We start from the raw sequence: 54765 nt of genomic DNA, 5'->3' as shown, positions 1-54765 counted from the left end.
CGCCGTCCCGCGATCGGCTTCGACCAGTTTCATCGCGTACATGAGGATCCTTTCCGGGCGCAGAGCGCCTCCACCACGTCGCGCGGGCGCGCCGGTCCCGCGACGGCCGCGAGCAGAGCCTCGTGCCGTGGCCGCAGGTACTCGGGATCGAAACCGGCCTCCCGCCACTGCTCGTAGCGGACGCCGAAGCCCAGGTCGCACCAGAGGCGGGCGTTGTGCTCCTCGTGCTGCCCCGAGGGTTCGAGCAGGACGAGGGGCGTGGCGGACCACAGGGAATCCAGGAGGGTACCGCCGCCGGGCTTGCTGACCATGGCTGTCGCCTCGCGGGCCAGGTCGAAGGAGGAGTGGTGAGCGGTGCCGCGCCGGAATTCCACCGTGCCGGGGTCCTGCCCCGGTGCGAGGAGGCCCAGCGGCGGGTAGCCGTCGTCGTGCCACGGGTGCCAGGACGGGTCCATCAGGTACGCGCGCGTTCCCGCGGGCGCGGACGCGGCCTCCTGCGGCTCGTGGACGACGAGGTCGAGAACGTGCCCTTCGGCGGAGAGGTCCGCCGCGCGCTGCCGGTAGGTGCCCATGCCCCAGCCGCCGCCGTGGGCGAGGAGCCGCCCGTCGCGTTCGTCCCACAGCACAGGTGACCGGTGCGTGACCGGGATCGTGCAGGGCAGATCGCCACCGGCCGCCGATGCGAGCCGGACCACCTGCGTGCCGGCCGCCACGGGGCCGGCACGGCGGAACGAAGGGGACTCCACGGAGTCGACGTGGCAGATGGTCACCTCCGGCAGCCGCAGCCCCAGCACGGACAGTCGTTCCAGCACCCCCAGCCAGAAACCCGAGAACACCACCACGCGCCGCACGCCGAGTCCCGTCCAGCGCCGGTGCAGCGCCACGAGCGCCGCGTCGTCGACGGCCCGGGCCGGGTCGGCGGCGAGGCGCTGTCCCGCCCTGGCTGCGCGGAAGTCCCGGTGGAACAGGCTGCGGGAAGCCTCGATCATGCGGAGCCGGTCGTCGGGAAGCAGCCGCTCGATCACCTCCACGACGGCCTCCGCTCCGCGTTCCCCGAGGCGGGAGGCGAGCAGCAGACCCGGTACGTGGACGCCGAGGGCGACACCCGAGGTCAGTATCGCGATCACGGCCGGCCGGCCAGGGCGGACGCCACCGCGTCGAGGCCCGCCACCAGGTGACCTCCGACGTGCTGCCGGGTCCAGGCCCGCTGTTCGGGGGAGGAGCGCCGGGGCACCACCTCCACCAGCATGATCAGGTACAGGTAGCAGCGGTACAGGTGCAGACGCAGGCGTACGGAGTCGGTGAACGTCGCATTCCCCCCGGCTGCCGCGTACCCGGTCAGGAAGGCGTCGTCCTGTTCGATGTCGCCGAACAGCGCGAGGGAGACGAACTCGGCGACCGGATCGCCCCAGAACATCCGCTCCGCGTCGATCACTCCGCTGAGGGTCCTGGCCCCCGGGGCGCCGTCGATCAGCAGGTTCCCCTGCCACAGGTCGAAGTGGACCAGGACGGGACGGGTCACGTCGGCCAGCACGTCTGCGGCTGCGGCGAGCACCTCACGCACCCGTGCCACGGGCCGGGGCAGGTGTGCGCCGTAGTGCACCGCGTCGTCCAGGACGGCGGTGGTCATGGCGGTGAAGGTGCGCCCCCAGTCGGCGGCCGGCGGGCCGAAGGGCCGGGCGGGGTAACCGAACTCCGGCCCCGTCACGGTGTGCAGCCGGGCGACGATCCCGCCCAGCTCCTCACGCAGCCTCGCCCGTTCACCGGGCGTCAGGGACGCGTCGGCCTCGTGCCACGGGACGCCGGGGCATTCGGTCATGACGAGACCCGACACGACGGGCGGCTCGCCGTCGGACTCCGCGTGGATCAGTCGGGGCACCGGTACGCCCGGAACGTCCCGCACCGCTCCGTAGTACTCGGTCTCACCGTGCAGCAGATTGTGCTCGTACCGCAGCGTCGACCCGCTGCCCGTCGGCCCGCTGCCCGCGGACGGCGGACGCTTCACGACCCACCGGCGGCCGTCCCGGAGCACCACGCGCAGCAGGGAGTTGTACGTGCCCCCGGTCAGCGGCGCGCACTCCGCCACGTCCGCCGGTGTGATCGAGACCGACGCGAGCAGGGCGGCGGCCTCCGGGGCGAGGTCCTCAGGACTCATGTGCGCTCCCTGTCGAAGATACCGGCGCGACCTCACGTCGTGCCGTCCGGTGAAGGTGCTCCATCGTGACGATTCTGGGCCGGGCCACCGCGGACTGGGCGCCCCAGTGCCCGGCCCGGCCGCTCACCAGGTCGGCGACGCGGCCGAGTTGCTGTTCGTAGTACGACACCGGCTCCGTGCGCGTGACCTCCGTGCGGCCCGTCGTGGTGCGCACGGCGACGTTCAGCGGCACCGCGCCCGCGGCGGGCAGCAGGACACCGCGGACGCGGACGCGCGCCTCGGCGAACTCGAAGACGTGCTCAGCGGTGTGACGTGCGGCGAAGGAGCACGACAGGGTGGCCGTCGCCGCACCCGGCAGGGGCAGCTCCGCCTCGAAGGCGTGGTCGACGCCGTGGGGTTCCGCGCACCACGCCGTGCCGGTGCCGCCGGACGAAGGCAGTCCGACGGTGTCCTGGAGCGCCTGGAGCCAGTAGCTCGCCGAGTCGAGGAAGATGCCGCCGCCCAGCTCGGGCCGCAGGCGGTAGCCGCCGAAGGCGGGTGGCCTGAAGTCGAAACGGCTGTGCACGCCGTGGAGCAGGCCGAACCGGCCCGCGTCCAGCATGTGCCGTACGACGTCGTGCCAGGGGTGGCGGAGGGTGGGAAGCGCCTCCAGAGCCTGCCCGCCGCCGAGACGTTCGGCGTCCCGCAACGCGTCGCACTCCGCGAGGTCCAGGCACAGGGGCTTCTCGACGAGCACTGTCTTCCCCTCGGCGACGGCCCGCCGGGCCCAGCGGGCATGCGCGGAATTGTGCAGCGAGACGTAGACGATGTCGACGTCCGGTGCCGTCACCACGTCCTCGTAGCTCGGCAGCACCCTGACCCCGTGTTGTTGTCCGAACGCCGAAGCACGGTCCCCGTCGGACGCCGCCACGGCCCGCACGGTGATGTCGCCTCGTTCCCGGCTCGGGGCGATCACCGCGCGCACGGCGATGCCGGTGGCTCCGATCAGGCCGATGCCCCAGGTCATGCCGCCCCCGCGAGAACGACACCGGCCGACTCGGCGGCGGACCGGGTGCGCGTCCGCAGGCGGGCGAACGCCTCCGGCGGGCAGAAGGCCGCGCAGATCAGACGCCCTCGGGGGGCCACGAGCGAACCGCCCACCAGGGGCAGGACACCGGGTGCGCCCCCACCCCCGTAGAGCAGTCCCTCCGCGCGCAGCGCCTCCAGGAAGTGGTCCACGGTGAAGCCGGCCACAACGGCCACGTCCTCCTGCCACAGATGGCTGCGCAGCCCGTGCTCCCGCACGCGCTCGTCGAGTCGAAGGTTCAGACCGCCCATGGACATACGGGCGTTCACCTCCAGAACGGGGACCCAGGTCCCGTCCCGGAGCACCATGGAGTCCAGGCACACGGGGCCGAAGTAGCCCTCCCCCGCCAGTTCGCGGGCCACGGTCTCCAGCACGTCCGGGTGGGCGGGGTGCCGCAGCGCACTCGTGAGAGTGCGGGGCGCCGGCCCGGACATCTCGTGGCGGTAGCCGGCGTTGACCAGGCCCTGCACACCGAGCAGCCGCCAGGAGCCGTCACGGTCGAGGTGCAGGTGGCTGGAGAAGTCCGCGACGCGGTCGTAGCGCGGCTGCACCACGAGCTCGACGCGCAGCCCCCGTTCCTCCTGACCGCGCAGGTACTTGGTCAGCCTGGCCAGTCGCCTGTCCGAGGTCACCTCGAGGGTGCCCCGGCCGGCCACCCCGTAGGTGTCCTTGACGAGGACGGCCGGATGGCCCCGGTCGGCGGCGGTCCGCACCGCGGCGTCCAGCTCCGCCGCCGAGCGGACGACGTGACCGGCGCCCGCCAGCCCGTGGCGGGCGGACAGGCGGCTGGACCACGCCTTGCCGTTGACCCGGACCACGGTCTCCTCGCGCGCTGCGGCGTCCGCGTGCCCGGTGAGTACGGCGAGTTCGGCGGTCGCGGGAAGGACCGCGTAGGGGCGCAGGTGTCGGTACTCGCTCATCGTGCGCAGGAGTTCGGGGCTGGTGAGGAGCCGGTTCTCCACGTCGGCGGCACCGTCCGGGTCACCCGCGTGGCGATACGCGCATCCGAACCCCGCGGCCTCCAGGGCCCGGCGGTGAGCCTCGCCGACCGCCCCCCGGGTGATCAGCAGATCGCCCGGGGCGGCAGCGGCGAACAGTGCCTCGTCCATGCAGGCCACGAGACGGTCGGCCGCCGGATCGGCGAGCACCGGCAGGGACGCGAGGCCGTCCGGGCGCCAGCGACGTTCGGCGTCGAAGGACCCGAAGTACACGGCCCCGCCACTGGGCGGGCACGCGCGGCTCACTGCTCGCGCACCAGCCGCGTGAGGACCTCGGTGGTGAAGAACCGCACCGACCTCAGGTGGTCGAGGCGCAGGTTCTCGTAGTCCAGCTCGACGTCGAACTCGTCCTCGACCCGCAGCAGGAACTGGATGGCCTGCAGGGAGTCCAGACCGAGGTCCCGGACCATGTCCGCGTCCGTCGTGATCTGCTCCGGCAGGGCCTTGCCCTCCAGTACCTCCACGAGCACGTTCCGCACGCGGGATTCCAGCTCGGTGACCTGGGCAGCGCTGCTCATGGGGCGTCACACTCCGTTCAGGTAGAGAAGGATGCACTTGGAGCAGACCGGCATCATGCCGGTCTCGGCGAGGACGGACCGGACCCGGCGGAACCGCTCGCTCTGCCACAGGTCCGCCGTCGAGTGCCGGTAGAGGTTGCCCACCACGAATTCCGGAAAGAACTTGCACGAACTGACGTTGCCGTCGGCGTGCACCTCCATCCGGTTGGTCACGGCGAGGCAGCGGGTGCGTCGCTGCGCCGGCCGGGAGGTGCCGAGGATGAACGACTCGACTTCGTCCGGCTCCAGCTGCGGTTGGTAGCGCACCCGGGGGCGCCAGACCCGGCCGGCCAGCCGCGCCATGGAGTCGCGCAGCGCGGGCAGCAGTTCGGGAGGCAGCTGGTACGTGTACGAGTGCCAGGTGGGGCGCGCGGTGCCGGTCTCGGGTGTCAGCCACGCGAAATGCTCGCGGTAGACGGAGTCCATCGCCTGCGCGACCTCGGGGCTGATGTACCAGGGGAACTGGAAGTAGACGGTGTTGACGTCCAGTTCCTCGGCCCACTCCATGAACTCGTACATCCGGTGCACCGTCACGTGCGAGACCATGCAGGACAGGGAGAGCTCACCGCGGAACTCACCCTTGCGCTTGAGGTCGAGCATCGTCTCGATGTTGCGCGTGGTGCGCTCGAACGTGCCCCTGCCGCGCAGTTCCTCGTGATCCGCACCGAGACCGTCCAGGCTGACCAGCAGGTTGAGGTCCTGCCCGATCCGCAGCAGGTCGTCCATCCGGCGCTGGAACAGCAGACCGTTGGTGCACATGTTGACGGTGCGGGGGAAGCGCTCGATCAGGCGCGACACATCGGTGAACCTGCTGTGCATCAGGGGCTCGCCGCCCCACAGGAAGAGCTTGCCGCGCACCGGCGCGGTGGCTTCCAGCACGTCCTCGACGACGGACAGGTCGAGTTCGGTCCGCTGCTTGTCGATCCCCCAGTCACGGAAGAAGCCCTGCTCGTTCCACTGGTAGCAGTGCGTGCAGCGGAGGTTGCACTTGTAGGTGAGCTGCAGGCTGACCTCGCGGGGGACGTCCGAGGCGTACCCCGCGTCCCGGCGCAGTCGCGCCCGCGACTGGGACCGGATCGACACCGTGTGCTTGATGTCGGAGAACTCCTTGGCGGTGAGCGTGCGGCTCGTTCGAGGGTGCATGCTGCTCCTAGGTCTCGCGGGCTTGTCGGGTGCCGACGGCCGGTCTGGCCGGACCGCTCCGTCTCCGTGGCTGCTGCACGGCCGGCAGGGTGCGTACGGCGGGGACCAGCAGCAGCGCGGCACAGCCCACGAGCAGAGCCGCGGAGGACGTGAGCAGGACGGTCGCCGCGCCCGCCCAGGCCGTGGCCGCTCCGGTGAGCGCCCGGCCCGCGGGCATGAGGCCGATGGAGCCGATCACGTCGTAGGCGTGGATGCGGCTCAGCGCGTGCGGCGGCGCGTGCGACTGCACCGAGGTCGCCCACACCACTGCCCAGTAGGCGTTGGCGGCACCGCCCGCCACCATGGCCGCTGCCACCACGGCCACCGGCAGGTCGAAACTGATCACCACCGGGAGCGGGGCGAAGCCGAGCAGCGCCAGCAGCCCTGTCCGTAGAGGCCGGCCGGACGCGGTCCACAGGGCGAGCAGCCCGCCGAGGACGGCGCCCAGGCTGAAGGCCGACATCAGCCAGGCATAGGCCGAGGCGCCGAACCGGTCGATGAGCACGATGGCCTTCAGCACGTCGAACGGGCCGAACACCACCAGACCGAACAACGAGAAGACCGACACCACGGACCACAGCCACGGCCGGGCCGTGAACTCGTTCCATCCCTCCCGCAGTTCCTTCCAGACTCTCGGCATGGTCTCGACGGGGTCCGTGTTCTTCAACCGGATGCGGGCTATCAGCCAGGCACTCGCGGCGAACGTGCAGGCGTCCAGGACGATGACGACCGCGGCGTCCGCGACGGCGATGACCACCCCGGCCAGGGCGGGCGCGGCGAGCGACACCACTGACTCCACCGTGCGGATCGTCGCGTTCGCCTGCCGCAGCCGCTCCGGCGCCAGCTGTCGCAGCATGCCGGCGACTCCCGGCTGGAAGAACGCCTGCGCCGCCCCCGAGCCCAGCGACAGCACCAGGATCTGCCACAGGGACGGACGCCCGGTCAGGAGCAGTACCGCCAGCAGCCCTTGGAGCACGGTGCGGACCACGTCGGCGACGACCATGGGGGTCCTGGCGTTGAAGTGATCGAGGATCACTCCTCCGAACGGCAGCAGCAGTACTACGGGCGCCAGGGAGGCACCCATGACCACACCGATGCCGGAGGCGCCGAAGCCCTGCTGGACCATCGCGGCGGCGAGCCCGATGGGGAAGACCGCGTCGCCGGCCCGGGAGAGCGCTCGGGCGACGACGAACCTGCGCAGTCCGAAGTCACGCCCGGGAGCTCTCCTCATGACGGGGCGTTCGCCTTTCGTTCCGGGGGGGTCCGCGGGCCGGGCGGGACGTCGGCTCAGGAGACCCGCACGCTCTGCGGCTGGAACGGCAGCGAGGGCGTCGCGCCCGTGACGCTCACTCCCCTGCCTGTGCAGTCCGGATTGGGGTAGAGAGAGGCGGGTTGCGTCGCCGTGTTCACGGCCGAGCGGGCCCTGTCGCCCCAACCGTGCTCCACCAGGTCGACGCAGACGCTCGCGGACGGGTCGAGGGACTGCACCGTGAACCGGTCTCCCGAGTAGTCGGCGCTGTCGAACAGGCACAGTGTGCGGCTGAAAGGACACGCCGTCCCGGGGTCTTCCTCGGTGTCGGCGTGCGCCACCCCGGGCGCGGCCCAGAGAAGTCCGGCCAAAGTGGCGACGCCGACCAGGGCACGACCTGAGCGCGCCCCGTTGCCCATGCTGCTCTTGAACATACTGATTTCCCCTCGTCCGTTGGTTTGTCCGCTGGTTCGACCGAATCGGCACGGAAACGCGACGCGCCGTTTCGGAATGGAGTGGAGTGGAGTGGTCGATGGCAGCCGGATGTCCGAGCCCGCGAAGCGGGCGCACGCGGGGTCGGCCGTAGATCCCGCCGTGACCCGCCGGCGGAAAAGGCGGGTGCCCGCTTTCCACCTCACGAAAGTGAAGCGTGCCGACTTTCTCATGTCAACAGCACACCTACGAAGAGGAAAGAGGAGGACTCTCGGCATGCCACCGGAACAACAAAGCGCCATTACGTCCAAGTTGATTGCATGTGTTCGGATATCGCCTCGGAGAGCGCTCTCATGACGCCGCTCGGTCAACTTCTGTCGACGCCCTCGCCGGCCCGTCGACAGAAGGAGGAACACATGACCATCCCCACTCCGAACTGCAGATACTTCCGCAACACCATGGACGGCGTCCTACCGAGGCCCTGAAGAGCGCCCCGGCGGACGCCCCCAAAAAAACCGCAACAAGGGGATGAATCACCCATGGCGAAGGTGGCGTGAAAGATGTTGTGAAATTCTGCCGGAACACCTACGTTCTTAGCCATGGCGAATCATCACGAGCGGCGGCTTACCCGCTCCCACCGCGCTTGAGGTGCCCCCCTTTAAAAGAAACTCCCGCACGACCTCCTCTACATAGAGGAGACAGAAGAGCTGGGACCGTGCCTTTGTGTGGCGCGCCTGCTTTTCGGTTACGCTTGATAAATTCCATGAGGGTCGGCCGAGACCCCCTACGGGATCCCCTTGACCCCGGCGTGCGCATTCCTCGAGAGGGGCTCGAGAGAGGCTCGAGAGGGGACAGCCGTACCGATTCGCCGCAGCCGACAGGAGCGCGGCCGGCGAGCCGGTACCAACAGTCGGCCCGCATCACCGTTGCCCCGCGGTCGGTCGTCCGACGGACAGACGGCCGACGGGATCTACGCCGCGCCGGCTGCCGGGCCGTCCCCTTCGGAAACGGCCCGGCACGTCTTCTTCATCTCACCCGGCGCCGGATTCAGCTCAGCCGCTCCTGCGGCCGGCTTCACACCCGTGGACCGGAGCCCGCGGATCAGCCTGCGTCCTTGAGGAGTTCGGCGATTTCCCGGGCCGCGTCGCGGGCAGGCCGTCCGACGCCGATGAGCGTGGCGGAGGCGGGGCCGGTCCAGTCGCCGTAGCCGAGCAGGTGCAGGCGTGGCTCGCCCAGGGCCCGTGTGCCTGCTGTGGGGATGTGGCCGCGTGGGCCGCGCAGTCCCAGGGGTGCCAGGTGCGAGAGGGCAGGGCGGAAGCCCGTGCACCAGATGACCGCGTCCACCGATGCTCGCGTTCCGTCGGCCCACACGGCGCCGTCGCGGTCGAGGCGTACGAACATCGGGGATGCCTTGAGCAGCTCGGCGTCCCGGGCCTCGCGGACGGGCGGTACGGCGACGATGTCCCCCAGCGAGGCGACGCCGCCGGTGTCGGTGCGCCCCTCGTCGAGGGCGCGGCGGCGGGCGGTGGCCGCGTCGAACAGGGCGCGGCCGTCGATGTCGTCGGCGAGGAAGCGGGGCGGGCGCTGGGTCACCCAGGTGAGTTCGGTGTCGCGGGCGAGGTCGGCGGCGATCTGCGCGCCGGAGTTGCCGCCGCCGACCACCACGACATGCTGTCCGGCGAAGTCGCGCGGGCTGCGGTAGTCGACGGTGTGCAACTGCCGTCCGCGGAAGTCCGAGCGGCCGGCGACGGCGGGCAGGAAGGGGCGCCACCAGGTGCCGGTGGCGCTGACGACGGCCCGGGTGTGCCAGGTACCCGAGTCCGTCTCGACGCGCAGGTATGCGCCGTCCCGGTGAACGCCCAGGACGCGTACGGGGCGGCGCACTGGAAGTGCGTACCGCTGCTCGTACTCGGTGAGGTATCCGGCCACATGGTGTGCGTCCGGGTACGTCTCCCCTGCTTGAAGGGGCATCGGCCGCCCCGGCAGGGAGGAGTACGCGGCCGGGGAGAACAGCCGCAGGGACTCCCAGGTGTGCTGCCAGGCGCCGCCCGGCGCGGACTGGGCGTCGAGGATGACGAAGTCCACGCCCAGGCGGCGCAGGTGGTAACCGGCGGCGAGCCCGGCCTGGCCGCCGCCGATCACCACCACGTCGCATGCCCGTGTCGCGGGGCGGAGCATCAGAGGCGCCCTCCGTCGGTGGTCAGTGCGGACGCGGTGAACTTCTTGCGCCAGGCCAGGGACACGTAGACCAGGCCGACCAGCACCGGCACTTCGATGAGCGGGCCGACGACACCGGACAGGGCCTGGCCGGACGTGACGCCGAAGGTGGCGATGGCGACCGCGATGGCCAGTTCGAAGTTGTTGCCCGCCGCGGTGAAGGCGAGGGTGGTGGTCCGGTCGTAGGCGAGGCCGATCGCCTTGCCGAGGGCGAAGGTGCCGAACCACATCACGGCGAAGTAGACCAGCAGGGGCAGCGCGATGCGGGCGACGTCCAGCGGCTGCGAGGTGATGGTCTTCCCCTGCAGGGCGAAGAGGATGACGATCGTGAAGAGCAGGCCGTACAGCCCCCAGGGACCGATCTTCGGCAGGAAGCCGTTCTCGTACCTCTCGCGGCCGAGCTTCTTCTCGCCGATGCGGCGGGTGAGGAACCCGGCCAGCAGCGGGACGCCGAGGAAGACGACGACGTTCAGGGCGATCTTCCACATCGAGATGTCGAGGTTCTCGCCGTCGCCGAGGCCCAGCCAGCCGGGCAGCAGGTCGAGGTAGAACCAGCCGAGCAGGCCGAAGGCCAGGACCTGGAAGACCGAGTTGAGGGCGACCAGGACGGCGGCGGCCTCGCGGTCGCCGCAAGCCAGGTCGTTCCAGATGATGACCATGGCGATGCAGCGGGCCAGGCCGACGATGATCAGGCCGGTGCGGTACTCGGGCAGGTCGGGCAGGAAGATCCAGGCGAGGGCGAACATGACCGCCGGGCCGGCCACCCAGTTGACGACCAGTGAGGAGATCATCAGCTTCCGGTCGCCGGTGACGGCGTCGAGCTTGTCGTAGCGGACCTTGGCCAGGACCGGGTACATCATGATCAGCAGGCCGACGGCGATGGGCAGCGAGATGCCGCCGATCTCCACCTTCGCCAGGGCGTCGTTCAGTCCCGGAATGGCGCGGCCGAGGCCGAGGCCGAGGGCCATGGCGAGGAGGATCCATACGGCGAGGAAGCGGTCGAGTGTCGACATCTTCGCGGCGATCGACGTTTCCACGCCGGTGGTCGCGGGTGCTTCGGTACGGGTCACGGACAGGCCCTCTTGTTCTCGGCGGCGGTACGGGCGGACTCGGCCAGGTCGGTGAACTGACCGGCAAGCGTGGCGATGACTTCGGGGCGCAGCTTGTAGTAGGTGAACCGGCCGCACGGCTCCGTCTCGACCACCCCGGCCTCGCGCAGCACCCGCAGATGGTTGGAGAGGTTGGTCTGCCGGGCACCGGTCTCCTCCACCAGGTGGGAGGTGCACAGCGTCTCTTGGGCGAGCAGGGTCACGATTCGGAGCCTGAGCGGGTCGGCCAGAACCCGGATCAGATCAGTGTCGACTGACGTCATCATGGACTGATACTCTCACATCAGTGGTGGCTGACACCACCGGGTGCCGACCTCACGTGCACCCGATCCCGTGAGACAAGAGAGACCTCTGATGTCCGACAAGCCCTCCGTGCTCTTCGTCTGTGTCCACAACGCGGGCCGTTCCCAGATGGCCGCCGCGTGGCTGAGCCACCTGGCCGGGGACCGTGTCGAGGTCCGTTCCGCCGGTTCCACGCCCGCCGACCAGGTCAACCCGGCCGCCGTCGAGGCCATGCGCGAGGTCGGCATCGACATCTCCGCCGAGACCCCGAAGGTCCTGACCGTCGACGCGGTCAAGGAGTCGGACGTCTGCATCACCATGGGCTGCGGCGACACCTGCCCGGTCTTCCCCGGCAAGCGCTACCTGGACTGGACGCTGGACGACCCGGCCGGCCAGGGCGTCGAGGCCGTCCGCCCGATCCGTGACGAGATCAAGAAGCGGGTCGAGGGCCTGATCGAGGAGATCGCGCCGGAGAAGACGGTATGAGCGACGCCGAAGTGCGCGACGTCATCGTCATCGGCTCCGGCCCCGCCGGATACACCGCCGCCCTCTACACCGCCCGCGCGAGCCTCGAGCCGCTCGTCTTCGGCGGCGCGGTCTTCGTCGGCGGCTCCCTCACCACGACCACCGAGGTCGAGAACTTCCCCGGCTTCCCCAAGGGCATCGACGGCCCGGACCTCATGCAGAACATGCGGGCCCAGGCCGAAAGGTTCGGCGCCGAGATCGTCGAGGACGACATCGTCGCCGTCGACCTGACCGGCGACGTCAAGACCGTCACCGACACCGTCGGGACCGTGCACCGGGCGCGCGCCGTGATCGTCGCGACCGGTTCCGGGTACCGCAAGCTCGGTCTGCCGAACGAAGAAGCGCTGTCCGGGCATGGTGTGTCCTGGTGCGCCACCTGCGACGGCTTCTTCTTCCGCGACCGCGACATCGTGGTCGTCGGCGGCGGCGACACCGCGATGGAAGAAGCCACCTTCCTCACTCGCTTCGCCAGGTCCGTGACGATCGTGCACCGCCGGTCCACCCTGCGCGCCTCCCAGGTGATGCAGAACCGCGCCTTCTCCGACGACAAGATCTCCCTCCTGTTCGACAGCGAGATCGCCGAACTCCACGAGGAGAACGGCATGCTGTCCGGCCTGAGCGTGCGCGACACCGTCACCGGCCGGACGCGCGAGGTGGCCGCGACCGGCCTGTTCATCGCGATCGGCCACGATCCTCGGACCGAGCTGTTCAAGGGCCAACTGGAGCTGGACGGCGAGGGCTACCTCAAGGTCGAGGCCCCCTCGACGCGGACGAACATCCCCGGCGTCTTCGGCGCGGGCGACGTCGTCGACCACACCTACCGCCAGGCCGTCACCGCTGCCGGCTCCGGCTGCGCGGCCGCGCTGGACGCCGAGCGGTACCTGGCGGCCCTCGCCGACGTGCCCGCACCGGTCGAGGCCGTGGCCGTCGCCGTCTGAGGCATCCGCCCCACGCGCAGGAGGAAAGACATGTCCCTCAAGAACGTCACCGACGACTCCTTCGACCAGGACGTCCTGAAGAGCGACAGGCCCGTGCTCGTCGACTTCTGGGCGGCCTGGTGCGGCCCCTGCCGGCAGCTCGCCCCCTCCCTGGAGGCGATCGCCGCCGAGCACGGCGACAGGATCGAGATCGTCAAGCTGAACATCGACGAGAATCCGGGCACCGCCGCGAAGTACGGCGTGATGTCCATCCCGACGATGAATGTCTACAAGGACGGCGAGGTCGTCCGGACGATCGTCGGCGCCAAGCCGAAGGCCGCGCTGGAGCGCGACCTGGCCGACTACCTCGGCTGAGCTGCCGGCCGCACACGACGAAGGACCGGTGCCGCAGGGGCCGGTCCTTCGTCACAGGCCTGGCGCACGGGACGCGGGGTCACACCCGGCTGAGGGCGTCCGCCGCCGGCGCGCCGACCGCCGGGTCCAGGATCGCGCGCACCCTGTTCAGGCCGTCGTAGTTCACCGAGTACCAGGACCAGGTGCCGCGGCGTTCACGGTTCAGCAGGCCCGCCTCGGTCATGATCTTCAAGTGGTGGCTGACGGTGGGCTGCCGGAAGCCCAGGCAGTCGGCCAGGTCGCAGACGCATGCCTCGCCGGCCGGGGCGTGCTCGATGATCCGAAAGATCTGCAGCCGCGTGGGGTCGGCGATGGCTTTGAGCATGAGGGCGAGGCGCTCGGCCTCCTCACGCTCGATGAGCAGGCACGCGAGGCCGGGGCTGCAGGTGTCGTCCTGCGCCTCGTCGGATGCCTTGGCGGCGCCCAGTTCAGTGATAGCCATCTATTCACCATAGGTCGGGGCCCTACCGGCACCGTGTGTTCGAAGCCACACCCGAAGGGTTGTTCACCAAGCGTTCACCTTGACTTCCGGCTACCCAAAAAATAGATAGCTGTCTATTCTCGGTGGCGGGACAGGCATACGATCCGTCGACCGAGGAGCTGCCCCGTGGACGAGCAAAGCCCTCTTGGCCCGGGCCGTCGGGCCCGGCCGCTGCGGGACCTCGGCCCCGTACTCGAACGCATCACGGCTCGACTGGCCACACGGCACAGCAGGGCTTTCTCCCGGGAGACCGTCGAACGGTATGTCGAGGAGTGTTCCTGGCTGCTGTCGGCGAAGGATCGCGTCGGAATCCATCTGCCCGTCCTGGTCGAGCGGCTCGCGGACCAGCGGCTCGGCGCCCTGGCCCGTGGGATGGGGCTGTCGCCGAAGCCGGTGCCCGAGATTCTGTTCGTGTGCACGGAGAACGCGGGCCGCTCCCAGCTGGCCGCAGCGCTGATGCGGGACCGGGCGGGGAAGGCGATCCGGGTGCTGACGGCCGGGTCGGAGCCCGGCACGGACATCGCCCCCGTCGTCCTGCGGCTGCTCGCCGAGCAGGGTCTGGACACGGGCGAGGAGTTTCCCAAGCCGCTGACCGCCGAGGTGGTGGACGCCGCTGATGTCGTCGTCACACTCGGGTGCGGTGACGCCTGCCCGGTCCGGCCCGGGCGACGCTACCTGGACTGGGAACTGCCGGATCTGAGCGGCCTGGACATCGAGAGTGCCCGGGCCGTGCGGAACGCGCTGGCGGCGCGGATCGACGCGCTGGCGCGGGAACTGCTTCCGGCCGGGGCACTGCGGGCATGAACCGTCGGGTGGGGTAGGGCGCGCCGGGGCGTGAGCCGGCGAAGGGAACCGGCCGACGGGGGCACCGCCGTGCAGCCCGTCGGCCGGAGTCTGTCGGGGCGGCCCGTTCTCACGGGTCCGCGTCGGTCAGGCACAGGGAGATCGGGGTGCGGGCCTCGGCCGGCGTGCCCGCGGTGATGATCTCCACCAGGGTGGTCGGGTCGGTCGTGAAGGTCTGCCACCGTTTCTGCGCCGGGGGCGGGAACCGCACGCGGACCTTCGCGGACAGCCACCGTTTGTGGTGGAGGAGTGCGCCGACCGCCGGAATGTGGTGCCGCCCGTGGACGGTGACCCGGCGGGGGTGGCGCACGGCCCACACAGGCAGGTCGATGTACGAGTCCTCCTCCTCGGGCCCCGCGTCCACCGGCCGCTCGCCCCCACCCCTTCCTATTCCGTGGGCGTCGGCGTGGCCGACGGGTCGGCGCCCGCCTCTCGGGAGCACGTGGAGCCGCACTCCAACCGGTATCCCATGCCGCGGATGGCGTCGATCGTGCAGCAGCTCTCTCCCTCGACCCGCAGCTTGTGGCGCACCCTGCGCACATGCACGGTGAGGGTGTTGCTGTCCGGCGCTTCCGTGCCCCACAGGGCCCGCGTGAGCTCGCGGCGGCTGATGACCCTGTTGGGCCGCTCCATGAAGTAGCGCAGCAGCAGGAACTCACGGACCGGCAACTGCAGTGGCCGGCCGCGGACGTAGACGTGAAAACCCGCCGGATCGAGCTCGATGTCTCCGACCGACAGGGAGGCCGCGGAGCCGTCGCCCTCGTCCCAGCCGGACCTGAGGAGTGGAGCGATCTCCTCGATCCGGTAGGGACGGGCGACGAACGCGATCGCTCCGGCCGTCACCGCGGCCGTCGCTTCCGCCACCCCGTCCGGCCCGGCTCCCACCAGAACCGGTACCGGGTGAAGCCGGGCGATCAGCTCGGTGACCCGCGCGGCGTCCACCAGCGGCAGCGGGGCGCCGAGCAGGACCGCGCGCGGCCGGCGGACACCGGCCTGCAACAGGACCTCGGCACCGTCGTGGCACAGGAGCGTGCGGATGCCGGCGCCCTCGAAACGACTGAGGGCCTGAACCGCGAGCTCTTCGTCGGGCTCGGCCAGCAGCAGGTCCAGGGACCTGTTGTCGCCCGGGCCGCCGGGAGAGCCGGCCGCGGTCTGCGGTGGTGCTGCATCGGGTGTCACCCGTGGTACTCCTTCACGTGTGGTGCGCAAAGGGGCGGACGTCGGACCGGTCACCGGTCAGCCGAAGCGGCCGGAGATGTAGTCCTCGGTGCGCTGGTCGGAGGGGTTGGAGAAGATCCGCTCGGTCTCGTCGTACTCGACGAGACGGCCGTGGCGGACGCCCTTGTCGTCGACGTCCGCGGTGAAGAAGGCGGTGCGGTGCGAGACGCGTGCGGCCTGCTGCATGTTGTGCGTGACGATGACGATCGTGAACTCCTGGGCCAGGTGCTCCATGAGGTCCTCGATCTTCGCGGTGGCGATCGGGTCCAGGGCCGAACAGGGCTCGTCCATGAGGATCACCTCCGGCTTGACCGCGACGGTGCGGGCGATGCACAGCCGTTGCTGCTGGCCGCCGGAGAGCGCCAGCGCGGAGGCCTTGAGCTTGTCCTTGACCTCGTCCCACAGCGCGGCATGCGTGAGGGTCTCCTCGACCAGGTCGTCGAGATTGCCCTTGAAGCCGCCCACCCGGGGGCCGTACGCGATGTTGTCGTAGATCGACTTGGGGAACGGGTTGGGCTTCTGGAAGACCATGCCGATCCGGCGGCGCACCTCGATGGGGTCGACGTCGCGGCCGTACAGGTCCTCGTCGTGGTAGTGGATCTTTCCGGCCACGCGGGCGGTCGGGATGAGGTCGTTCATGCGGTTGAAGCAGCGCAGTACGGTGGACTTGCCGCAGCCGGACGGGCCGATCATCGCGGTGATCTGCCGCTGTCCGATGGTCATGTTGACGTCGCGGACGGCCTCGTGGTCGCCGTAGAAGACGGACAGGCCGCCGACCTCGAAGACGGGGCTGGTCAGGTCCGGCGCCTCGCGGAAGCTGACCTGCGGGGTCTTGGTGCCGCCGCGGGCGGCGTCGGAGGGAGAGGTCATGGCGGTCTCCTGCACAGCGGTCACTGGCGTCTCTCGGAAGCTGGGGGTCTCGGGCACGGCGGTCACCACCGGCGGCTGTAGCGGTTGCGGAGCCAGATCGCGGCCGCGTTCATCACCAGCAGGATCGCCAGCAGGAGGATGATCGCGGCGGCGGCCAGGTGGTGGAACTCCTCGCGGGACTGGCTGATCCAGTTGTAGATCTGGACCGGGAGCACGGTGTATTCGCTCTGCAGCCCCTCGGGGTTGAACATGACGAAGGTGACCGCACCGAGCATGATCACCGGTGCTGCCTCACCGATCGCCCGGGACAGCGCCAGGATCGATCCGGTCGCGATGCCCGGCACGGCGGCGGGGAGCACCTGGCGCCAGATCGTCTGCCACTGGGTGGCACCCAGGGCGAGCGACGCCTGCCGGATGGACCTCGGGACGGCCCTGATCGCCTCCCTCGACGAGATGATCACCACGGGCAGCACCAGCAGGGACAGCGTCAGCGAGGCGGTGAGCACCGTGGTGCCCAGCGCGAACTGCCGGGCGAGCAGGCCGAGTCCGAGGATGCCGTAGATGATCGACGGCACCGCGGCCAGGTTCTGGATGTTGACCTCGATCAGCCGGTTGTACCAGCGCTCCTGGTCCGCGTACTCCTCCAGATAGATCGCCGCCATGACGCCGGTCGGCAGGCAGAACAGCGCGGTGAAGGAGATGACCCAGATCGTGCCGAAGATCGCCGACTGGGCGCCCGCGTTCTCGGGGCGGCGGATGGAGGGGAAGTTGGTCCACAGCCGGGAGTCCAGACGCGGCCACGCCTCGACGACGACGTACGCCAGCAGGGAGATCAGGAAGACGATGCCCAGGGCGAGGCAGGCGAGCAGCAACCAGCGGAACAGGGTCTCGCCCGGCCGGAAGCGCGGTCCGGCCAGTGTTCCGCGGCCTGCCGCCGCTGCCGGTGTCATGTCCTTGACGGGGGCGGTCATTCGTACACCTCCCGGTACTTGCGGACCAGCCGGATGCTGATCAGGTTCATCACGAAGGTCGCCAGGAACAGCAGCGCGCCCACCGCGAAGATGGTGTTGTAGGAGATCGAGCCCACCGGGACGTCGCCGGAGGCGGCACGCGCGATGAAGGCGGTCATGGTCTCCATCTCGCCCAGCGGCCTGATGGTGAAGTCGGCGCTCACACCCGCCGCGATGAGCACGATCATGGTCTCGCCGACGGCCCGGGAGACGCCGAGGACGCAGGCGGCGACGATGCCGGACAGGGCTGCGGGGACGACGACGCGGACCGAGGTCGTGCGTTTGCCGGAGCCGAGTGCGAAGGAGCCCTCGCGCAGTGCGTGCGGCACCGCGGACAGCGCGTCCTCGGTGAGCGAGGCGATGGTGGGCACGATCATCACGCCCATCACCAGACCCGCGGCCAGTCCGTTGCGGACGTCGGGTGTCCAGTCGCTCGGCAGGATGTCCTTCAGCAGCGGAGTGATGAAGGCGAGCGCGAAGAAGCCGTAGACCACGGTGGGGATGCCGGCGAGGACCTCCAGGCTGGGCTTGAGCCACGTGCGCAGGCGGGGGTTGGCGTACTCGCTGAGGTAGATCGCCGCGCCGAGACCGACGGGCACGGCGATGAGCAGGGCGATGCCGGTGATCACGAGAGTGGCGGCGACCAAGGGCAGTACGCCGAAGTGCTTGTCGGCGAACAGCGGTGTCCACTCGGTGCCGGTGAGGAACTCGGACAGGCTCACCGTGCGGAAGAAGTCCACGGCCGGGGGGATCAGGGAGACGACGATTCCCACGGTGGTGGCGACCGACACCAGGGCCGCGGTCAGCAGCAGTCCCTTGATCACGGCTTCGCCGTAGCGCGGACGAAGTGGTGGAGCCGGTCACTTGGCGGCTTCCTTCAGCGTCGCCAGGGCCGCCTCGAGCTCCTTCTCCTGCTCCGCGTTGAGCGGGATGAACTTCGAGTCCTCGGCGATCTTCTTGTTGTTCTCGACGTAGTACTCGACGAAGTCGACCACCTCGGGCCGCTGCAGCGCCTTGGCCGAGGGGTAGATGAACAGTTGCCGGCCCAGCGGCTTGTACGAGCCGTCCTGCACCGTCTCCACGCTCGGCGTGACACAGCCGTCACCGCCGTCGACCTGGAGCAGCTTCAGCTTGTCCGCATTCTCCTCGTAGTAGGAGAAGCCGAAGTAGCCCATGCCGCCCTTGGTCCCGGAGACACCGGTCACGGTGACGTTGTCGTCCTCGCTGCCGCTGTAGTCGGTGCGGGAGGCGCCTTCCTCGCCGTTGATGGCTTCGGTGAAGTAGTCGAAGGTGCCGGAGTCGGTGCCCGCGCCGAAGAGCTTCAGCGGCTCGTCGGGGAACTTGGAGTCGACCTGGTTCCAGTTGTTCACCTTGGAGCCGGGCTCCCAGATCTTCTTGAGCTGCTCGACGGTGAGGCATTCGGCCCAGTCGTTGTCCTTGCTGACCACGACGGAGAGGCCGTCGTTGGCGACGGAGAACTGCTGGTACTCGATGCTGTTGTCCTTGCAGGTCGCGATCTCCTCGTCCTTGATCGGACGGGAGGCGTTGGAGATGTCGGTCTCGCCGACGCAGAACTTCTTGAAACCGCCGCCGGTGCCGGACGTGGCGACCGTGACCCGGACCTTCGGCTGTTCCTCGGCGTAGAACTCGGAGGCCGCACTGGTCAGCGGAGCCACCGTGCTGGATCCGTCGATCTTGACCGTGCCCGACAGTTCGTCACCACTGCCGCCCGAGCCGGCGTCGCCGCCGCCGCACGCGCTCGCAGCCAGCATCACGGCGGCCGTCAGGGCCAGGGGTGCCTTGGCCCGGCGCAACGTAGTGGAAAGGTTCACGACTCTCGACCCTCGTGTCTGCCGGCTCCCCGGCGTTCTGGATCAGGGCGCCTGCGCGCTCCGTTCGGACACCATTGATAGAAGTCTGGCTATATGAACACGCGGTGTACGAGAGACCCTTGACGAGTGAACGATAGCCACCCATCTATATAGACTAATCTTGTTTCAAGGTGGCGGTGGCAGGAGTGGAGGGCTGGAGTGACCGGCGAGGAGAACTTCAGCCAGTACCTCGCCCATGCCTCCGCCGTCACTGATCCCTTCGCCAGGGCCCGGCCGGCCCGCTGCGGCCTGCCCACTGGTGCCGGCGAGCGCAAGTGGGAACAGTTCGACGACCGCTTCGACATCGCCAAGGAACCCGACGAGCCCGACCGGCACGGCCGGGTGGTCGAGATCGACCCGTACGACCCCGGATCCACCCCGCACAAGCGCACCGCGCTCGGCCGCTTCAAGCACGAGGCCACCGAGCCCCGCCTGACCGCGGACGACCGCGGACGACCGCGTCGCGCTCTACATGGGCGACGACGAACGCTTCGACCACCTCTGCAAATACGTCTCCAAGCACGTCTGCGAGCACGTCTGCGAGCACGTCTGCGAGAAGGGCACCGGCCGCACCGCCCGCGAGCACAACATGCGACTGCTGGACGAAGGCACCCTGTACGTCGCGAAGTTCACCGGCAACAGCCCCGCCGAGGAGATCGACGGCAGCGGAAGCCTCCCGGCGGACGGCGAGTTCGACGGCGGCGGCCAGTGGACCCCGCTCGCGTCGGGCCCGGTGTCACACGTGCCCGGCATGAGCGCGGACGAGGTGGACGTCTTCACCCGCCTGGCCGCCGACAGGGCCGGGGCGACGAAGACGGACCGCCCCGAGGACGTCGGGCCTCACCCGTACACCGGCCGCGTCCACGTCGCGCCGACCAACAACAAGGACCGCGGCGCCGCCGGCAAGGCCGGTCCCGACGAGGCCAACCCGCGCACCGGCAACAAGCACGGTCACATCCTGGAGCTGGAGGAGCGGCGCGGCGACGCGGCCGCGCTGTCCTTCGCCTGGCGCCTGATGCCGGTCTGCGGCGCCCCCGACGACCCCTCGACGTACTTCGCCGGTTTCGACAAGAGCCGGGCCAGCCCGACCCCCTGCCCCGACAATGTCGCCTTCGACGTCCACGGCAATCTGTGGATCGCCACCGACGGCAGCGCGCCGGGCTCGAACGACGGCCTCTTCGCGGCCCCCGTGAAGAGTTCCCGACGCGGCCACGTGAAACAGTTCCTGACCGTCCCGGTCGGTGCGGAGTGCCGCGGCCCGATCATCACCGGGAATCGCGTCCTCGTCGCGCCCCAGCACCCGGGGGAGACGAACGGCGCCACGGCCGAGAACCCGGGAGCCGTGTGGCCGGACGGCCCGGGGAGCATTCCGCGGCCGTCGGTCGTGACGGTGTGGAAGGACCAGAACCGCCAGATCCTGTGCCGGTCCGGCCCGCCTGATCCCGACGGGCGCGTTGCGGCGGGTGGAACCAGCGGCGGCCGATCGGCAACCAGCGGTCCAGGTAGGCCCGCGGGCCGTCCGAGTCGTCCCCCCGTGCGACATGGCCCAGGTAGCCGTCGGGGCGGACGAGTCCCTGCGCGACGCCCGGCCACGGGCCCTGTCCGCCGGGCCGGTGGCCGGAGACCAGGCCGGCCCGCCCCGCCAGGGCCGGGGAGAGCCGTTCGTCCGGCCAGCGGGGTGGTGGCCCGGACAGCAGCAGGTGCCAGCCCGGTGCCGCCGTGCGCGCCTGTGATCCGCGGGGCAGGTCGGGCAGCCGGTCCCCGGCTCCCGGCCGCCCCCGGCAGCCGGGAGCCGGCCGCGGAGGCGGGGCTGCGCCGACAGTGGACGCCCGGTTCGGAGACGGTTCGAAGGGGGCCGAGCGACCGTTGGCGCTGCGGTCAGCGTGAGCGGCCGAGCCGGGACAGGACGTGTGCGGCGTCGCGTCCGACGCCGCGCAGGGTGTTGGAGGAGAAGCTGCGCTGGAACTCGATGCCGACGAACCCGAGCCCGGGGGCGGTGGCGATGCCGCCGTGGTGCCGGGGCCGGCCGTCGGAGTCCAGGGCGTCACTGCCGTTCAGGTAGGGGAAGGTGCGGCGGTAGCCGGTGGCCCAGAGGACCGTGTCGACGGCTTCCTTGGCGCCGTTCGCCCACACGACACCGTCCGGGGTGAGGCGGGTGAACATCTCGCGCCGCTCCACGCCGTGGGCGGTGAGAGCCGTGCGGTAGCGACCGTCGTCGAGGACGGACACCGGCATCCTCTCCAGCAGCCGGCTCAGCGGAGCGATGTCGAAGCCGGTGCGCTGGAACCACCAGTGCACGTCCCGGCCCAGCGGACGTTGCTTCGTCCAGCCGATCGGCCGCCGGGTGGCCAGCGTGGTCTCGGTGACCGCGCCGAGTTCGGCGGCGATCTGGACGGCCGAGTTGCCGCCGCCCACGACCACGACCCGCTTACCGGCGAACGGTTCGGGGTTGCGGTAGTCGACGGCGTGCAGCGACCGCCCGGCGAACTCCTCGCTCCCGGGCACGTTCGGCGTGTACGGGCTGCGGAACGCGCCGGTCGCGGCCACGACCGCACGCGCCGTGAACTCGGCACCGTCAGCCGTGCGCACCACCCGGGCGCCGTCGCGGAGCAGCACCGAGGTGACGGCGGTGGAGGTGTGGATGTCGGCGTTGAGGCGGCGGGCGTAGGCACGCAGGTAGCCGACCACCTCGTCCCGGGTCGGGTAGCGGTCGCCGTCGCTGTCGCCGTCGCCGTCGCCGTCGCCGGGAAATCGCATGCCGGGCAGCGAGGAGTACCGGGCGGGGGAGAACAGGGTGAGGCTGTCGTAGTAGTGCGGCCAGGACCCGCCGACCTGTTCGGCGGCCTCCAGGACGAGGGTGCGGGCGAAGCCGTGGCGGGGCGCGAGAGCGGCAGTGGCGAGACCGGACTGGCCGGCGCCGATGACGACGAGGTCGGCGTGGTGCTCCATGAGACCCTTCTCCCTCTGACGTCGTTGTTTCGGGAAGTGACGAAATATGAGCCGTGAAGCGGTACCGGAGAGCGGTGGTGCGGGCGAGGGGGTCGACCCGGCGACGGCCGACTTCCTCAAGGCCCTGGCGAGCGAGACCCGCCAGTTGGTCATGCGGCAGTTCGCGGGCGGTGGTGAGCTGACCGTCGGGGAGATCGCCGAGCGGTGCGGTCTCAAACCCTCGACCGCCTCCGAGCATCTGAGCCTGCTGCGCCGCGGCGGCCTGGTCCTCTCCCGCAAGGAGGGCAAGCAGGTCTTCTACCGCGCCGACGGGACCACCATGGCGGGCCGCCTGGACGCGCTCAAGGAGTACCTGCTGCGCTGCTGCCCGCCCGACTGCGGTGACTGACCGCCGCCGTCCCGGCGGCGGTGGTCAGCCGCGCAGATCGAGCATGGCGGACATGGCCGCCACCACGGACGGGGCGACCTGGTAGTAGACCCAGGTGCCGCGCCGCTCGGAGGTCAGCAGGCCGGCCTCGCGCAGCTTCCTCAGGTGGTGGGAGACGGTCGGCTGGGAGACGCCGACGTCGGAGATGTCGCACACGCACGCCTCCCCGCCCGGGTGGGAGGCGATCTTGGAGAACAGCCGCAGACGCACCGGGTCCGACAGGGCCTTGAACATGGCGGCCATCTTCTCCGCGTCCGCCGGGGACAGCTCCCCGGCCGTGATCGGCGGGCAGCACGGCACCGCACTGTCCTCCTGGAGGACGGACAGCTCCACAACCTCTGACTTCGGCATTCGTCTATGTTGACACTCGTCGATACGGGTGGCAAGCTCCAATGTATCGACAGACATCGAAGCAAGGAGTCGTCGTGACTGCCGCTCTCCGTACCGTGCTCACCGCAGCCCGCGCCCGCCGCGCCGCCCGCCATCCGACCGGTGTCAGGTTCTGCGACACCGGTGCCCAGGTCGGCGACAGCGCCGCCCGAGCGGAAGAATTTCGGCAGCACATCCAGCTGACCGCCTTCACCCACGCGCGCTGAACCCCTTCGCCCCCTTGAGGAGACCGAGCATCATGAGCACCCAGCAGCTCCCCGTCGTCGTCATCGGAGCCGGCCCCGCCGGACTCGCCGCCACCGCCCACCTCGTCGAGCGCGGCATCGAGTCCCTCGTTCTGGAAGCGGGCGACAGTGCCGGCGCGGCCGTCCGCGAGTGGAGCCACGTGCGCCTGTTCTCCACCTGGGGCGAAGTCGTCGACCCTGCCGCCGAGAAGCTCCTCGCCCCGACCGGCTGGACCAGGCCCGACCCGGCGACGTACCCGTCCGGCGGAGACTGGACGGAGCAGTACCTGCGGCCGCTCGCCGATGTCCTCGGCGACCGTGTCCGCACCGGCGTCACGGTCACCGGCGTCTCCCGGGCCGGCCGTGACCGGATCGTCGACGCCGACCGCGAGACCCAGCCCTTCGTCGTACACGTCGCCCACGCCGACGGCCGCGAAGAGCGGATCTTCGCCCGCACGGTGATCGACGCCTCCGGCACCTGGACCACGCCGTCCCCGGCCGGCGGCAGCGGACTGCCCGCGCTCGGCGAGAAGGCGGCGGCCGACCGGATCACCTACCGCGTCCCGGACCTGAAGGACCCCGCCGTCCGCGCCCGCTACACGGGCAGGCGCACCGCCGTGATCGGCTCCGGCGCCTCCGCCTTCACCGCGCTGGCCTACCTCGCCGACCTGGCCAAGTCCGAGGACGGCACGGGCACGCACGCGGTGTGGATCCTGCGCCGAGGCATCTCCGGCTCCACCTTCGGCGGCGGCACCGCCGACCAGCTGCCCGCCCGCGGCGCGCTGGGCCTGGCGGCGAAGGCCGCCGTCGACGACGGCCACGCCGACGCGGTCACGGGCTTCCGTACCGAAGCGTTCGAGCGCGACGGCGACGGTCGTCTGGTGCTGGTGGGCGAGGACGGACGGCGGCTGGAGCCGGTGGACGAGGTGATCGTACTGACCGGGTTCCGCCCCGACCTGTCCTTCCTGTCCGAGGTCCGCCTGAACCTGGACGAGCGGCTCCAGGCCCCGGTCGAGCTGGCCTCGCTGATCGACCCCAACCAGCACTCCTGCGGCACCGTCTACCCGCACGGCCACCGCGAGCTGTCCCACCCCGAGCAGGGCGTCTACCTGGTCGGCATGAAGTCCTACGGCCGCGCCCCGACCTTCCTCGCCATGACCGGCTACGAGCAGGTCCGCTCCGTCGCCGCGGCGATCGCCGGCGACCTCGACGCCGCCGACCGCGTCGAACTCACCCTCCCCGAAACCGGAGTCTGCGGCGGCGCGGGCCTGTTCGACGTCCCCGACGCCCGGCAGGCCGACGGCGGCGGCTGTTGCGCCGCGCCGGAACCCCAGCTCGTCCGGCTCGGCGCGCCTGCGGCAGCAGCGGTGGCCGTCGAGGAGGCTCCGGCGGGCGGCTGTTGCGGCTCGTGACCGACCTCAACACCCGCGACAGCGGGGCCGCGACCGGAACAGGGGACCGGTCGCGGCCCCGCGCCGCCCTGCCCGCCCTCTGTGTCACGCAGATCACCAGCTGGGGCATCGTCTACTACGCCTTCCCCGTCCTGAACCCCCAGATCACCGCCGGCACCGGGTGGTCCACGGGCATGACCACGGCCGCGTTCTCCGCGGCACTCCTCGTCTCGGCCTTCGCCGGCATCCGGGTGGGCCGCCTGCTCGATCACCGCGGGCCGCGCACCATCATGACCACCGGCTCGGTGCTCGGCACCCTGAGCCTCCTGGTCGTGGCCGCCGCCCCCAACATCGCCGTCTTCGCGGCCGGATGGCTGCTCGCCGGACTCGCCATGGCGGCCACCTTCTATCAGCCCGCCTTTGCCGCCCTCACCCGCTGGTGGGCCCCCGACCACCTGCGCGCCCTGACCATCGTGACCCTCGCCGGCGGCCTCGCCTCCACCGTCTTCGCCCCCGTCACCGCTGCCCTCGCCGGCCACATGTCCTGGCGCATGACCTACGTGGTGCTGGCCGCGGTCCTGGCCGCGATCACGATCCCGGCGCACGCCCTGGCCCTGAAAGCACCCTGGCCGGATGCGCCACCGCCGCCCGCCCACGTCGAGCAGGGGTCTGCCCGGGCGGAGCGCACCCGCCCCTTCTGGATGCTGGCCGCAGCGCTGACCCTCTCGGCGTTCGCGATGTACGCCGTCGTCATCGCCCTGGTCCCGTTGCTGCTCGAACGGGGCTACACGACCGCCCAGGCCGCCTGGGCCCTCGGCCTCGGCGGCGCCGGCCAGACGCTGGGCCGCACCCTGTACGCCGCACTCGTCCGACCGCCCGCACGACCGCCCTGATCGCACTCGGCGGCGTCACCACGGCCGCCCTGGCGCTCGCCCCCGGCCCGTACGCCCTGCTGGTCGTCCTGTCGATCGCGGCCGGAACGGTCCGAGGCAACCTCACCCTGCTCCAGGCCACCGCGGTGACCGACCACTGGGGTACCACCCACTACGGCCGGCTGTCCGGCCTCCTCGCCGCCCCCGCCACAGCGGCCGCCGCACTGGCACCGTTCGCCGGAGCCGCACTCGCCCTGCCCATGGGCGGATACCCGCAGATGTTCGGCGTACTGGCCGGCCTGTCCCTGCTGGCCTCCGTCATCGCCCTCGGCACCACCGTGCGCCCCCGCCCCGCTCGCTGAACGGGCCGAGCTCCGGAAGGCGAACGGACGCGGCACGACGAACGCCGTGGTCAGACGTACGCGCAGCCACTCGGGGCGATCACTTGGAGTCGTACCAGTTCATCGATGTAGGGATTCGGCCGCGAAGCCGGGCCGTACGCCCACTCCATGATGTCCATCCGCCACGGCACGTGGCGATGATCGGGAATCCGGAGATCGGCGATGTTCCCGACGATGCGGTTCACGGAGTGGCGGCGGCCGAGCATTCTCTCGGCCGCGCACACTGCTGCGGCGACCCGTAGCGGATCGACCCACGGCCGCTTCTCCTGGCGCGCTGCGCACACAGAAGAACGGGATCTTCGCGCCGGAACATCGAAAGGGACAGCAGGGGGATCAGTACGGCGGCCAGTGCGACCAGCCGACGATCGTCCTGCGTCGGCGTTCCCCAGAGCCAGCTGTTGACGCGAGCCCGAAACTCCAGAACGGTGTCGTCGCCCACGGGCACCGGGAGGCACACGGGCGGCATGTCCACGGCCGTCCGCATCAGCGACATTCCACACAGCCGAGTCATCCTGGGCATCGAGTCATCCTGGGCCTCAAGTCCATCCGCCACAAGTCAGCCGAGCCCGACCCCCATCGCGACGACGAAGGCACCGCCTTCGTCAAGCTCGCCCGGTACATCCTCCGCCGAGCCCCCGGTCTGCGCGCCATCACCTACGACACCGCCCTCCGCGACTCCCACCGTGCCCCGCTCATCGCGGACGGCCTCGCCGTCTTCACCACCCAGCACGGCGGGCTCGCACCGGAGCCCCTCCAACGTTTCGAGGACGGGTCCCTGCCGCCACGACCTCTACGTCGCCGAGGGCCGCGTCTGCAAACGACTGATCACTGACGACGGCACGACGCACTACACGCCGCTGCCCGTGGAAGAACTCGAGCGCCGCGAGTCGAAGCGGACCCGCTTCCACCACCGGCTGACCATCCCCTGCCGAGTGAAGAACCACACCCTGCGCATCCGAGTCGACGAAACCCCGGAGGACCGGGAGATCGATCCCTCGACCAAGCGGCAGCGCTTCAACCGCACCGAGCACCTGAGGCAGATCCCGCCGGACACCCACACCGGCCGCCGCCTCAAGGGCTTCCGCCGGGACAGCGAGTCCCAGCACTCACGCTTCGACCAGGGCCACCCCCACAAGAGAGTCCCTGCCTACGGAACGAACGCGGCCCTGCTGATCTACATCGGCTACGCGTGGCTGAGCAACTCCGTCGCTCGAGCCAAGATCACCCACGCGCTCGCAGGCCGAGCCAGTACGCACATCTCTCCGTCCTCGGATCAGGCACCACCCGCTACACTGACCGCGGTGGCTACGCCCTCACGGGCCGCTATCACGACCTGTCGCTGAGCAAGCCTGAGCGTCCGCCTACCTCGGCAGACTTTCAGACACGTTTTCCGACAGATCCCCGCCTTCGTAGCTCAGGGGATAGAGCACCGCTCTCCTAAAGCGGGTGTCGCAGGTTCGAATCCTGCCGGGGGCACAGCAAAAGGGCCAGCTCAGGAGGGTTTCCTCCCAAGCTGGCCCTTCGTCGCGTTCGAAGCCGTGCCACACGCGTGCCACTAATCCACTACGAATCCACATCCCCTAGCCGGGGGTGGCCTCTCCCCCACCCTCGCGAATCATGGCTCCGAGCCGATCAGCGATGGCCCGGTCACGGTCACTGGTCATGTGCTGATAGATCAGCGCGGCGCGCGAGCTGCTGTGGCCCATGCGAGTCATCAGCTCACGGGTACTGGCCCCAGCGGTCGAGGCCAGGGTGTTGCCGGTGTGCCGAAGATCGTGGAAGTGCAGCTCTGACGTGACACCTGCCGCCTTCCGGGCCTTGACCCAGTCGTCACGGAAGTTGCTCCGCCGTAGCTGCCCGCCCTGCGGCCCGACGAAGACGTGACCGTCACGGCCAGGAGCGCCGAACTGCTCCAGGTGACGCGTGACGTCGTCGAGCAGCTCGGCCGGGAAGGAGACGGTACGCACCCCGGCCGCAGACTTCGGTGCCTTGTCGAAAAGCCGCCCGCTCTGCAACTCAGCCTGAGCCCGGCGAACAGTGACAGTCAGCCCCTCCCGATCGAGGTCCCGACGCCGCAGGGCCGCCAGCTCCCCGAAGCGCAGCGTGGTGAAGGCAGCCAAGAGCACGAGCAGCCGGTAGCGCGGCGCGATGGAGTCGGCGACGGCGAAGACCTCGGGCACGGTGAGGATCGGCCGCTCGGGCACGTCGTAGCGATCCGCCCCCTTGACGCGGCACGGGTTGCGCCGGATCAGCTCATCATCCACCGCCGTGTTCATCAGGGCCCGCAGCAGTTGGTACGCCTTGACCACGGTCGGCTCACCGATGCCGGCCGCCAGGAGCCTGCCGCGCCAGCTACGCACCCGAGCTGTCGTCACGTCGGCCACCGACCCGGCCCCGAAGGTGGGCAGGATATGCAGCCGCACCACCGACTCGTTCCGCTCTCGGGTGCGGTCGGCAAGCTTCCGGTCCCGCAGCCACGCGGTTGCGTACTCCTCGAAGTTCACCGCCCCGGCGTCAGGGTCCGACCACTGCCCACGCGTGATGTCGGACTCGACGTGCGTGAGAGCGGCTTGAGCATCGGTCTTGGTCGGGTAGGTCTTCTCGGCCGGACGCAACTGGCCCGTCTCCGGGTCGCGGTAGCGGACCTGCCAGCGGCCGGAGGGCAGCTGCCGGACCGACCCGAAGTTTCTGCGCCTCCCCTTCTTGTTGGCCATCAGGCGACCCTCCGGAGAGAGCCGCGCCGGTGGCCGATCGGCTGCACCGTGTTGGCGTCGATGAAGGCATTCACCGCGCTCTCTGGGATGCGGACGTGTCGGCCGACCTTGACGAACGCAATGCGTCGCTCGGCGATCAGTCGGCGCGGGAAGCGTTCCGTGGTGCCGAGGAGTTCGGCCACCTGCGCCACGGTGAGGTAGCGGTCAGCCACGGGTGGGTTCTCCTTCCGTTCCGGGGGCGGGTTCGAGGGATGCGGCAAGCCAGGCTTCGGTGTCGGACAGACCTGTTCCGGCGAAGACCCAGTGCGCGAGGACGTATGTCGTGTCGGTCTCTCGCTCGGGTGCTGCGGCTGCCGCTTGCGCTCGGCGCCATTCGGCACGGGCGTCGCGAAGGGCGCCGAGGGTGGTGGAGTAGCGGCGCGACTTGGTGGAGAAGTGGCCGCGGAAGCCGAGCATGTGGGCCCAGGCGCGCAGGCGGAGATGTTCGAGGCTCTTGCGTGCGCCGAGGAACCAGGCGGTTCGGATGAGGCGGCGGGCGTGGTCACTGATGTCGAACTGGGCCAGCTCGGCGGCGAACTTCAGCGGCCGGTCGAGAGCTCCCGTAGCTGTCTCGGCGCCCTTGGTCGCGTACTTGGCGATGTACGCAGCAACCGCGCGCTCGGTCAGCTCCTGGCCGTCGTTGAAGTCGGCGGAGCGGATGGTACGGACGTCGAGTTGGCGGCCGAAGATGAAGACGTGGGCGCGTCCGTCGATGACCGGGCCGTCCACGCGCACTTTGGCGGCGGCGGTGCCGATGGCGTCGGTGAGGAGTTCGGCGGTGGCCCATGCCGGGGGTGGGGTGTCGCCGCCGGTGGGGCCGTCGATGCGGATGACGGCGTGGAAGTGGACTGCGCCTCGCTTCTGGTACTCGGCGACCTTGGCGAATGAGACGCGGGCGTGGTCGCGGAACCGGCGTTGTGACAGGCCCGCGCGCTTGGCGACTTCCCGGCGCAGGTAGGTGGAGAAGCGTCGCCAGAGCGGTCCGGCGTGGGCGTTCCAGAGAACGGCCGCTTCGTAGTCGTAGGTGTCCGGGTCGAGCGAGGTACCGAGTGCAGCGTCGTCCTGGTCGTGTCGGGTGCCGCAGCGGCACGGGCGCCCGTTGGAAGGGCGGTTGTGGACCGGGCCGAAGCTTGGTGCGGTGAAGGTGGCGAAGACGCGGGGGTGGGTGGCGACGTGTTCGGGGACGCCCTTGCCGCCGCGCAGGCCGGAGGTGATCAGGTGGAAGGTGTCGCGACGGTAGACCTCGGAGCAGGCCGCGCACCGAGTCGTACGACGGTTGTTGCAGCGGACAAGGAGTTGGCCGGCCGGGAGGTCGGTGGAGTCGAGGTGCTGGAGGACGCGGCCGATCTCGCCGGTCGTGGTGTCGACGTCGTGCTCGGTGCGGTGACCATCGAGGCGGATCGGGTTGACGCAGCCGCCGAGGCCGGAGAGCTGACGGAGGATACCGGGCAGGGTGCCGTGCTCGGCCAGCTTCGCGAGTTCCGGGAGCGGGGGCGGTGTGGTGCGGGTGAAGATGGCGATTCTCCTTCTGACTGGCTCGGTCAGGAGTGATGGCCCCGGGGCGGCGGATGCTTGGTCGTGTGCGCCGCCCCGGGTGCCGGGGCGCGTTCAGCGCCGGTTCTGCTCGCGGATCAGGGAGCGCAGGACCACGGCCGCGATGGCCACGGAGACGGCCGAGACGGCGACGGCGGCCAGGAGCGCGGTGAGGACGACACCGCCCACGACCACGGCCGCCACGACTCCGGGGCTGATGGAGACCGCCGGGAGCGAGCGACGTACGGGCGCCGGATCAGCCGGGGCGTGGGAGTGCGCGGGCGGCGGAGTGGGGCTGTCGGGGTACTTGGGCAGGAACACGGTCAGACTCTCCTCATCTACTCGTCTAGGCATGTGAGCCGTTTATGACGTCCACGCCGGAGCGCGTGCCGGACTCGATGGCGGGGGCGAGGAAGGTCTGCGAGAGGTAGAAGCCGAAGAGGGCGATCAGTACGACGACCCAGGCGCGGACGCCGAGGAACTTGACCGCGCCCCAGGCGAAGAAGCCGAGGACGACGACGAGCGGCAGGCTGACGGTCACGGTGTGCGGGGTCCCTTCGGAGGATCAGCGGACGGGGCAGCGGTGGGTGCGGGCGGCCAGCTCGGCGGCGGCGCGGCTGTCGTAGTCGGCGGAGAAGCCGCAGCGCGGGGCCGTACAGGCGGCGGTGTGCTTCTCACGGCCCCGGCCGTCGTAGGACGTGGCGACCTGGACGGGGCCGATGCGGGTGACGTTGCGGAAGCGGCGGTTGGGCATGATCAGTCCTCCTGTCGCAGGCTGGGGCCGGGGAAGTCGTGCAGGATGCGGGCGGCTTCGGCGGGGTCCGTGACGCGGTCGGCGGCTTCTTCGGCGAGGAGCCGGGCCAGCGTGGTACGGCCGCTGACGGCCATCTCGCGGGCCGCTTCGAGGTAGTCGGCGGCGGTGTTGAAGCAGAAGAGGGGCACGGGTCAGCTCCCGGTCGGGGCGAGGTGGGCGGCGATGGCTTCGGCCATGGGCGCGGGGACGCCGAGGCGAGCGCGGAGGGTCGGGGTGTCGATGGGTGTTCCGGTGCGGGCGTGGTGTTCGGCGGCGACTTTGCGGGCGTGTTCGACGAGGGCGGCCGGGACGGCGACGGCGGGCCGCTCGGGCGGCGGTGGCTCGATGGCCGGTGGTGTCGGCGGCGGTTCCTCGGGGGTGAGTTCGGGCGCGTCCTCCTGGTCCACGGTGTCGTCCGTGCCCTCGGGGTCCTCGTCGGTCATTGCCGGGGCGGTGTGGGCGAGGAGGGTTCCGCCGAGGAAGGCGACGGCGGGCCAGCCCGCGACGAGGATGCGTAGCCAGGCCGGGACGTCGTTGAGGTCGAGCAGGCCGGCGGTGGCGACGTTCGCGCCGAGGGAGGCCGTGAGGGCGATGACGAACCAGCACCACCCGGCCGCTTTCGCCTCACCAATCCGCAGTCGGCGCCAGGCGGCGACGAGCAGCAGGTCGACCGAGACCGGGTAGGCCCACGCTTTCCACCCGTCCTGACCGGCCGCCGAGGCGATGTCGTGCAGGTGGGCGAAGGACAGCGCGGCGGCGATGAGCGCCTGGACGAGCACCGCGTCGACACGGGCCAGTTGGGCGCGCATGGTACGGCTCCTTTCGGATTCAGGCATGGCAGGGGTAGGGAGTTGGCGAGAGGCGGTCACGCCGACCGGGGTGAGCGGTGGGCGAAGGTCAGTCGGTCACCGGGCGCGGCTGCACTGCCGGGGCCGAGGACTCGACGGGCTGTACGGGGATGTCGGGCCTGAAGGGCTTGAGTGCGGGCAGGTCGGGCACCAGGTGGGTCGTATCCCGGCAGATCTCGGCGGCGCCGCTGAGGGAGAGGTACGGGGTGCGGATGCGGGACCAGCCGCCGGAGGTGTCACCGGCCACGGCCAGGCCGGGCAGCTCGGGAGCGATGGCGCAGGCAGCGAAAACCGCTTCTGGGGCGATGTCGCCGAGCGCCATCTTCGCGGAGGCTTCGTCGTTGACGCGGTGGCAGACCCGGCCGGTGAGCTGGGCGCGGAGCATGGTGGCGCCCTTGCCCAGTTCGGCGCCGAAGCGCTGCCCGCACACCTCCAGGTAGATCCCGGCGGCGCGGCCGAGCTGGGCGAGCCGGATGAGCTGGGTGACCATCTCGTCCCGGCGTTCCTCGTCCTTCTTCGTGGCGACGAGGAAGAGTTCGGCCACCTCGTCGACGAACAGCACGATCGGCACCGGGCGTTCGCTGTCGGGCAAACCCCAGACGTCGGAGGTGATCTCCTCGTCGGGGGTGCCCGGTGCGATGCCCTGCCGGGCCTTGATCAGGTCGTAGCGGTCCTCCATTTCCTTGACGAGCACGGGCAGCAGCTCGGCGGCCTCGTCGGGATCTGTGGCCAGGGCGGAGAGCCGGGAGGCGAACGGCGCCAGCTCCACGCCCCGCTTGCAGTCGATACCGACCAGGGCGACGGACTGTCGGGCGAGTCCTGTGATCAGGTGCCGCAGGTACATGGACTTCCCCGACAGCGTCGCGCCGAGGGTGAGTTGGTGCGGGATGGTGCGGTAGTCGCGTACGAAGGGAGTGGCGTCCTCCCGCAGTGCTACAGGCACCTTGAGGAGTTCGGCGGTGGCCTTACGAGGCATCCGCACGTTCCGCAGCACATCGAAGCCGACGAGCCGCAGTTCGACCACGCCCGGCTTGACCGTCGTCACGTACACGGCGTGAACACCCCAGGCATGCCGCAGCCGTTCGGCCGAGGCAGCGACATCAGCGGGTTCCTGCCCCGGCGCCAGCCGGAGACGAAGCCGCAGCCCGGTCGAGGTGGGCCGGATAATGCCCCGCCGAGGCGGTACCGGCCGGACCTCCCGCCGGGTGGTGGCCTTGACGGCGAGGACCCGTAGCCGGGACGGCGCCACGGTCAGTCCGCACGCCTCCATGACCGAGCCGTAGGAGCCGAGGAGCCGGGCGGTGGATACCGGCAGGCCGACCGTGGGCCAGTACACGCGGGGGTGCTTGGCCCGGGTGTAGGCGGCCCCGCCGCCGAGTGCGGCGACAGGACCACCCACCTCCAGAAGTGTCACCAGATCGGACATCAGGCGGTGGCCCCCATGGCGGCGGGGAAGGCGGCCGGAGTCACGGCGGCGGCGCGGAAGGCGATGCCGTGTCGCTGCTGCCCCTTGAACACGGACTCCCACGGCCGGGCAACCAGCCCCGGCAGCGAGACCGGCGCCCCCAGCGTCAGCCCCTCGGCCACGCCACCCTCAGGCACGGTGACCTTGACCAGCGACGATTCCCCGTCCTCGATGTAGACGACGCCGAGCGTCATCAGTGCTTCCCCGCTGACGGCGTCCTTGGCGATCTCGCCCGTCTGCCGGTCCCGGACCTTGGGCTCAGGGGCCTCGGTCAGCAGGATCGTCGCGGCCGAGGTCTCAACACGAATGGTGCGCAAGGCAGTTCACCCATCTACTCGTCTATACATGATGCGGTCTGCGAACCCGATCTCCGGGCTCATGCGGACCACCCTGCCACACCACTTGCCCACTCGTCTATACGAGTATGCCTGTTGGGGTGTACGAGTCGGAGAAGTGTCCCCCGCGCACCACCGCAAGTCACCTCATCACGTCGCCGGAAGCTGATACGACAGCACGTACGCGTCCGCCGCCATGACCGTGTCGCAGACCTCCACGGCCCGCCCATCGGTATCGAAGGCGGTCCGGATCAGGTGGATCACCGGCACACCGGAGGCCAGCCGGAGCGTCTTCACCTCAGCGGGCGAGGGCATCCGGGCACGGATCTCCTCCTCGAAGTGGTCGAGGCGGTGCCCCAGCTCTTCGAGGCGGGCGTAGATCCCGCCGGGCCCGGGGTTCGGCTCAGCGATCGGCGTACCGCGCGCGATGTCGAGGGGGAGATAGGAGGTGGCGAACTCGACCGGCCGCCCGTCGAGCAGATACCGGCGCCGACGAGCCAGCACCCGCCGCACGGACCCGAGCCGTGTCGAGACGTCCTGACTGGCCTTTTCTTCCTTGACCTCAAGGCTGTCGACCTGAGGGTGACTGCCGGCGGCGTTGGCTTCGACGATGAAGGCGGCCTTGCCCTGTTCCCGGTGGCGCCGGGCGAACCGGTCGGAGGCGAGACGCCGTACGGGTGGCCGGGGCCGGACGAAGACGCCCTTGCCGTGCTCGGCGTGCACGAGCCCTTCGCCCTGGAGGACGGAGAAGGAGTTGCGGACCGTCATCCGGGATACCCCGTAGTGGTCAACAAGCTCAGCTTCCGAGGGCAGTTTTTCACCCTCCTTGAACCGCCCACGGTCGATGGCCTCGCGCAACTGGTCGGCGATCTGCCGAAAGACCGCACGATCGCTCGTGGGGTCGAGATCACCGAGGAAGCCGGAAGGAAGAGAGGGCACGTGTACTCCTTTAGATATCTAGACGAGTGGGCGATTGTTGTTGCTACGGTGGAGAGCCTAGCCAGCCGAGAGGGCCGAGGAACGTGAGCACCGACCGTCCGCACTCCGTGAGCGTCGCCGGAGTCATCGTCGACGACCAGGGCCGGGCCCTCTTGATCAAACGCCGTGACAACGGCAAGTGGGAACCCCCGGGCGGAGTCCTCGAACGCGAGGAAACCCTCCCCGAAGCCCTCCAGCGCGAAGTCCTCGAAGAGACCGGCATCAAGATCTCACTTCCCGCGACCCTGACCGGCGTCTACAAGAACATGACCGGGTTGATCGTCTCGCTGGTCTTCCGCTGCGAAGCGGCCGATGGCACACCCACCACCGGCGACGAGACCCGCGCACTGCGCTGGGCCACCCGTGAAGAAGTCACCGAGCTTGCCGACGAGGCGTACGCGATCCGCGTCCTGGACGCATTGGACGCGACGTCCCCGCCGGCCATCCGCGCCCATGACGGCGTGAAACTCGTCTAGCCCGAACCCGCTGCACATGGCGACCTACCAGTATGAAGGAACTTGTATGCACGAGTATACGAGCACCGCCCGGGTCTGTGGACTCACTTGCCCAGGCTTTCCGGAAGAGGTGAGCCGGGCCCGCCGCTGGACCCGCGACATCCTTCGCGGATCTCCCCTGGCCGACGACGCCGAGCTGATCGTGAGCGAGCTGAGCGCGAACGCGATCCTCCACACGGCCAGCGGAATGGAATCCGGCAGCTTCCACCTGGCCCTCGCGGTGACCCGGCAGGTGATCGCCCTGTCTGTGACAGACGGCGGAGGAACTGGCACGGCCCCGAAGGCCGAGCACCAGGACGGCGAGGCCGAACACGGCCGGGGCCTGGGCATGGTCACCGCACTGGCCCACCGGGTCGTCGTCCATGGCAGCGAGGGCGGCTACACGGTCACCGCGGAACTGTTCACCGGCACCCGACCGGGAGACCACCTGTGCTGAAGGACGAAGCCCGCCGGGGCTACTGGTGTGAGTGCTGGACCGAAGACCTCACCGACGAGGGCGGGTTGGTACTCCGGGCATCCTTCGACGCTTACACGGCGCCGCAGGCCGACCGCTGGGTTGCCGTCGCCCTCCGCACCATCTCACCGGCATTCGACCCGGAAGCATCCGAGCAGGCATGGCAGTGGCTGTACGACGGCCGCATAGACACCCGACGGGCCCTCCTGCGCTCCGAGCCCTGCACCGTGTCGGTCACCTTCTTCACCACCCGCATCACGTGGACGATCCGGCCAGTGATCTTCCTGCCCCTCGTACACCGAAGCAGGGCTGCACTACCAGCTTGCGCATATGAGTTCAAACCGCAACAGACTGATCTCTAGTCGCCGTTGCTCGTTGATGCCTGATGTCTACCTGCCGGATGTGGCTGAGCACGGTAGACGGCGGGTTTCACCACCTACCGCGCTGACTTTCACGAGGGCATGCATCGAGGAGTTTCGGAGAGGCCGGTTAGTGCCCTCTGCAACGGTCAGGTCTGCAAAGCTGTCATGGTCATCTACTGCTGTATCAACAGGGAGTCTTGTGGTGAGGCGTACAGGATGGGCGGCTGTCATAGCGGCAGTAGTGGCAACAGCCGGATGCGGCAGCGGTGCTGGCTCGGACACCGCTCAGTCATCCCCGAAACAGCAGCAGACGGTGCCGGCATACCACCGGCTGGTCATGCCGGACAGCCTGGCCGACGGCCATTATCGGCGTGAACGTGATGCGGCTGACCCGGACGAGACTCTGGCTGAACTGATGTCGGGGCATGTCGAGCAGCCAACGGCTGCCTTTGGCGCCTACGACCCCGTTTCCGACCGCTCTCAGGCGCTGGTCCTGTCGGTCACCGGGGTCTACGGCACCGTCCTGAGCCCGGTGACGGCACGTGATGAACTCCTTCGGGTACTGGATCGCCGCGACAACGGACCGGTCCCTTTGGTCGGACCCCGCACTATCACCCCGCCCGGCTCCCAAGAGCCGCTGCAGTGCCGCGTGACCACTCGGCGGATGCCTGACGTGGACTTCGATACGGTAGAAGCGGCGTGCACGTGGGCTGATGCCTCCACGGTCGCGACGGTGAGCGAGGTACTGCGTCCGACGGTCAAGCCCGAAGATGTGAACCTTGACGCCTTGGCCAGCGAAGTGGACAAGATCCGCAACGACGTCCGGGCAAGCTGAAGTAGAGCAGCAGGTTCAGGCATACGGCGAGGCACTGCGCCGCATCGCATGGACGACGTGACGGGCGATCTTCCTGTCACTCGCTCAGCGCCGAGGTGCGGAAATTCCCAGCCTGCGCACACGCCTTCAAGCCGATCACCCCAGCGGACCGGCTGAGTTACAACTTTCTCTACTGGTTCAAGGCGGCTCGCTCCGCTCCCCGCGCGCGGCCCGGCCCCCGGCCGGGCCTGCGCTCCTGTCTCCGCCCCGCTCCAGCCCGGCCGGCGCCCGTGCCGCGCACAGCAATCAGCCGCCAGATCTCAGAAAAGGGGTACCTCGTGGCTGAGGCAGTCACGCTAGGCTCAGCAAGTCAATGGGCCAGATCCGGGGGCATACATGAGCCAAGTTAGTCGGTTGCTTGAGTGTCCACACTGCGAGGGTCCGTCCCTTTTGAATGAATGGGTCACGTATGACGACGTTCCCCATCCAGATCAAGGCCTCTCGCCGACTCGCTACACCCTCCTCGGCTGTGGGGCGTGCAGACAACCTCAGCTTTGGCAAGATCCCGTAAAATCTGACGACTCAGATAAGTCTCAACGGTTGTGGCCGCAGGTTGCCGCACTCGCTCAGGGAATCCCAACGCCGATAACGCGTGAGCTGATCGAAGCGCGTGCATGCTTCGATGCCAAGCTGTATACGGCCGCTGCAGTCATGGTCCGTCGCACCCTGGAAGGCATGTGCATCCAGCAAGGCACGACGAAGAAAGCCCTCTTCCAGGCCCTCCAGGAACTCCGAGATGACGGGAAGATCGAGGGCCGCCTGTTCGATTGGGCACAGGCGCTACGAGTGCTTGGCAATCAAGGCGCACACTTCAGCGAGGAATCGGTAAGCCGGGAAGACGCAGCAGACGCCTTGTCTCTTGCCGAGGCTCTTCTGAACTACATCTACGTCTTCACAGCCAAGTACGAGGAATTCCAGAACCGTAGGCAGTCGCCTGAAAAGGTCACTGGGTGACACTGATTCCGTGATCGCTGAACCGACGGTACGGCCGGTTGCAGCACAGACGGCAGGGCTCCGGTGTCATCGTCACGGGCCAGCCGTCACGGGTTGCTCTGGTCGAAGGCATTGGCAGCGTGGCTGAGACTGGTGGGAGGTGCAGCGAGGCACACGCGCGCCTGGTTCGTCGGCGCACCCACCGTCGTGGCTGACTGTCGTCGGCTGAGGTTCGTGCCACAACCGTGCCAGATGCAGAGGTCAGCCACGGTCAACACCGGTGCCTCATGGGCGAGTACCCGCCCGCTTCCTGGCCGGTGAAGCCGCAGCTCAGGAGGGAGATCACCCAGCCTCTCTCCTAAAGCGGGTGTCGCAGGTTCGAATCCTGCCGGGGGCACAGAGAAAAAGCAGGTCGGAGGTCCTGCCGTTCGAGCGGGCAGCAGGGTCTCCGACCTTGCAGCATATATGTGAGGGGCCCTTCGACTTACAGTTGCTGCTCCCACGGATTGACCATCAGAGCCCCGGTTCGGGCCATGTGTTTGATGTTGCGGGTGGCTACCGTCCAGCCGTTGGCCAGAGCCGTGGCGGCGATCAGCGCGTCCGGCGGGTCAATGCCGGCGCCGGCGGCCTTGAGCGTCTTGTGGATCATGAGGTAGGCGGCCGCTTCCGGTTCGCCGATCGACGCGATGCGGTCGCGGTACTCGTGCCGTACCGCAGCGAGCGCTCGGGCGTAACGGGCCTGTCGTACGGGATCCGGGGTGGCGGCTACTCCTGCCTCGATCTCGGCAACGGTGATCACGCTCAGGAAGCGGTTGGGCCTGGCCGTGAACCGGAACCAGGCCATGACGCGCGGGTCCGGTTTCGTCCGGGTGGTGAGTTCGGCGACAACATTGGTGTCGAGCAGGTAGATCACTCGGCGTCCGGCTGCTCATCGTAGGAACGGGCGCCGAACTCCAGCCCTTCGAAGGGAGCGGAGAGCAGAAACTCCTCGAAGCCGTCACTGCTCAGCGTCACCCAGCGGTGGAGCATCCCGGGCAGCGCCTCGATCTCCGTGTCGGCGAGCTCCGTGTCGAAGTGCCGACGCTGGTCCTCGGGCAAGGACTCCCGGATGTCGCGAATGGTCCGCAGCGGATGCGGCGACTGGGACGGTGGGTGAGGCACACCGCTGGGAGCTGTGGTCATCGGCATCCCCTCCGCACTGATCAGGTTGCGTGGCACTATCGATCCCAGGCTACGGGTTCCCGCCCACCCGCTCACACCTTTGTGACCGGAGCGGGCGTCCGTCCAGTCCGGGGCTCGTCATCGGTCCGACGGCCACCCGGAACGGACTCCCGGGCCGGCCCTTCGCCGTGTCCGGAGTCGTGCCACACGCGTGCCACTGGACTCCACGCGGAGTCCACACCCCCTGGGCAAAGAGATCGGTGTCTCTCGCTGTTGGAAATGAACGTGCCGAAGAGCGATGACTACGCGAGAACCAGCATGCGACTGACCATACGGGGCTGCCTTGCCGGGTTGGTCGTGGCCTTGGCCGTCCCGGTGTACACAGTGGTGGCCGTGCTCCTGGACGGGGTACCGATCCCCTGAAGCTGTCGACCGCCCAGTGGCAACCTCGAAGGGCTATGCCGCAACCGCCACGACCGTCACTGTCCGATGTGGAGAGAGCTGCGGATCACAAAGCTTCTGACATCCACGGCTGACATCAACGACGCCGAACAGGGGCGTACGCCAGTGTCTCTGCCCAGCTGTCGCACCAATCGACGCCAGCCGTCGGAGCGGACCCGGATCGAACTCCTAAAGCGGGTGTCGCAGGTTCGAATCCTGCCGGGGGCACAGAGAGAAGGGCCAGCTCAGGAGGAGTCTCCTCCGCGGCTGGCCCTTCGACATTCCGGGGGTCGTGCCACACGCGTGCCACTACGCGCCACCAGGTCTCGAGCCCCATCCCTCAGGGCATGTCCGACGGGTCGCGTGACACAGCACCGCCCATCGACGTCCCGGACGAAGCCCTGGTGACCCTCGCCCTCGGCCCGACCCATCCGCTGCCGAACTGTACGGTCCACTCCCCCGCACCATCCGGTATCCCCTACGGACCCCGAGGGGGTTTCCCCCTTGCGGTCCGGGGGGTCGCTCCATGTCCCAGCAGAGCGGCCGACGGGCATGATCCATCCATGACTTTACGACGAACAAGTATCCGGATTCTGGCTGGCGCGGCGGTCCTCGGCAGTGTGTCCGCCCTGGTGGCTCCGGTCTCGGCGGCGGCCGGCTCCCACAGCGAGCGGGCACAAGGCGGGGCCGTCGTCTCCGTCGAGCAAGCGGCCGACCTCACAGCGGAGGAAGTGGCCGGGGAACTCCGTGGAAGGATCGACTCCTCTCAGGTCCGCTACGGCGTGACCGCCTATCGGGTCACCTACCGCACCACTGACAGCGCGGGCGCCCCCACGACCGCGAGCCAGCTCGTCGTCCTGCCCAAGAACGGGGCGCGCCACCTGTCCACCGTCTCCTGGCTGCACGGCACCACCGTCTACCGCAAGGACGTCGCCTCGGAGAATCCGAAGTCGAACGACCGGCTCGTCGCCCTGCTGTTCGCCTCGACCGGGCGGGCCGTTTCGGCACCCGACTACGTGGGCCTCGGCTCGGGCGAAGGCTTCCACCCCTACGGTGACCCTCGGGCCACCGTAGGGGCCTCGGTGGACGGCCTGCGCGCAGCCCGGACCTTCGCCCACCGGAACGGCCGGGAGCTGAAGCGGAAGGTCCAGGTCAGCGGGTTCTCGCAGGGCGGCCCCGCGACCATGCTGGTAGGCCGGGCGCTTCAGCAGGAGGGCGCCGACCGCTACTTCAGGCTGGGGGCACTCGCCCCGGTCAGCGGCCCCTACAACCTCTCGGCCTTCGAGGCCGCCGCGGCCGACGACAAGATCGACAAATCCGGCATCTACCTCGCCTACTTCGTCACCGCCTGGAACAAGATGTACGGCCTCTACACGTCGCCCGGCGACGTCTTCCGCTCCCCCTACGACAGCGAGGTGGAGGGTCTCTTCGACGGCCATCACACCCCCGATGAGATCGTCGGCAAACTCCCGGCGTTCGCCAAGGACCTGTTCACCGAGGACTTCCTGAACAGGATCCGCAAGCCCGACGGCGTCCTGAAGGACAAACTGCGTCCGATGGACAACACGTGCGACTGGCGGCCGAACGTACCGGTGGAGATTTTCCATGGTCGGGGCGACAAGGACGTCGACATCAGTCACGCGGCCTACTGTGCCAACCAGTTGACGAGGAACGGCGCCGCACACCGGCTGACCGACGTCGGCGAATACGACCACAACGGATCGGTGCGGCAAGCCCTGCCCCGGATCGTCAGGTTCTTCGACGAGTCGGCGAAGACCGACTGAAGCGCGCCACCGCCAACGGCCAGTCGGGCGAAGGGTGCACCCGACCGCGCTGTTCGTCGCCGGCCCTCCTGCGCGACGGCAGACCCTTCGCTCTCCGTCCACCCGTCGCCCAGGCCGCTTAAACGGACCAGCGCACCCCGCCTACCTGGCGATAGCCTGCGGGCCACACCAGAAAGGCGGGGCCAGTGGGATTCGACGCAGAACGCTCAGCACGCATCGCTGCCATTACGGTCAGCCACGGTCAACAAGAGTGTCTGACAGGTTGAGTTGTTGGACATCTCACCAGTCATCGAAGCTCCAGGTCACCGGTACGGCACCCCAGCCTCTCTCCTAAGAAGTCATCTCATTTGGCGAGTCGTCGGTAGCAGATGAGGGTGCAGGCGATGCTGGTGAAGGCGAGGAAGTGCTCGGCCTTGCGTTCGTAGCGGCGGTGGAGTCGGCGGCAGCCGGCGAGCCAGGACATGGTGCGTTCGATCGTCCACCCGTGTCGTCCGAGCCGCTGTGAGGTCTCGATCCCTTTGCGGGCGATGCGATGCCGGATGCCCCGCTTCGACAGACATCGCCGCAGGTGAGCGTAGTCGTATCCCTTGTCGGCGTGGAGCTTTGCGGGCTTGCGTCGGCGGGGACCGCGGCGGGACCGGATCGGCGGTATGCCCTTCACCAGCGGGATCAGGGCCTGGCTGTCATGGACGTTGGCGCCGGAGATTCCGACGGACAGGGGCAGACCGGTCCGCTCCGTGATCAGATGGATCTTCGAGCCGTACTTGCCCCGGTCGGCAGGATTCGGACCCGTCAGCTCCCCCTTTTCAGGGCCCGCATGTTCACCGAGTCGATCGCACAGCGCGACCAGTCCAGCTCGCCGCGGGCTCCGAGTTCGTCCAGGACCAGGCGGTGCAGTTTGGCCCACACCCGGGCCTTGGCCCACTCGGTGAACCGGCGGTGGGCCGTTGCGCCGGACGGCCCGAAGGACGCGGCGGGAAGCTGCTGCCACGTGCAGCCGGAGGTGGCCACGAACACGATCGCGGCCAGCACCTCGCGGTCGCCGTGCCGGCGCCGGCCGCCGTCCTGGGGCCGTGAGGGCGCCTCCGGCACCACCCGCTGGAACAGTTCCCACAACTCGTCCGGCACCAGTCGCTCAACGATCCCTGCCATGGTCGGCAGCCTACCGAGCCAAATGAGATGACTTCTAAGTAGCACTCCATGTCGAAAGCCTTGGACCGACAAGCCTTCGGCCGTGAACGCAGCGAGCGGTCAGGGCAGGCCTGCGGGCGTCACGGGCAACCCCTCCCGGAACGGATTCAGCGCACATGGGGCCGGGGAGCCCCGCGCAGACACGAGAACCACGGAGGGGTGTTTCCCGGGCCGGACACCCCAGGGCCGCCGTTTCCACAGGTCACAGCCCCGTTCAAGGGAAACACCTCAAGCGGTGTCGCAGGTTCGAAGCCTGCCGGGGGCACAGAAGAAGGGCCGGCTCAGGAGGGGTTTCCTCTCAGGTCGGCCCTTCGCCGTGTCCGGGGTCGTGGGCATCCCTCGCACTCCTGCGCTCCGGAACCGGCTCCTTCGAGAAGAGCGGGCCACGCCGTACAGAGCATGGCATACTTGAAGTATGGCCACTCGGAAGATCACCATCACCGTGCCGGAAGAGCTGGTGGAATCGATCAGGGAGCGCGTCGACGCACGCGGGGTGTCCGGCTACATCGCGGCCGCCGCCGCCCATCAGGACGCCATGGACCGACTGCGCGAGTTGGCCGAACGTCTCGAAGAAGAGCACGGCGCCGTGACGGACGACGAGCAGCAGGCAGCGCTGGACCGCATCGCCGCCATCGACGGTTGGCATGACGAGCAGCGAGCAGGTTCGGACGAGGCCGCGTGAGCCGCACCGCCCGAACGAAGCTGCACCGGCCGCGCCAGCGCGTCTTCGTGTTCGACTCCGAGGCTCTCTCCAAGGCGGTTCAGGGCGATCGGGAGATGACTGCGCTGATCAGGACAGCTCCGCGGCTCGACATCCCGATCGTCACCTCGGCGCTCACCACCTTGGAGGCATGGGACCCTCGCGAAACGTCGAGGCAGGCACTGTGGAACTGGACGCTGTCCCGGATCCGCATCGTGCACACGGACGACCAGGTGGTCGCCATGGCACGCGAGATGCTGAAAGCAGCCGGTCTGCATGGGCACAAGTACGCCATCGACGCCATTCTGGCGGCCGTGGCCGGGCGGGAAGCCGCGCGGGGAGCTCAGACAACCGTCTTCACCTCCGACACCGACGACATGAATCAGTTCCTCGCGGGACACTCCGTGCGAGTCGAAAAGGTGTGACGAGACGCTCGCACCTCACTCCTGCCACTCGTCGGCTCCCCGAGCAACCACGCTTTCGTCGAACAGCACCCACAGGCACGCATTCAGCACACATGGGGACGGGAAGCACCGTGAACCTGTGAGAACCACGCGCGGGAGGGCCTGCGCACGCGCGGCACAGCGCCAGGGCGGGGCAGACCCGCGTCCCCCGCGACCGAAGAAGTGTGAGTGCGCCACTTAAGGCCGGCGCCGCATCACGCGACTCGCCACTGGATGATCCCGAACCACGCGACAGGCCCGGCACGTTCACGGCCAAGCCGTCGGCGTGCGGCAGGCTCGTCCGATCAACTCATCCGCAAGGCATCCACGACGCGCACCGACTCGGGTCGACGGCGTCCTCGACGGACCGGGCGGGGCCCGGTCTCAGGTGGTGTGCGGGGTGAAGGTGACGCGGGAGTCGCCCTCGTCGATGGCCAGGTTCAGGGTCTCGTTCAGGGCCTCGGCCAGGCGTCACAGCAGCGGGAGAGTGGGCACGGTGTCGCCGCCTTCCATCCGGAACACCTGAGACTGCGTCATTCCGGCCCGCTCGGCCAGTTCGGTCTGGGACAGGCAGAGTTCGATCCGACGGTCGTAGACCGCCTGCCCGAGGTCGCCGGCCAGCCGCGCGTCGACGTACTCCTGGTCGTACTCCACCGCCTCACCCTCAAACCGCCGGGCCCGGCGCGTCCTCCACGTGCTGTGATTCATCAACTCTCCTTGCGCCGATCGTAGGTGTGCTCGGCCCGGCCGTGCTCGGCCTCGCAGATCTTCTGGGCCTGATGCGCACGCTCGACTTCCGCCGCCTCACGATCCTCGTCTTACGGAACACCGTCAGCAGAACGATCCGCTGTCTGGGGGCGAGCCAGTGCTCGCCCCACGAAGTCCGTTGCGCTCCCACCGCACCGGCGCCCTGGCGTCAGCCTTCGTGGGGCACCTTCGGGCGGGTGACCGGTACGACCGTGAGGAGGTCGTCCAGCCCCTTGAAGTCGTCGGGGTTGGTGGTGAAGAGGGGAAGGTCCTCGGCCACGGCGATGGCAGCGATCATCAGGTCGGCCACCCTGCGGCGCGGCTTGCGGCCGGCGCTGATCACCGCGGCACAGATGCGACCGTAGATACGGGCCGCGTCGGCGTCGAAGGGGATGGGGTCGAACTCGTTCTCGGCGCGTTGCAGGACGTCGAGCCTGCGGGCACGTTCGGCGTGTTCGTCGTAGCCGCTCCGTTCGTCGTCGCGACGGACCTCGTGCGGACCGGCGGACAGCTCGGCCAGGGTGACGGCGGTGATCGCCATTTCGTCCGGCAGTTCCTCGGGGGCCACCCACCGGCGCAGAATCATGATGTTGGTGTCGAGGAGTCCCTGCTGATACGCCGAGCGGTCAGCGGGCATAGGGATCGTCCGGGTAGGTGTCGGCCGTGGCGTCCTGGTCGGCGCGGAACGTGTCGAGGTCGATGCCGGGAGCGGTCCTGGACATCGCGGCGAACTCCTGACGGGAGACGAACCGACGGCGTCGGCGCAGCGGGACGAGCTCACCGATCGGGTGTCCGTCGCGGGTGACGGTGAACGACTGGCCGCCCTGTATGGCGTCCATGATCTCTCGGGACCGGCTGCGCAGATCCCGCTGGGTGATTTCGGGCTGAACGCTCATACCCACCACGGTAGCACCGGGTGCTACCAGGTAGCACTCCATGTCGAAAGCCTTGGACCGACAAGCCTTCGGCCGTGAACACAGTGAGCGACCAGGGCAGGCCGGCCGGCGTCACGGGCGACCCCCCTCCCGGAACGGATCCAGCGCACATGGGGCCGGGAAACCTTGCGAACACACGAGAACCCGCGGAGGGGTGTTTTCCGGGCCGGATACCCCAGGGTCGCCGTTTCCGCAGGTCACGTCCCTGCCCGACGTCCGGTGCACCGCCCGGGAGGCAGAAAGCCGTCTCGGCTGGAAAACGACCACCCGTCTCGTCGATGACCGGCTCCTTGTGCTCGACGAGTGGGAGGGGACCGAGGAAATCGAGCGGCCGGCCGAGGTGCGGCCGCTGCCGCAATGGACAGGGGGCGCGCGCGGCACGCGCCCGCCCGTATCGGGGCAGCGCCGGGGCGGCTCTCCCCCGTGGAGGGTGAGGCGCGGGGCGCCCGCCTCGGGTGCCATGGAGGGAATGCCGGAGGCGATGGCAGGAGCGGTGGGCGTGCACCGGTCACGCGTGTACCGGTCACCGGCCCGGTGTCTCCGCTCCGGCGTACCGGGCCGACTCGGCGAGGTGGGACGGCGTGAAGCACTGGCGGGCCCTGGTGGTCCTCGGCACGGCCCAGTTCCTGATGGTCCTGGACACCTCCGTCATGAACGTGTCGATCAGTCGGTTGGTCGAGGACTTCGACACCGAGGTCACCGCCATCCAGGCCGTCATCACCCTGTACGCGCTGGTCATGGCGGCCTTCATGATCGTCGGTGGCAGGTTCGGGGACATCGTGGGGCGGCGCCGCATGTTCCTCACGGGGCTGGCCGTCTACGGTGTCGGTTCGGCCGTGACCGCCGTGGCGCCCACGCTGTGGGTCCTCACGCTGGGCTGGTCCGTCATCGAAGGTCTTGGGGCCGCCATGGTGCTGCCTGCCATGGCGGCCCTCGTCGCGGAGTCCTACAGCGGACGGGACCGGGCCGTCGCCTACGCGGTCATCGGCGGGCTCGCCGGTGCCGGCATCGCGGTCGGTCCGCTGCTGGGCGGCTGGATGACGACCTACCTCACCTGGCGGCTGGTCTTCGCCGGCGAGGTCGTGGTCGTCGTGGCCGTCCTGCTGTGCCGCCGGATGATCGCGACCCCCGCCCCGGCCGGACCCGGGCCCCGGCTGGACGGGGTCGGCGCGGTGCTCTCCGCGACCGGACTGGGGCTGGGCGTGCTCGGGGTACTGCAGAGCAGCACCTGGGGCTGGGTGCAGCCCCGCAACCCGCCCTTCACCGTCCTGGGCTTCGCCCCGACGCTGTTCGTCGTCGGCGCCGGCGTGGCGGTCCTGGCCGTCTTCCGGTACTGGGAGCGACGGCGGGAAGACCGGGGCAACGATCCCTTGGTGCACCTGTCCCTGCTGGGCAGGCCCGTGCTGCGGGCCGGCCTGATGACTCTGCTGAGCCAGAATCTGATCCTGCTGGGACTGTTCTTCGCCATCCCGCTGTATCTCCAGGTGGTACAGGGCTTCAACGCGTTCCAGACGGGGCTGCGCCTGCTGCCGGTGTCCGCCACCATGCTGGTGACCTCCCTGTGCGCGTCCTCCCTGGGAAGCAGGATGGGGCCACGCCGGGTGGTACGGCTGGCCCTGGCCATCCTGGCCGCGGCCGTCGTGTGGCTGCTGGCCACCATTGACCCGGTCATCGACGACGCGCAGTTCGCCGGGGCGATGGCCCTGCTGGGCGTGGGCGTCGGTCTGCTCGCCTCGCAGCTCGGCAATGTCGTCCAGTCCGGCGTCGGCGAGGAGGAACGCGGCGAGGCCGGAGGGCTCCAGTTCACCGCCCAGAACCTGGGCTCGGCACTGGGCACCGCGCTCATCGGTTCGATCCTCGTCGGCGCGCTGGCCCAGGCCTTCACCACCCAGGTCGCCGACGACCCGCGGCTGTCCGCGGAAACCCGCGAGCAGGTCGGTGTCCGCCTCGAGGCCGGGGTCACCTTCGTCTCCACCGAGCAGGTGCGTTCGGCGGCCGAGCGGGCCGGGTTGCCGCCGTCCGAGGTGGAGGCCGTCGCGGACTCCTACGCCTCCGCCCAGCTGGACGGTCTGAAGGCGGCGATTCTGGCCACGGGCGGCGTCGCTCTCGCCAGTTTCCTGGTCACCCCGCACCTGCCGACCGCCCGGGCAGGCCGTCCGTCCGAGCCCGGCTCCGGTGCCACTCCGGCCGGGGTGACCGGGGCGGCCGGGGCGACGGGCTGAGTGGAGGGAGTCACCGGTGTCCAGGAGCAGGGCCGAAATCGGGCGGGCCACGGACCGGCGGGCGCACCGGGCCGAACGCCGGGCCCGGGCGGACTACACCGGCGGCGTCTACGGCTCCATGCTCGCGGCCTCGGTCGTGATCGGCGCGGGCTCCCTGGGATCGTTCCCCCGCGTCGAGCTGGTGCTGCTGCTGTTGCTCACGGGCGTGGTGTTCTGGATCGCGCACGTCCATGCCCAGTTGTTCGGGGCGCGCCTTGCGCAACAGGCTCCGGACCGCCGGGTGATCCTGCACGTGTGCCGTGACGAGTGGCCGATCGTCAAAGCCGCTGTACCGCCGGCCGCGGCGGTCGCCGTCAGCCCGTTCCTGGGGCTGGACGTACGGGGTGCCCTGTGGCTGGCGCTGTCCGTCGCCGTCGCCGGGCAGGTGGGCTGGTCCGTGGCCGCGGCACGCCACGCCGGTGCCTCGCGACGGCTGGTGGCCACCACCGCGGCGGTCAATCTGCTGCTCGGCCTGCTGATCGTCGCTTTCAAGATCGTTCTTACGCATTGAGTCAGTGCCGAGTCGGCGTCGAGTCGGCGTCGAGTCACCTGTACCGGGTGAGGAACTCGAGGGGTACGACGGCGGACGCTCGAGGGGGAGGTACCGACCGCCTGTCCTGGGCCGGTCCGTGGAAGGTGTCCGGGCAAGTCCGTGGAGGGACCGCTCGTGCGTTACGAGATCCGAGTCGAGGGACACCTGTCGGAGACGCCGGCGAACGCGTTCCCGGAGCTGGACCACGTGGTGATGCCCGGCCAGACCGTCCTGTTCGGCACGGTCGTGGACGAGGCGCACCTGTACGGGCTGCTGACGCGCTGCCAGTCGCTGGGGCTGCACGTCACGGAGATGCGGCAGCTGCCGGACCAACGGTGACGGGTGGTGTGTGCCGGCCCGCCCTCCGCATCGGGCCGGCCGCCCTCTCACTGCCTCGGTGCCGTCGACGGATCACCCTGAGTGGGTGATCCCGGCCTCGGTGACGGGCGGGAACCTGGAGCGGTCAGGTCCCCTACCGCGCCACTCACACACTGCCCGTCGCCGGTCCGGAAGCGGCCGCCCGATCTCGCGAGGAGGAGCCATGGCCTTGTCGCGTGATGCGTCGACCGCCGGTCAGGCACACCGGCCCGGCGGTGCGGCCCCCGACCCGACGGGCGATCCCGCACACGTACTCGACCGGCTCGGCCGTTCCTGGACCTGACTCCTGGGCTCGGCCCTCGCGACGCTGGTACCGGGCGTCCTGATACTCGTCTGGCCGGAGGGAACCCTGCACGTCCTGGCCGTCCTCATCGGCCTGTACCTGCTGCTGACCGGGGCGTTCCGGTTCGCGACCGTCTTCACTCGTCAGGGGCACGAACGGCTGCCCGGCCTCCTGCTGGCCGTGCTGTACGTCCTGGCAGGGGTGCTGTGTCTGCGCAACCCGCTGCAGACGATCGCCGCGCTCCCACTGATCGTCGGGGTCGTCTGGCTGGTGTCCGGCATCCTCACCCTCTATACAGCCCTCGCTGCCGAGGACCTGCCGCACCGCGGCATCGTTCTGGGTGTGTCCTCACCGTGCGTCGACGGTCGAACCGGCGCTGACGACAGCCGGGGCAAGTCCCTGCACCGGCTCATCTTCCGTCGGCCCTCGCCAGAACAGGTTCGGCGCACATGAGGTCGGGAAACCTCGCGAGCACGTGCGGACCACGAAGGGGTGTTCTCTCCGGCCAGACATCCTGCAGCCAGCATCTTTGCAGGTCATAGCCCTACCCAGGGAAACTCCCAAAACGGGTGTCGCAGGTTCGAATCCTGCCGGGACGCAGGTCGCGCAGCGGGCAGGAAGGGGTGGGGGACCTCCCGTTTTCGAACAGGGGTCCCTTTTCGTGGTTCAGAGTCCTCTTGGGGGCCACGCCCCCGGGCCGTCTGCGCACGCTCACCCGATGGAGGGACGGACGATGATCACGTCCGGCCCCGGCCCACACTCCGCACCACGGATCGGAAAGATCTTCGAAACATTCGGAGAATCGATCTCTCATCCTGGTCTCGAATCCGGTCGATTCAAGTGATCGATTTCAACCCGGTCGGCATGCACGAGTCGGACCAGGTGAAAGGCGCGTCCGCAGGGCCTGCCGTGAGCGAATGTTTTGGGATCATTACCGAAACTATTGACAGTTGACGGGCCCACATCAAAACTGTTCGCCATCGACAGCGCTCCCTCACTGTCGAGCCGGGTCGCCACCGTGTCCCGGTCCTCCGGTCGCCGAGCACCCCCGCGACCGGCCAAGTCCGGCCGCGACGCACGAGCGGTCGCCGTCACCTGCTCCGCAGAGTCGTGTCACGCTGCCTGATCCCCCACCGGCCTCACGAGGACGAGGAGGAAGCACGCACATGAACGACGTACCCGCACACCACGCGAGCCGCAGACACGGCCGCCTTCGGGCCGCTCGGCCGCTTCAGGCTGCTCATCAGCAGTTTCTGCACCACCGTGCTGGTCGCTGTGGCCTCGGTCGCCCTGCCCGGCACCGCCCACGCCGACACGGTCGTCACCACGAACCAGACCGGCACCGACAACGGCTACTACTACTCGTTCTGGACCGACGCACCCGGCACGGTCTCCATGACCCTGAGCTCCGGTGGCACCTACAGCACCTCCTGGCGCGACACCGGGAACTTCGTCGCCGGCAAGGGCTGGGCCAACGGCGGGCGCAGGGCCGTGACCTACTCGGGCACCTTCAATCCGTCCGGCAACGCCTACCTGACGCTCTACGGATGGACGTCGAACCCGCTCGTCGAGTACTACATCGTCGACAACTGGGGCACCTACCGGCCCACGGGAACGTTCATGGGCACCGTCACCAGCGACGGCGGTACGTACGACATCTACAAGACGACGCGGTACAACGCCCCGTCCGTCGAGGGCACCCGCACCTTCGACCAGTACTGGAGCGTCCGGCAGTCGAAGCGGACCGGCGGAACCATCACCACCGGCAACCACTTCGACGCCTGGACCCGCGCCGGAATGCCCCTGGGCAGCTTCAACTACTACATGATCATGGCGACCGAGGGATACCAGAGCAGCGGCAGCTCCGACATCACGGTGGGAGGCACCGGTTCGGGCGGTGGCGGCGGGGGTGGCGGCGGAGGCGGCGGATGCAGCGCGCCCCTGTCCGCGGGCCAGCAGTGGAGCGACCGGTACAACCTCGACGTCTCGGTCACCGGCTCCAGCAACTGGACCGCGACGATGAACGTCCCCTCCCCCGCGAAGGTCCTCTCCACCTGGAACGTCGGCGCCACCTACCCCAGCTCCCAGGTACTGACCGCCAAACCCAACGGCAACGGCAACGGCAACGGCAACGGCAACAACTGGGGCGTCACCATCCAGCACAACGGCAACCGGACCTGGCCAACAATCTCCTGCAGCACGAACTGACCCCCGATTCAACGATGCCGGAGGAGGACCACTCCGTATGAGAACCGGACCGCGTCTCTCGATACGCTCCCTGGTCGCGCGGCTGGCCGTCGTCGCGGTGGCCGCCGCGAGCACCCTCACCGTCAACGCCGCCCCGGCCCAGGCCGCGGCCTGCAACGGATATGTCGGGCTCACCTTCGACGACGGACCGTCCGGCAGTACGCCGAACCTGCTCAACGCGCTCAAGCAGAACGGGCTGCGGGCCACGATGTTCAACCAGGGCCAGTACGCCGCAGCCAACCCGGCGCAGGTCCGGGCCCAGGTCGATGCCGGCATGTGGGTCGGCAACCACAGTTACACCCATCCGCACCTGACTCAGCAGAGCCAGGCTCAGATCGAGTCGGAGATCTCCCGGACTCAGCAGGCCATCGCGAACGGGGGCGGCGGCACTCCGAAACTGTTCCGTCCGCCGTACGGCGAGACCAACTCGACGGTGAAGTCGGTCGCGGCCAGGTACGGTCTGACCGAGATCATCTGGGACGTCGACTCGCAGGACTGGAACGGCGCCGGTACCGACGCGATCGTGCAGGCCGCCGCCCGGCTCACCAACGGCCAGATCATGCTCATGCACGACTGGTCCGCCAACTCGCTCGCCGCGATTCCGCGGATCGCGCAGGGGCTGGCCGGCCGTGGCCTGTGCGCCGGAATGATTTCGCCGCAGACCGGCCGCGCCGTGGCACCCGACGGCGGTGGCGGCGGGGACGGCGGCGGAAACGGCGGATGCAGCGCGACCCTGTCCGCGGGCCAGCAGTGGAGCGACCGGTACAACCTCGACGTCTCGGTCACCGGCTCCAGCAACTGGACCGCGACGATGAACGTCCCCTCCCCCGCGAAGGTCCTCTCCACCTGGAACGTCGGCGCCACCTACCCCAGCTCCCAGGTACTGACCGCCAAACCCAACGGCAACGGCAACGGCAACAACTGGGGCGTCACCATCCAGCACAACGGCAACCGGACCTGGCCAACGGTCTCCTGCAGCGCGAACTGACCCCGAGAACGCCCGAGGAAACACCGTTACCGCGGCGCGGCGGCCATGTGCCGCCGCGCCATCCGGCCTGCAGCCGCGCCCCGCCGTTTCGGTCGGGTCGGGGCGGCGGGGTCGGCCGCCCCGAGACGTGATGCCCCGGGAGACCGGTCCTCGGAGTTCCCTGCACCTCCTTGACGTGGGTGTGGGTGTGGGTGTGGGCGTGTGCGTAGGCGTGCCGTGCCCGCCGCCCGAGGACCGGCCGTTCCCGGATCAGGAGGTGATGCGAACCTCCAAGGCCGGGTGCGTCGGCGCTTCGGCCGGCTCCTTTCGGCTCAGCCCGTTGTCGAGGGCCGGGCGCAAGGGGAAGGTGAGCTGCTCCCCCGGTACAGCGCGGCCGGGACGGTCACCGTGACCGGGCTGCGGTCCGGCGGGGAAAGTCCGGGACGCTTCCACCCGTCCCCGGACAGGCGGACCGGAGGCTCGGCTCCTCCGCCGTGCCGATCTTCCCCAGGCCCGGGCCGTTCCGGGCCGTCACGGGCTTTCCAGGCCGTCACGGGCTTTCCATCGGGTGGTTCAGGAATCGAGGGTGACGTTGCCGAGCCGGCCGGCCATGACCGGGTCACGGTGGTCGAAGAACAGTGACGCCCCGGTGTCCAGGGCGGCGATCTCCGCCATCTGGTCGCCGGTGAGCTCGAAGTCGAAGACGTCGAGGTTCTCCGCCATGCGCTCGGCGCGCACCGACTTCGGGATGACGACGACACCGCGCTGGATGAGCCAGCGGAGCACGACCTGCGCCACGGACTTTCCGTGCGCGGTGGCGATCCGGCTCAGGTGCGGGTCGGTGAAGAGGTTGTTGCGTCCCTCGGCGAACGGGCCCCACGACTCGATCTGGACTCCGCGCTCGCGCATGAGGTCCTGGTCCGCCGTCCGCTGGAAGAACGGGTGGGTCTCGATCTGGTTCACCGCGGGGGTGATCTCGTTGTGGTCGATGAGGTCCACGAGCCGGTCCGGGTAGAAGTTCGAGACTCCGATCGCCCGGATGACGCCCTCCCGGTGCAGGCTCTCCATGGCCCGCCAGGAGCCGTAGACGTCGCCGTAGGGCTGGTGGATCAGGTACAGGTCGAGGTGGTCCAGGCCCAGCTTGCGCAGCGAGGTGCCGACGGCGCGCTCGGCCCTGTCCTCGCCGGCGTCGGAGACCCACAGCTTGGTCGTGACGAACAGGTCCTCGCGCGGGATGCCGCTGCTGCGGATCGCCCGGCCGACGGCCTCCTCGTTGCCGTAGGCCGCCGCGGTGTCCAGGGACCGGTAGCCGGCGGCGAGGGCGTCGCTGACGGCCTGCTCGGTCTGCTCGGGCGGGATCTGGTAGACGCCGAAGCCGAGAATGGGCATCTCGACGCCGTTGTTCAGGGTGACGGTCTGCATGGTGGCTCCTTGCGGACGAAGGTTCGGGGGCGAAGGCCGGCGTTCGAGCATCTGCCGGGCGCCCTCCGGGCGGGTCTCCCCGGCGGCCGGGGGCATGCCGCTGAGCCTGTCGGGCACCTCGGGGGCCGTCCGGACGTCGACGGCGGCGGTGCTCTCCTCCACTCGGTGGACCCGCTCGGTGCCAGGAAGGGGGCGATGTCCTCACCTTGGGTCAGCGGCCCGGCCCGCGCGACCTGTGCCGGCGTGGCGCCCGGCTCGGCGGCGACGGCCTGCACCTCGTCGGCGATCGCCAGGTCACGCCGGAAGTTCTCGCCCGCTGCCCCTTCCTCCACACCGCCGCCCCGCCGCCCCGCCGCTCCACCGCCCGCGACGTCTTCCCCGACGGGGACAACCGGATCCGCGGCTGCGTCGCCCGCCTGCGTGCCCTGGCCGGCCCCGACCCCGGCCCCGACGTCCCCGACCTCGCCCGGCTCGTCGGCGGACTGCTGCTGAGGAGTCCCGACTTCGCGGGCCCGTGGGAGCGCTACGAGGTCACCGGCCGCAAGCACGCCACCAGGGCCTTCCAACACCCCCGGGTCGGCACGGTCACCCTCGTCTTCCAGGGCACGGCCCTCGAAGGCACCCCGGCCACCGCGTGGGCGTCTGCACCGCCGAACCCGGCACCCCCGACCGCGGCGCCATGCTCCCGCTCGACATGGCCGCGCACCCCGGCGGGGCACGGCCGTCCGGGCAGCGGCGGTGACCTGTGATGCCCGGGAGTGTGGCTGCGGGCAGTTCCCGCCCGAACGGATCCGGCACACATGGGGTCGGGAAAGCCCGTGGACACGGGAGAACCACGGAGCACGGTTTTCCCGGGCCAGACACCCCATCAGTGCTTTTTGCGCAGGCACAGCCCCACCCGGGGAAACTCCTCAAGCGGGTGCCGCGGGTTCGCATGCGTGGTGCAAAGCGGTGCGGGCCCGCTCGCGCAGCCAGACGTGGGCCACGAGTGGGACGCCAAGGATGTCACAGTCCGCGCCGTCCGCGCCGTCCGCGCCGTCCGCGGGGATTCACGGATCAGCAAGGTCTGTACACCACCATATCTGCACCCGCGGAGCGAGAGTTTTACGGAACGTGCGAGCAGTTTCCTTGCAGCAACGAACAGAGCGGAATTGTTCAACGTACACCGACCGCCAGATCGTGCTACTGTCGATCTCAGTTGCAGGTGTGGTTCCCGAATTCCAAACTCCCCTCAGTCGGCTTTTGCGCCACTGGAAGTGTTTTTTGGCACCGGTCTTTTTCCGGCGGGGTGATCATCGCGGCGACACGGTGTCCGCGCAGTGCGGGCACCGATTCACTGCCCCCGAAGGAGATATGACATGGCTACTGGCACCGTGAAGT

61 protein-coding genes, 2 tRNA genes and 5 pseudogenes (1 of these 68 only partly in view) are annotated in these 54765 nt (G+C 69.5%); 27 read left to right on the top strand and 41 right to left on the bottom strand.

The genetic code is table 11. From position 1 onward, the window contains the following. The 12 genes from ACFWVE_RS12810 to ACFWVE_RS12755 all read right to left on the bottom strand — a co-directional run. Nucleotides 1-42, bottom strand: the 5' end (the start) of a protein-coding gene (locus ACFWVE_RS12810) for a condensation domain-containing protein (protein ID WP_384011998.1). Its footprint begins 1356 nt before the window's first position; the window shows 42 of its 1398 coding nt (coding positions 1-42); it begins with the start codon at nt 40-42; its stop codon lies beyond the left edge, outside the window. Beyond that, nucleotides 30-1127: a hypothetical protein gene (locus ACFWVE_RS12805; protein WP_384011995.1), complete on the bottom strand. Its 1098-nt coding sequence runs from the start codon at nt 1125-1127 to the stop codon at nt 30-32. Before ACFWVE_RS12805 ends, ACFWVE_RS12810 begins: the two co-directional genes overlap by 13 nt. Continuing rightward, nucleotides 1124-2155, bottom strand: coding sequence for a phosphotransferase family protein (locus tag ACFWVE_RS12800; protein ID WP_384011992.1), 1032 nt, complete (start codon nt 2153-2155; stop codon nt 1124-1126). The genes ACFWVE_RS12805 and ACFWVE_RS12800 overlap by 4 nt, the downstream gene beginning before the upstream one ends. Beyond that, nucleotides 2145-3161, bottom strand: a complete 1017-nt coding sequence (locus tag ACFWVE_RS12795) for a Gfo/Idh/MocA family protein (protein WP_384011989.1) — start codon at nt 3159-3161, stop codon at nt 2145-2147. The genes ACFWVE_RS12800 and ACFWVE_RS12795 overlap by 11 nt, the downstream gene beginning before the upstream one ends. Further along, a complete protein-coding gene (locus ACFWVE_RS12790; protein ID WP_384011986.1) occupies nt 3158-4432 on the bottom strand; it encodes a hypothetical protein in 1275 nt (424 codons plus the stop codon). The genes ACFWVE_RS12795 and ACFWVE_RS12790 overlap by 4 nt, the downstream gene beginning before the upstream one ends. Nucleotides 4433-4461: 29 nt before the next feature. Next, the gene (locus tag ACFWVE_RS12785) at nt 4462-4737 is read right to left on the bottom strand and encodes an acyl carrier protein (RefSeq protein WP_384011984.1); all 276 of its coding nucleotides are present in this window, start codon (nt 4735-4737) and stop codon (nt 4462-4464) included. Nucleotides 4738-4743: 6 nt separating this feature from the next. Continuing rightward, nucleotides 4744-5919, bottom strand: coding sequence for a radical SAM protein (locus ACFWVE_RS12780; protein WP_384011981.1), 1176 nt, complete (start codon nt 5917-5919; stop codon nt 4744-4746). A 7-nt stretch (nt 5920-5926) separates the two neighbouring features. After that, complete coding sequence (locus tag ACFWVE_RS12775) at nt 5927-7189, bottom strand: MFS transporter (RefSeq protein ID WP_384011977.1); 1263 nt, start codon at nt 7187-7189, stop codon at nt 5927-5929. Nucleotides 7190-7245: 56 nt separating this feature from the next. Continuing rightward, complete coding sequence (locus ACFWVE_RS12770; RefSeq protein WP_384011973.1) at nt 7246-7641, bottom strand: peptidase inhibitor family I36 protein; 396 nt, start codon at nt 7639-7641, stop codon at nt 7246-7248. A 1099-nt stretch (nt 7642-8740) separates the two neighbouring features. Further along, complete coding sequence (locus ACFWVE_RS12765) at nt 8741-9817, bottom strand: ArsO family NAD(P)H-dependent flavin-containing monooxygenase (RefSeq protein ID WP_384011970.1); 1077 nt, start codon at nt 9815-9817, stop codon at nt 8741-8743. Next, nucleotides 9817-10926, bottom strand: coding sequence for an ACR3 family arsenite efflux transporter (gene arsB, locus ACFWVE_RS12760; RefSeq protein ID WP_384011967.1), 1110 nt, complete (start codon nt 10924-10926; stop codon nt 9817-9819). The genes ACFWVE_RS12765 and arsB overlap by 1 nt, the downstream gene beginning before the upstream one ends. Beyond that, complete coding sequence (locus ACFWVE_RS12755; RefSeq protein WP_384011962.1) at nt 10923-11231, bottom strand: ArsR/SmtB family transcription factor; 309 nt, start codon at nt 11229-11231, stop codon at nt 10923-10925. Before ACFWVE_RS12755 ends, arsB begins: the two co-directional genes overlap by 4 nt. Before the next feature lie 88 nt (nt 11232-11319). Between ACFWVE_RS12755 and ACFWVE_RS12750 the strand changes: the two genes are divergently transcribed. The 3 genes from ACFWVE_RS12750 to trxA are packed head-to-tail and all read left to right on the top strand — an operon-like array spanning nt 11320 to nt 13064. After that, complete coding sequence (locus tag ACFWVE_RS12750; protein WP_384011956.1) at nt 11320-11733, top strand: arsenate reductase ArsC; 414 nt, start codon at nt 11320-11322, stop codon at nt 11731-11733. Then, nucleotides 11730-12710: a thioredoxin-disulfide reductase gene (gene trxB, locus ACFWVE_RS12745; protein ID WP_384011949.1), complete on the top strand. Its 981-nt coding sequence runs from the start codon at nt 11730-11732 to the stop codon at nt 12708-12710. Before ACFWVE_RS12750 ends, trxB begins: the two co-directional genes overlap by 4 nt. A 30-nt stretch (nt 12711-12740) precedes the next feature. Then, nucleotides 12741-13064, top strand: a complete 324-nt coding sequence (gene trxA / locus ACFWVE_RS12740) for a thioredoxin (RefSeq protein WP_384011946.1) — start codon at nt 12741-12743, stop codon at nt 13062-13064. 79 nt (nt 13065-13143) lie between these two features. On the opposite strand, the gene ACFWVE_RS12735 is transcribed toward trxA, so the two are convergent. Beyond that, nucleotides 13144-13545, bottom strand: coding sequence for an ArsR/SmtB family transcription factor (locus tag ACFWVE_RS12735; protein WP_384011941.1), 402 nt, complete (start codon nt 13543-13545; stop codon nt 13144-13146). Nucleotides 13546-13710: 165 nt separating this feature from the next. Between ACFWVE_RS12735 and ACFWVE_RS12730 the strand changes: the two genes are divergently transcribed. Further along, nucleotides 13711-14388, top strand: coding sequence for a low molecular weight phosphatase family protein (locus ACFWVE_RS12730; protein ID WP_384011935.1), 678 nt, complete (start codon nt 13711-13713; stop codon nt 14386-14388). Between the two features lie 109 nt (nt 14389-14497). On the opposite strand, the gene ACFWVE_RS12725 is transcribed toward ACFWVE_RS12730, so the two are convergent. The 6 genes from ACFWVE_RS12725 to ACFWVE_RS12700 all read right to left on the bottom strand — a co-directional run bounded on the left by ACFWVE_RS12725 (nt 14498) and on the right by ACFWVE_RS12700 (nt 19357). Then, nucleotides 14498-14791, bottom strand: a complete 294-nt coding sequence (locus ACFWVE_RS12725) for a hypothetical protein (protein ID WP_384011931.1) — start codon at nt 14789-14791, stop codon at nt 14498-14500. 23 nt (nt 14792-14814) lie between these two features. Then, nucleotides 14815-15606, bottom strand: coding sequence for a winged-helix domain-containing protein (locus ACFWVE_RS12720; protein ID WP_384011926.1), 792 nt, complete (start codon nt 15604-15606; stop codon nt 14815-14817). A 57-nt stretch (nt 15607-15663) separates the two neighbouring features. Next, a complete protein-coding gene (gene pstB / locus ACFWVE_RS12715) occupies nt 15664-16515 on the bottom strand; it encodes a phosphate ABC transporter ATP-binding protein PstB (RefSeq protein ID WP_384011922.1) in 852 nt (283 codons plus the stop codon). A 62-nt stretch (nt 16516-16577) separates the two neighbouring features. Next, nucleotides 16578-17486, bottom strand: coding sequence for a phosphate ABC transporter permease PstA (gene pstA / locus ACFWVE_RS12710; protein ID WP_384011916.1), 909 nt, complete (start codon nt 17484-17486; stop codon nt 16578-16580). After that, on the bottom strand, nt 17483-18349 hold the full coding sequence (gene pstC, locus ACFWVE_RS12705) for a phosphate ABC transporter permease subunit PstC (protein WP_384011911.1): 867 nt from the start codon (nt 18347-18349) through the stop codon (nt 17483-17485). Before pstC ends, pstA begins: the two co-directional genes overlap by 4 nt. Nucleotides 18350-18385: 36 nt before the next feature. Then, nucleotides 18386-19357, bottom strand: a complete 972-nt coding sequence (locus tag ACFWVE_RS12700; RefSeq protein WP_384011907.1) for a PstS family phosphate ABC transporter substrate-binding protein — start codon at nt 19355-19357, stop codon at nt 18386-18388. 186 nt (nt 19358-19543) lie between these two features. On the opposite strand from ACFWVE_RS12700, the pseudogene ACFWVE_RS12695 reads away from it, so the two are divergent. Further along, nucleotides 19544-20813, top strand: a pseudogene (locus tag ACFWVE_RS12695) (PhoX family protein); the annotation flags it as partial. 461 nt (nt 20814-21274) lie between these two features. Here ACFWVE_RS12695 and ACFWVE_RS12690 read toward each other — a convergent pair. Further along, nucleotides 21275-22345, bottom strand: a complete 1071-nt coding sequence (locus tag ACFWVE_RS12690; protein WP_384011904.1) for a flavin-containing monooxygenase — start codon at nt 22343-22345, stop codon at nt 21275-21277. A gap of 46 nt (nt 22346-22391) precedes the next feature. Between ACFWVE_RS12690 and ACFWVE_RS12685 the strand changes: the two genes are divergently transcribed. Next, nucleotides 22392-22733, top strand: a complete 342-nt coding sequence (locus ACFWVE_RS12685; protein ID WP_384011900.1) for an ArsR/SmtB family transcription factor — start codon at nt 22392-22394, stop codon at nt 22731-22733. 24 nt (nt 22734-22757) lie between these two features. Here the strand turns inward: ACFWVE_RS12685 and ACFWVE_RS12680 are convergent, their stop codons facing one another. Further along, nucleotides 22758-23123 carry an ArsR/SmtB family transcription factor gene (locus tag ACFWVE_RS12680; RefSeq protein WP_384011895.1) on the bottom strand — a complete coding sequence of 122 codons (366 nt, stop codon included), beginning with the start codon at nt 23121-23123 and terminating at the stop codon, nt 22758-22760. 74 nt (nt 23124-23197) lie between these two features. Between ACFWVE_RS12680 and ACFWVE_RS12675 the strand changes: the two genes are divergently transcribed. The 3 genes and pseudogenes from ACFWVE_RS12675 to ACFWVE_RS12665 all read left to right on the top strand — a co-directional run bounded on the left by ACFWVE_RS12675 (nt 23198) and on the right by ACFWVE_RS12665 (nt 26011). Beyond that, nucleotides 23198-23368: a hypothetical protein gene (locus ACFWVE_RS12675; RefSeq protein ID WP_384011892.1), complete on the top strand. Its 171-nt coding sequence runs from the start codon at nt 23198-23200 to the stop codon at nt 23366-23368. A 32-nt stretch (nt 23369-23400) separates the two neighbouring features. Then, on the top strand, nt 23401-24798 hold the full coding sequence (locus ACFWVE_RS12670; RefSeq protein ID WP_384011888.1) for an NAD(P)-binding domain-containing protein: 1398 nt from the start codon (nt 23401-23403) through the stop codon (nt 24796-24798). Next, nucleotides 24795-26011, top strand: a pseudogene (locus ACFWVE_RS12665) (MFS transporter). Before ACFWVE_RS12670 ends, ACFWVE_RS12665 begins: the two are co-directional and overlap by 4 nt. Nucleotides 26012-26061: 50 nt before the next feature. Here the strand turns inward: ACFWVE_RS12665 and ACFWVE_RS12660 are convergent. Continuing rightward, nucleotides 26062-26235 (bottom strand): hypothetical protein, encoded by a 174-nt coding sequence (locus tag ACFWVE_RS12660; RefSeq protein ID WP_384011884.1) that lies wholly within the window; start codon nt 26233-26235, stop codon nt 26062-26064. A 678-nt stretch (nt 26236-26913) separates the two neighbouring features. Here ACFWVE_RS12660 and ACFWVE_RS12655 point away from each other — a divergent pair. Next, entirely contained in the window at nt 26914-27393 is a 480-nt protein-coding gene (locus ACFWVE_RS12655) for a hypothetical protein (RefSeq protein WP_384011880.1), read from the top strand. A 60-nt stretch (nt 27394-27453) separates the two neighbouring features. Continuing rightward, nucleotides 27454-27526 (top strand) — tRNA-Arg (locus tag ACFWVE_RS12650). 104 nt (nt 27527-27630) lie between these two features. Here ACFWVE_RS12650 and ACFWVE_RS12645 read toward each other — a convergent pair. The 11 genes from ACFWVE_RS12645 to ACFWVE_RS12595 form a co-directional block, all read right to left on the bottom strand. Beyond that, a complete protein-coding gene (locus ACFWVE_RS12645; RefSeq protein WP_384011876.1) occupies nt 27631-28764 on the bottom strand; it encodes a tyrosine-type recombinase/integrase in 1134 nt (377 codons plus the stop codon). Then, complete coding sequence (locus ACFWVE_RS12640) at nt 28764-28976, bottom strand: helix-turn-helix domain-containing protein (protein WP_107464699.1); 213 nt, start codon at nt 28974-28976, stop codon at nt 28764-28766. The genes ACFWVE_RS12645 and ACFWVE_RS12640 overlap by 1 nt, the downstream gene beginning before the upstream one ends. Continuing rightward, on the bottom strand, nt 28969-30255 hold the full coding sequence (locus tag ACFWVE_RS12635) for a replication initiator (RefSeq protein WP_384012093.1): 1287 nt from the start codon (nt 30253-30255) through the stop codon (nt 28969-28971). The genes ACFWVE_RS12640 and ACFWVE_RS12635 overlap by 8 nt, the downstream gene beginning before the upstream one ends. A 156-nt stretch (nt 30256-30411) precedes the next feature. Then, entirely contained in the window at nt 30412-30657 is a 246-nt protein-coding gene (locus tag ACFWVE_RS12630; protein WP_384012087.1) for a SpdD protein, read from the bottom strand. A gap of 25 nt (nt 30658-30682) precedes the next feature. Further along, nucleotides 30683-30877, bottom strand: a complete 195-nt coding sequence (locus ACFWVE_RS12625; protein WP_384011868.1) for a hypothetical protein — start codon at nt 30875-30877, stop codon at nt 30683-30685. A gap of 24 nt (nt 30878-30901) precedes the next feature. Continuing rightward, the gene (locus ACFWVE_RS12620; protein ID WP_149824736.1) at nt 30902-31093 is read right to left on the bottom strand and encodes a mobile element transfer protein; all 192 of its coding nucleotides are present in this window, start codon (nt 31091-31093) and stop codon (nt 30902-30904) included. Further along, entirely contained in the window at nt 31093-31278 is a 186-nt protein-coding gene (locus tag ACFWVE_RS12615) for a hypothetical protein (RefSeq protein WP_037705489.1), read from the bottom strand. Before ACFWVE_RS12615 ends, ACFWVE_RS12620 begins: the two co-directional genes overlap by 1 nt. 3 nt (nt 31279-31281) lie before the next feature. After that, entirely contained in the window at nt 31282-31938 is a 657-nt protein-coding gene (locus ACFWVE_RS12610; protein WP_384011861.1) for a DUF2637 domain-containing protein, read from the bottom strand. Between the two features lie 88 nt (nt 31939-32026). After that, a complete protein-coding gene (locus ACFWVE_RS12605) occupies nt 32027-33403 on the bottom strand; it encodes an FtsK/SpoIIIE domain-containing protein (protein ID WP_384011857.1) in 1377 nt (458 codons plus the stop codon). Further along, on the bottom strand, nt 33403-33759 hold the full coding sequence (locus ACFWVE_RS12600; RefSeq protein ID WP_384011852.1) for a hypothetical protein: 357 nt from the start codon (nt 33757-33759) through the stop codon (nt 33403-33405). Before ACFWVE_RS12600 ends, ACFWVE_RS12605 begins: the two co-directional genes overlap by 1 nt. Nucleotides 33760-33927: 168 nt before the next feature. Next, a complete protein-coding gene (locus ACFWVE_RS12595) occupies nt 33928-34716 on the bottom strand; it encodes a GntR family transcriptional regulator (protein ID WP_384011847.1) in 789 nt (262 codons plus the stop codon). A gap of 107 nt (nt 34717-34823) precedes the next feature. Between ACFWVE_RS12595 and ACFWVE_RS12590 the strand changes: the two genes are divergently transcribed. The 6 genes from ACFWVE_RS12590 to ACFWVE_RS12565 all read left to right on the top strand — a co-directional run bounded on the left by ACFWVE_RS12590 (nt 34824) and on the right by ACFWVE_RS12565 (nt 38290). Beyond that, on the top strand, nt 34824-35231 hold the full coding sequence (locus ACFWVE_RS12590) for an NUDIX hydrolase (RefSeq protein WP_384012080.1): 408 nt from the start codon (nt 34824-34826) through the stop codon (nt 35229-35231). Between the two features lie 46 nt (nt 35232-35277). After that, nucleotides 35278-35706 carry an ATP-binding protein gene (locus tag ACFWVE_RS12585; protein ID WP_384011843.1) on the top strand — a complete coding sequence of 143 codons (429 nt, stop codon included), beginning with the start codon at nt 35278-35280 and terminating at the stop codon, nt 35704-35706. Next, nucleotides 35700-36086 carry a hypothetical protein gene (locus tag ACFWVE_RS12580; protein ID WP_384011838.1) on the top strand — a complete coding sequence of 129 codons (387 nt, stop codon included), beginning with the start codon at nt 35700-35702 and terminating at the stop codon, nt 36084-36086. The genes ACFWVE_RS12585 and ACFWVE_RS12580 overlap by 7 nt, the downstream gene beginning before the upstream one ends. Before the next feature lie 337 nt (nt 36087-36423). Continuing rightward, nucleotides 36424-36921 (top strand): hypothetical protein, encoded by a 498-nt coding sequence (locus ACFWVE_RS12575; RefSeq protein WP_384011833.1) that lies wholly within the window; start codon nt 36424-36426, stop codon nt 36919-36921. A 375-nt stretch (nt 36922-37296) separates the two neighbouring features. Beyond that, nucleotides 37297-37914 carry a DUF4145 domain-containing protein gene (locus tag ACFWVE_RS12570; RefSeq protein WP_384011828.1) on the top strand — a complete coding sequence of 206 codons (618 nt, stop codon included), beginning with the start codon at nt 37297-37299 and terminating at the stop codon, nt 37912-37914. 301 nt (nt 37915-38215) lie between these two features. After that, nucleotides 38216-38290, top strand: a tRNA-Arg gene (locus ACFWVE_RS12565). Nucleotides 38291-38377: 87 nt separating this feature from the next. Here ACFWVE_RS12565 and ACFWVE_RS12560 read toward each other — a convergent pair. Both ACFWVE_RS12560 and ACFWVE_RS12555 read right to left on the bottom strand, forming a co-directional pair. Continuing rightward, entirely contained in the window at nt 38378-38806 is a 429-nt protein-coding gene (locus tag ACFWVE_RS12560) for a type II toxin-antitoxin system VapC family toxin (protein WP_384011823.1), read from the bottom strand. Next, nucleotides 38803-39075, bottom strand: a complete 273-nt coding sequence (locus tag ACFWVE_RS12555; protein ID WP_384011817.1) for a hypothetical protein — start codon at nt 39073-39075, stop codon at nt 38803-38805. Before ACFWVE_RS12555 ends, ACFWVE_RS12560 begins: the two co-directional genes overlap by 4 nt. A gap of 983 nt (nt 39076-40058) precedes the next feature. Here ACFWVE_RS12555 and ACFWVE_RS12550 point away from each other — a divergent pair. Further along, a complete protein-coding gene (locus tag ACFWVE_RS12550) occupies nt 40059-41279 on the top strand; it encodes a lipase family protein (RefSeq protein WP_384011812.1) in 1221 nt (406 codons plus the stop codon). Between the two features lie 343 nt (nt 41280-41622). On the opposite strand, the gene ACFWVE_RS12545 is transcribed toward ACFWVE_RS12550, so the two are convergent. Beyond that, nucleotides 41623-42431, bottom strand: a protein-coding gene (locus ACFWVE_RS12545; RefSeq protein ID WP_384011809.1) for an IS5 family transposase whose coding sequence is annotated in 2 segments (ribosomal slippage) — nt 41623-42084 and nt 42087-42431 — 807 coding nt in all. Because the reading frame shifts where the segments join, the coding sequence is not laid out codon by codon here. Between the two features lie 454 nt (nt 42432-42885). On the opposite strand from ACFWVE_RS12545, the gene ACFWVE_RS12540 reads away from it, so the two are divergent. Further along, nucleotides 42886-43152, top strand: a complete 267-nt coding sequence (locus tag ACFWVE_RS12540; RefSeq protein ID WP_384011806.1) for a hypothetical protein — start codon at nt 42886-42888, stop codon at nt 43150-43152. Continuing rightward, nucleotides 43149-43595 (top strand): PIN domain-containing protein, encoded by a 447-nt coding sequence (locus tag ACFWVE_RS12535; protein ID WP_384011801.1) that lies wholly within the window; start codon nt 43149-43151, stop codon nt 43593-43595. Before ACFWVE_RS12540 ends, ACFWVE_RS12535 begins: the two co-directional genes overlap by 4 nt. 402 nt (nt 43596-43997) lie before the next feature. On the opposite strand, the pseudogene ACFWVE_RS12530 reads toward ACFWVE_RS12535, so the two are convergent. The 4 genes and pseudogenes from ACFWVE_RS12530 to ACFWVE_RS12515 all read right to left on the bottom strand — a co-directional run bounded on the left by ACFWVE_RS12530 (nt 43998) and on the right by ACFWVE_RS12515 (nt 45256). Continuing rightward, nucleotides 43998-44321 (bottom strand): annotated as a pseudogene (locus ACFWVE_RS12530) (helix-turn-helix domain-containing protein). Further along, nucleotides 44321-44481: pseudogene (locus ACFWVE_RS12525) on the bottom strand (type II toxin-antitoxin system RelE/ParE family toxin); the annotation flags it as partial. The pseudogenes ACFWVE_RS12525 and ACFWVE_RS12530, both read right to left, overlap by 1 nt. A 48-nt stretch (nt 44482-44529) precedes the next feature. Next, nucleotides 44530-44997, bottom strand: a complete 468-nt coding sequence (locus ACFWVE_RS12520) for a type II toxin-antitoxin system VapC family toxin (protein WP_384011796.1) — start codon at nt 44995-44997, stop codon at nt 44530-44532. Next, nucleotides 44987-45256: a type II toxin-antitoxin system Phd/YefM family antitoxin gene (locus tag ACFWVE_RS12515; protein ID WP_384011793.1), complete on the bottom strand. Its 270-nt coding sequence runs from the start codon at nt 45254-45256 to the stop codon at nt 44987-44989. The genes ACFWVE_RS12520 and ACFWVE_RS12515 overlap by 11 nt, the downstream gene beginning before the upstream one ends. A gap of 620 nt (nt 45257-45876) precedes the next feature. On the opposite strand from ACFWVE_RS12515, the gene ACFWVE_RS12510 reads away from it, so the two are divergent. The 6 genes and pseudogenes from ACFWVE_RS12510 (at nt 45877) to ACFWVE_RS12485 (ending at nt 51984) form a co-directional block, all read left to right on the top strand. After that, complete coding sequence (locus ACFWVE_RS12510) at nt 45877-47517, top strand: MFS transporter (RefSeq protein ID WP_384011789.1); 1641 nt, start codon at nt 45877-45879, stop codon at nt 47515-47517. Nucleotides 47518-47533: 16 nt separating this feature from the next. Then, on the top strand, nt 47534-48067 hold the full coding sequence (locus ACFWVE_RS12505) for a hypothetical protein (RefSeq protein ID WP_384011786.1): 534 nt from the start codon (nt 47534-47536) through the stop codon (nt 48065-48067). Nucleotides 48068-48223: 156 nt separating this feature from the next. Further along, entirely contained in the window at nt 48224-48427 is a 204-nt protein-coding gene (locus tag ACFWVE_RS12500; protein ID WP_384011783.1) for a hypothetical protein, read from the top strand. Between the two features lie 325 nt (nt 48428-48752). Beyond that, a pseudogene (locus tag ACFWVE_RS12495) lies at nt 48753-49097 on the top strand (DUF308 domain-containing protein); the annotation flags it as partial. A gap of 888 nt (nt 49098-49985) precedes the next feature. Continuing rightward, complete coding sequence (locus tag ACFWVE_RS12490) at nt 49986-50957, top strand: glycoside hydrolase family 11 protein (RefSeq protein WP_384012076.1); 972 nt, start codon at nt 49986-49988, stop codon at nt 50955-50957. A 37-nt stretch (nt 50958-50994) separates the two neighbouring features. Further along, nucleotides 50995-51984, top strand: coding sequence for a polysaccharide deacetylase family protein (locus tag ACFWVE_RS12485; protein WP_384011780.1), 990 nt, complete (start codon nt 50995-50997; stop codon nt 51982-51984). A 552-nt stretch (nt 51985-52536) separates the two neighbouring features. Here ACFWVE_RS12485 and ACFWVE_RS12480 read toward each other — a convergent pair. Beyond that, nucleotides 52537-53385: an aldo/keto reductase gene (locus ACFWVE_RS12480; RefSeq protein WP_384011777.1), complete on the bottom strand. Its 849-nt coding sequence runs from the start codon at nt 53383-53385 to the stop codon at nt 52537-52539. A 206-nt stretch (nt 53386-53591) separates the two neighbouring features. Between ACFWVE_RS12480 and ACFWVE_RS12475 the strand changes: the two genes are divergently transcribed. Further along, a complete protein-coding gene (locus tag ACFWVE_RS12475) occupies nt 53592-54134 on the top strand; it encodes a hypothetical protein (protein ID WP_384011775.1) in 543 nt (180 codons plus the stop codon). Nucleotides 54135-54765 lie beyond the last annotated feature (631 nt).

The organism is Streptomyces sp. NPDC058632 (assembly GCF_042717095.1).
Taxonomy (GTDB): Bacteria; Actinomycetota; Actinomycetes; order Streptomycetales; family Streptomycetaceae; genus Streptomyces.
The sequence above is the reverse complement of the archived record's forward strand: the minus strand, read 5'-3'. Positions and strand labels throughout refer to the sequence as shown.

Coding starts and splice junctions, on each gene's coding strand:
- ACFWVE_RS12800 (WP_384011992.1), bottom strand. CDS start 2,155: ATGAGTCCTGAGGACCTCGCCCCGGAGGCCGCCGCCCTGCTCGCGTCG.
- ACFWVE_RS12795 (WP_384011989.1), bottom strand. CDS start 3,161: ATGACCTGGGGCATCGGCCTGATCGGAGCCACCGGCATCGCCGTGCGC.
- ACFWVE_RS12785 (WP_384011984.1), bottom strand. CDS start 4,737: ATGAGCAGCGCTGCCCAGGTCACCGAGCTGGAATCCCGCGTGCGGAAC.
- ACFWVE_RS12780 (WP_384011981.1), bottom strand. CDS start 5,919: ATGCACCCTCGAACGAGCCGCACGCTCACCGCCAAGGAGTTCTCCGAC.
- ACFWVE_RS12775 (WP_384011977.1), bottom strand. CDS start 7,189: ATGAGGAGAGCTCCCGGGCGTGACTTCGGACTGCGCAGGTTCGTCGTC.
- ACFWVE_RS12770 (WP_384011973.1), bottom strand. CDS start 7,641: ATGTTCAAGAGCAGCATGGGCAACGGGGCGCGCTCAGGTCGTGCCCTG.
- ACFWVE_RS12765 (WP_384011970.1), bottom strand. CDS start 9,817: ATGCTCCGCCCCGCGACACGGGCATGCGACGTGGTGGTGATCGGCGGC.
- ACFWVE_RS12755 (WP_384011962.1), bottom strand. CDS start 11,231: ATGATGACGTCAGTCGACACTGATCTGATCCGGGTTCTGGCCGACCCG.
- ACFWVE_RS12750 (WP_384011956.1), top strand. CDS start 11,320: ATGTCCGACAAGCCCTCCGTGCTCTTCGTCTGTGTCCACAACGCGGGC.
- trxB (WP_384011949.1), top strand. CDS start 11,730: ATGAGCGACGCCGAAGTGCGCGACGTCATCGTCATCGGCTCCGGCCCC.
- trxA (WP_384011946.1), top strand. CDS start 12,741: ATGTCCCTCAAGAACGTCACCGACGACTCCTTCGACCAGGACGTCCTG.
- ACFWVE_RS12735 (WP_384011941.1), bottom strand. CDS start 13,545: ATGGCTATCACTGAACTGGGCGCCGCCAAGGCATCCGACGAGGCGCAG.
- pstB (WP_384011922.1), bottom strand. CDS start 16,515: ATGACCTCTCCCTCCGACGCCGCCCGCGGCGGCACCAAGACCCCGCAG.
- pstA (WP_384011916.1), bottom strand. CDS start 17,486: ATGACCGCCCCCGTCAAGGACATGACACCGGCAGCGGCGGCAGGCCGC.
- ACFWVE_RS12690 (WP_384011904.1), bottom strand. CDS start 22,345: ATGGAGCACCACGCCGACCTCGTCGTCATCGGCGCCGGCCAGTCCGGT.
- ACFWVE_RS12685 (WP_384011900.1), top strand. CDS start 22,392: ATGAGCCGTGAAGCGGTACCGGAGAGCGGTGGTGCGGGCGAGGGGGTC.
- ACFWVE_RS12680 (WP_384011895.1), bottom strand. CDS start 23,123: ATGCCGAAGTCAGAGGTTGTGGAGCTGTCCGTCCTCCAGGAGGACAGT.
- ACFWVE_RS12670 (WP_384011888.1), top strand. CDS start 23,401: ATGAGCACCCAGCAGCTCCCCGTCGTCGTCATCGGAGCCGGCCCCGCC.
- ACFWVE_RS12645 (WP_384011876.1), bottom strand. CDS start 28,764: ATGGCCAACAAGAAGGGGAGGCGCAGAAACTTCGGGTCGGTCCGGCAG.
- ACFWVE_RS12610 (WP_384011861.1), bottom strand. CDS start 31,938: ATGCGCGCCCAACTGGCCCGTGTCGACGCGGTGCTCGTCCAGGCGCTC.
- ACFWVE_RS12605 (WP_384011857.1), bottom strand. CDS start 33,403: ATGTCCGATCTGGTGACACTTCTGGAGGTGGGTGGTCCTGTCGCCGCA.
- ACFWVE_RS12585 (WP_384011843.1), top strand. CDS start 35,278: ATGCACGAGTATACGAGCACCGCCCGGGTCTGTGGACTCACTTGCCCA.
- ACFWVE_RS12575 (WP_384011833.1), top strand. CDS start 36,424: ATGCCGGACAGCCTGGCCGACGGCCATTATCGGCGTGAACGTGATGCG.
- ACFWVE_RS12570 (WP_384011828.1), top strand. CDS start 37,297: ATGAGCCAAGTTAGTCGGTTGCTTGAGTGTCCACACTGCGAGGGTCCG.
- ACFWVE_RS12555 (WP_384011817.1), bottom strand. CDS start 39,075: ATGACCACAGCTCCCAGCGGTGTGCCTCACCCACCGTCCCAGTCGCCG.
- ACFWVE_RS12550 (WP_384011812.1), top strand. CDS start 40,059: ATGACTTTACGACGAACAAGTATCCGGATTCTGGCTGGCGCGGCGGTC.
- ACFWVE_RS12540 (WP_384011806.1), top strand. CDS start 42,886: ATGGCCACTCGGAAGATCACCATCACCGTGCCGGAAGAGCTGGTGGAA.
- ACFWVE_RS12520 (WP_384011796.1), bottom strand. CDS start 44,997: ATGCCCGCTGACCGCTCGGCGTATCAGCAGGGACTCCTCGACACCAAC.
- ACFWVE_RS12515 (WP_384011793.1), bottom strand. CDS start 45,256: ATGAGCGTTCAGCCCGAAATCACCCAGCGGGATCTGCGCAGCCGGTCC.
- ACFWVE_RS12485 (WP_384011780.1), top strand. CDS start 50,995: ATGAGAACCGGACCGCGTCTCTCGATACGCTCCCTGGTCGCGCGGCTG.
- ACFWVE_RS12480 (WP_384011777.1), bottom strand. CDS start 53,385: ATGCAGACCGTCACCCTGAACAACGGCGTCGAGATGCCCATTCTCGGC.